We start from the raw sequence: 56940 nt of genomic DNA on the forward strand, positions 1-56940 counted from the left end.
GTTCGACGCCGCGACATTGTGCAGGCCCAGCGCGGCGATCTGCCCGGCCGCGCGGTCGATGGCCGCCAAGGCCGGCAACTGCCCGGAAAGATCCAGCCCTTCGAGCTTCTGCGCCTCGGCAAAGGCCAGCGGCTCGTCAGGATAGATGGGCAGCAACCAGGCAAGATTCTCCGCACCGACCTGCTGCGCCATCACCAGCGCTGCCACCTCCTCCTGCAGGTTCACTGACAGGCCGAAGTTGAGCAGGCAGAAGAGCAGTACCGAATCCTCGGGCTTCCAGTACTCGGGCCTGTATCCGGAGGCCGCCAGATCCACGGGCAGGTTGTCCTGATGCCGGAACAGATAGGCGTTGACGCCGCGCGAGTAGACCTCGAGGTACTGCTTCATCCGCGGTGTGGCGTTGCGATACAGCACCTGGGCGCTGTCGCGCAGGTTCACCGCACGCATGAAGCGATCAAGCTCCAGAACCCCCGGCCCGACCATTTCCGCCAGTCGACCTTCTGCGGTCAGGCGCAGGCTGACCATCTGGCTCAGGCGGTCGCCGGCATGCACGTAACCCATGGCGAACAGCGCATCGTGAAAATTGCGGCTCTCGATCAGCGGGATGCCCAGTTCACTGCGGCGAATGCTGACGCTGTCGGCCAGCCCGGTAAGCGGCTGGACGCCGCGAGTCGGCATCAGGCTCTCGCCGTAGCGGTTTTCCAGATAGCGGTCGCAGCCGCCGAGGCCGAGCAGGCCGATCGCGGAGACCAGGGCAAGGGAAACAGGCAGGCGCATCGGGGAATCCTGTACGGCGGGTAGCGAATGGTTAAAGCAATGGGTGCTCAGGCCGCCTGGCGCCCGGGCAGCGCCTCGTCCAGCAACCAGCGCGCCGAACGCCGCGCCTCGGCCTTGTGCTTGAGCTCGAGCGCACTGAAGTTGGCTTCGTGACGGCGGCGTTCGTCGCGGTCCAGCGCCTTCCAGCCGGCATGGGTCGGCACATGTTCGGTGGCGTCGTAGAGCTGATGAAAAACCTGGCAGCGCGGATCCTGTCCGAGCGTCATATCGTAGTTGTCGATCAGTACCTTGATGCGGATGGCACCCTCGATCAAGGGTACCTGCTCGTCCAGCAGCGAGCTGGCCAGCACACGAAGATGTTCGGCCAGCGAAGCCCGCCGGCTCGCTTCGGCGTCAGTCTGCTGACGCTCGCGACGCCAGACCTGCCGCCACAGGCGATAGGCATAGAAACCGAGACCGCCGATTACCAGCAGGGCCAGCGCGACCAAGGCGAGCGTCAGGGCCATGGCGGGCTCAGGCGCCGTGGCACTTCTTGAACTTCTTGTCGCTGCCACACGGGCAGGGATCGTTGCGACCCACTTCCTTCAGCGGGTTGCGAACAGGCTCCTGCGCGTGGTGGTTGCAGTGCGGACCGTGGACATGGTGAGCATGGCCGTGATCGTGGTTGCAGTCGGGACCGTGGACGTGTTGATTCTGGTTCATGGATTCACTCCGGGACGAAATCGGCGGGAATTATCTCGCCATCCCTGGAAATCTGCACGCGCTGTCCAAACATCATTCCCGTCTTGAGTTCACCGTCCAGCCGATAACGGATGGGTTGGCTGGGACGCTCCAGCAAGCGGACAACATAGCGCATGTGTCGCCACAGGTTGGTGCGCACCGGCACCTCGTAGATCCCGCGGCTGTTGGCCGGGATGTTGGCCCAGGCACTGGACTCGCCTTCGGCCAGTTCGAGGTCGTTCAGCCAGACCTTGTAGACCAGCCCCCGCACCGGCAGGCTCTTGTCATTGGGGTTGTCGATGCGAAACCGCAGTAGGAACTCCTGCTCCAGCATCCGCGCCTTGACGATGTCGACCTTGACCAACTCAACGTCGGGCTGCTCGAAACGGCCGCCAAACCAGGTCGAGCAGCCGGAAAGCCCGAGCATGAGCCCCAGCAGCAGCCAAGTTCGCAGATATAGTTGCTTTTGCGACAGCGCGGTCATTCCTGACACTCCATACGATGGCTCAGTGTAACAAGCAGCCAGCCGACCGCAATGGTTGTAGCCGTGAAAATAGCTCGGTCATACTTCAATCATTTGACACTGTCGAAAACGCCGCGAAGCGGAAGCGCGGCCATCGTCCAAGGAGCACCAGATGCAACGTTACGAAATTGCCTTCAACGGGGCGCTTGTCCCAGGCGTCGAGCTCGAGCAGGTCCAGGTAAACCTGGCCCGCCTGTTCCAGGCCGACGCCCAGCGCATCGCCGCGCTGTTTTCCGGACGGCGAACCGTCATCAAGCAGAATCTGGACGAAGCCGCGGCGGAGAAGTACCGCCTTATCCTGGAACGCGCCGGGGCCAGGGTGGAGGTCAGTCCCATGGCTGATGTCCAGGACGACGCCGCTGATCGTACACAGCCCGGCGCGGACCTACCGCCATCACCCGCGGCCCGGTTGGAGATCGCGCCGCGCGACGATTACATGGCCGCCTTCATCGACGTCGATGCGCCGGACTTCGGGCTCGCTCCCGCCGGCAGCGACCTGCTTGACCCGCGTGCCGAGGTGCCCGAACCGGCACTGGACCTTTCAGCCCTGAGCCTGGCGCCGGTGGGCAGTGATCTCGGCCAGCGTCCAGCAGATCCGGCCGCCCCGGCACCCGATACCAGCCACCTGAGCCTGGTGCGCTGAGCGGCGAACCTTAGCGGACCCGTCGGGCTCGAACCTTCACATGCTTACCGGTGCAGGTCATGGATCTCGTCATCGCTCGCCCCGAAGGTCTCTATTGCCCCCCGGGCGACTTCTACATCGATCCCTGGAAGCCGGTGCAACGCGCGGTGATTACCCATGCCCACGGCGATCACGCCCGCTGGGGCATGGGCGGGTACCTGGCGGCGCAGCCCAGCGAGGGCATTCTCCGCGCCCGACTCGGTAGCGACATCCGCCTGCAGACCATGGCCTATGGCGAGTCCATCGACCATCACGGGGTGCGCCTGAGTTTTCACCCGGCCGGTCATGTCCTGGGCTCCGCGCAGGTACGCCTGGAGTACCGCGGCGAAGTATGGGTGGCCTCAGGCGACTACAAGGTCGAGCCGGACGGCACCTGCGAGCCGTTCGTACCGGTGCGCTGCCATACCTTCATCAGCGAGTCCACCTTCGGCTTGCCGATCTACCGCTGGCCGGCACAGGCCGAGGTGTTTCGCCAGATCAACGATTGGTGGCGGGCGAATGCCGCCGTGGGGCGCACCTGCGTGCTGTTCTGCTATGCGTTCGGCAAGGCCCAGCGCATCCTCCACGGGCTGGACGCCGACATCGGCCCGATCCTCGTGCATGGCGCGGTGGAGCCGCTGAACCGCGTCTACCGCGAAGCCGGGGTCTGCCTGCCGGAAACCTGCTATGCCGGTGATTTCGCCAGGTCCGACCCGCGCTTGCGCCAGGCACTGGTGGTGGCCCCACCTTCGGCCGGGGGCAGCACCTGGATGCGGCGCTTCGGCGACTATGCCGACGCCTTCGCCAGCGGCTGGATGATGCTGCGCGGAACACGGCGCCGGCGCGGTGTCGACCGGGGCTTCGTGCTGTCCGACCACGCAGACTGGCCGGGCTTGCTCTGGGCCATCGAGCAGACCGGCGCCGAGCGGGTGATGGTCACCCACGGCTCGGTCAGCACCCTGGTGCGCTACCTCTGCGAACGCGGCCTGGATGCCCAGGCGTTCGCCACCGAGTACGGCGAGGAAGACGACGTGGCGGAGACGGCATGAAAGCCTTCGCCGACCTCTATAGCCGCCTGGACGCCACCACCTCGAACAACGCCAAGCTCGCCGCCATGCGTGACTACTTTCGCGAAGCGCCGGCCGAAGACGCGGCCTGGGCGGTGTTCTTCCTCGCTGGCGGGCGGCCACGGCAACTGGTGCCGTCCAGGATCCTGCGCGAGACCGCGATGCATGCCAGTGGCCTGCCCGACTGGCTGTTCGAGGAAAGCTACCAAGCCGTCGGTGACCTGGCCGAAACCATTTCCCTGCTGCTGCAGGACAATAGTGCCTCCAGCAGTGACGAGGGCCTCGCCACCTGGCTGCAGGACAAGCTGCTGCCGCTGCGTGGTCGCCCGCCCGAAGAGATAGCCGAGCGGCTGCCGCTGCTCTGGGCACAGCTCGACCAACGCAGCCTGATGGTCTGCATCAAGCTCATTACCGGCGGGTTCCGCGTCGGGGTGTCGAAGCTCTTGGTGACGCGCGCCCTGGCAGCACTGGCCGAGCTCGATCCCAAACGGGTGGCGCAGCGCCTGGTGGGCTATACCGACCTGTCGCACCGGCCCAGCGCCGAAAGCTTTCTGGCCCTGATCGCCCCGGAGTCGGCTGACGAGCACGTCCAGCGCGGCGGGCAGCCCTATCCCTTCTTTCTCGCCCACTCGTTGCAGGTACCCATAGAAGACTTCGCCGCCCTGCTCGGCGACTCCGCCGGCTGGCTGGTGGAATGGAAGTGGGACGGGATCCGCGCGCAGCTGGTCAAGCGCGACGGCCAGGCATGGATCTGGTCGCGTGGCGAAGAGCTGGTCAGCGACCGCTTTCCCGAGCTGATCGAGGCGGCCAGCGGCCTGCCGGACGGCACGGTACTCGACGGCGAGATCCTGGTGTGGAAGCCGCCGGCGGCAGCTCCCCGTTCGAGCCAGGTCCAAAGTGGCGGAGACGGTGGTTTCCACGTCCAGCCGTTCGCCCTGTTGCAACAGCGCATCGGCCGCAAGACGCTCAACGCAAGGATTCTCGCCGAAGCGCCAGTCGCCCTGCTGGTCTACGACCTGCTCGAATGGCAGGGCGAGGACTGGCGTTCCCGTCCACAGTGGGAACGCCGTGCCCGGCTCGAAGCAGTCATAGGTCACGGCGCGACGTCCCAGGGACAGCTGTTGAACGACGCGGACCAGGCCGCGCCGCTGCTGCTGTCGCCACTGGTGCAGGGGAATGACTGGTTCGAACTGGCCGAGCAACGCGAGGCGTCGCGCCGGCTCGGCGTCGAGGGCTTCATGATCAAGCAGCGCGAGGCGGGGTATGGCGTTGGCCGCACCCGCGATGTCGGCATCTGGTGGAAATGGAAGATCGATCCCTTCTCCATCGATGCGGTGCTGATCTACGCCCAGCGCGGCCACGGCCGTCGCGCCAGCCTCTATAGCGACTACACCTTTGCGGTCTGGGACGGCGAGCCCGGCGATCCCGAGCGCAAGCTGGTGCCCTTCGCCAAGGCCTATTCCGGGCTCACCGATGAGGAAATGCGCAAGGTCGATGCGATCATCCGCAAGACCACGGTGGAAAAATTCGGCCCGGTGCGCAGCGTCACCCCGACCCTGGTGTTCGAGCTGGGCTTCGAGGGCATCGCCGCCAGCAGCCGGCACAAGAGCGGCATTGCCGTGCGCTTTCCGCGCATGCTGCGCTGGCGTCAGGACAAGCCGGTGGAGGAAGCCGACACCCTGACCACCCTCAAGGCCCTGCTTGGATGAGCCAGAGAGTCGCGGAGTGGATGGCGGATCAGGGCTGGTCGCCCTTCCCTTTCCAGCGTGAAGTCTGGCAGGCCATCGGCCGCGGCGAGTCGGGCCTGCTGCACGCGACCACCGGCTCCGGCAAGACCCTGGCGGTCTGGCTGGGTGCCCTGGAGCGCTTCGCCGCCCGCGCCCCCGCTAATGGCAGCCTGCCACTGACGCTGCTCTGGATCACGCCCATGCGTGCGCTGGCCGCCGACACCGCCAGGGCCCTCGAGGCGCCGCTGCGTGGGCTCGACCTGCCCTGGACCCTGGGGCTGCGGACCGGAGATACCTCCGGTGCCGAGCGCGCCCGGCAGAACCGCCGCCTGCCCACGACACTGGTGACCACACCTGAAAGCCTGACGCTGCTGCTGACCCGCGCCGACGCGCGCCATGCCTTCGCCGGCCTTGGCATGCTGGTGGTGGACGAATGGCACGAATTGCTCGGCAACAAGCGCGGGGTGCAACTTCAGCTGGCCCTGGCGCGGCTGCGACAGTGGAACCCGGAGCTAATCGTCTGGGGGCTGTCCGCCACCCTGGGCAACCAGCCGCACGCGCTCGAGGTGCTGGCCGGAGACGACGGTCGGCTGGTCCAGGGGCGCATCGACAAGGCATTGCGCATCGATACCTTGCTGCCCGGCGCCATAGACCGCTTCCCCTGGGCCGGACACCTGGGCCTGCGCATGCTGCCGCAAGTCGTGCAGGAGGTGGAGGCCGCCGCGACCTCGCTGCTGTTCACCAACACCCGCTCGCAGTCGGAACTCTGGTACCAGGCGCTGCTGGAAGCACGTCCCGACTGGGCGGGTCTGATCGCCCTGCACCACGGCTCGCTGTCCCGCGAGACCCGCGACTGGGTCGAGCGCGGCCTCAAGGCAGGCCAGCTCAAAGCGGTGGTCTGCACCTCGAGCCTCGATCTCGGGGTGGATTTTCTGGCGGTCGAACGCGTGCTGCAGATCGGCTCGGCCAAGGGCGTGGCACGTCTCCTGCAACGTGCCGGGCGCTCCGGGCATGCGCCGGGGCGCACTTCGCGAATCACCCTGGTGCCGACCCATAGCCTGGAGATCGTGGAAGCGGCCGCCGTACAGGCCGCTGTCGCCGAGGGCCGCATCGAAGCCCGCGAGGCACCGGCCAAGCCGCTCGACGTGCTGGTCCAGCATCTGGTGAGCATGGCCCTGGGGGGCGGGTTCCATCCGGCGGAACTGCTGCCCGAGATCCGCCAGGCCTGGTCCTACCGGAACCTGACCGACGACGAGTACGCCTGGGCCCTCGCCTTCGTTCGCCACGGCGGCCACTCGCTCAGCGCCTACCCTGACTATCAGCGGGTGGAGCCAGACGAAAACGGCCTGTGGAAGGTGCCCAGCCGCCGCACCGCGCTGCGCCATCGAATGGGCATCGGCACCATCGTCAGCGATGCCAGCCTGACGGTAAAGTTCTGGACCCGCGGTGGCACGGGTGGCTCGCTGGGCTCGGTGGAGGAAGGCTTCATTGCCCGCCTGCGCCCAGGCGACTGCTTTCTCTTTGCCGGACGCCTGCTCGAGCTGGTCCGGGTCGAAGACATGGTCGCCTACGTGCGCCGCGCCAGCGGGCGCAAGGGCGCGGTGCCACGCTGGAATGGTGGGCGCATGCCGCTTTCCAGCGAACTCGCCGACGCTGTGGTGGCGCGCCTCGGCGAAGCGGCCAGAGGAGAAACCCGCAGCCCCGAAATGAGGCTGGTCGAGCCGCTGCTGAAGGTCCAGCGCGAATGGTCGGCACTGCCCGCGGTCGGGCGACTGCTGGCGGAAACGCACCGCTCTCGCGAAGGCTGGCATCTGTTTCTCTACCCCTTCGCCGGTCGGCATGTCCATCTCGGGTTGGCCAGCCTGCTGGCCTGGCGGGTCGGCCGAGGCCAACCGGCCACCTTTTCCATCGCTGTCAACGATTACGGCTTCGAGCTGCTCTGCGCCACGCCCGTGGACTGGCCGACACTGCTGCAACCGGCACTGTTCGAGGGAGACGATTTGCTGGACGATGTGCTCGCCAGCCTGAACGCCGGCGAACTCGCGCGTCGCCGTTTCCGGGAAATCGCCCGAATCGCCGGCCTGGTGTTTTCCGGCTATCCCGGTGCACAGAAAAGCGCTCGCCAGTTGCAGGCCTCCAGCGGCCTGTTCTTTGACGTCTTCCGTCAGTACGACCCCGACAACCTACTGCTGAGCCAGGCTCAGGAAGAGGTGCTGCGCCAGGAACTCGATGTCGATCGCCTAGAGCAGACCCTGTCTCGCTTGCGAACCAGCACGCTGGACATCCATGCGATCAAGCGGCCCACACCCCTGGCGTTTCCGTTGATGGTCGAGCGCTTTCGCGAAAGCATGAGTTCGGAAAAGCTCGCCGACCGCATCGCCCGCATGCTGCGTGACCTGGAAGCCGCGGCTGGTCCCGGACCGGACGAGCCCGGCGCGATCATCGATGCGCAGTCATTCCAGCCCGACAGTCCGCCCAGGCGCAAGCCCCGCGCGCGCAAGGACGGTCGCCCCAGGCCCCTGAAATAGCCCACGGAGACCTCTCAAGTCCCATGCCCACCTACCAGAGCGTCCCGCTCGCCGGCACCGAAGTGTGGCTGCTGCCTGACAAGGCGCTCTTCTGGCCCGCCGAGCAGGCCTTGCTGATCGCAGACGCCCACTTCGGCAAGGCAGCCGCCTTCCGCCGCCTCGGCCAGCCTGTGCCAAGCGGAACCACAGAAGACAACCTCCAGCGGCTCGATGCGCTGCTAGAGGCTTACCCCAGCCGGCAGCTCTTCTTTCTCGGCGATTTTCTGCACGCACCGGAATCCCGGAGCGAGCACCTGACCGCCCGCCTCGCCCGCTGGCGGCGGCAGCACATTGGGCTGGCCATCACCCTCATTCGCGGCAACCACGACCGCCGCGCCGGCGACCCGCCCCGCGCGCTGGACATCGACGTGGTCGACGAACCCCTGCTGCTCGGGCCGCTGGCGCTACGCCACGAACCCGAGCCACATCCGACGCATCATGTGCTGGCCGGGCACCTGCATCCGGCCTTCCGCCTGCGCGGACGGGAACGGACGCAACTGCGCCTGCCTTGCTTCTGCCTCGACGAGGCGGTCAGCCTGCTACCGGCATTCGGAGCCTTCACCGGCGCGATGGAGATCCGGCCTGCACCGCAGCGACGCATATTCGTGGTGGCCGAGGGTGCGGTCTGGCCCGTCGCGACTAGTGCTCGGTAATACCCGTGATGGTGATGCCGAAGCGCTCGGAAAGCAGCACCGCGGGGGTCTGCTCCTCGCCCGGATCGACCTCGTATTCGAGCTCCTCGTATTCCTGTTCCGCCTTCTGGGTCACCAGACCCACAGCCTCGTCCAATTCGGGCCTGTGCTCCGATTCCACTTTCAACACATGGGTGTTGTTGTCCACGTTGTACGTGATGATCCAGGTGGTCATGCGCATTCCCCTACAAGAGCCTAATCGTGACCAAAAAGAGGGACCTGGCCGGTCTGAGGCTATCGTAGCGCTGCGCCGCGAGGGTCGCGGAAACGGCAACGCATCAATGGAGACCTCGACATCAATGAAGCGTAACGCCCGGTAAGGTCACCATATGCCGATTTAGACTAGTCGCCTCGCCGCAGTTCTGCCGCGTCCATCGTCTCGGCGGCCTTTCGTCGAAAGGTTGGAACGGGCAAGCGCCTGCTCAGGTCCCCCGTATGACCGGGGCGCCCGCCCCAACCGACCCGAGCAAGACTGGCGCAGCGAATTCCGTTCTTGCTGTCCAGGCCGCGTGAGCCAGGCCCATGAAAACGTCTTCCACCCGCCATTCGGCACCTGACGACGACACCCTGATCAGGCTACTGCGTCAATCCGCCGAGCCGCTCGTCGACATCGACTCACCGGAGTTCGCTGCGCCATTCGAGCGCTTCGCCGATGCCCGGGTAGTGCTGATCGGCGAAGCCAGTCATGGCACCTCGGAGTTCTACCGCGCCCGCGCGGCGATTACCCGCTGCCTGATCGAACGGCACGGCTTCTCCATCGTCGCCGTCGAAGCGGACTGGCCAGACGCGGGGCTGATCGACCGGGAAGTGCGCGGCGGCGAATCCTCAGGCTGGATCTACGAAGGTTTCCAGCGCTTTCCCACCTGGATGTGGCGCAATCGCGAGGTGGCAGCCTTTGTCGACTGGCTACGCGAGCACAATCGCTCTCTGCCCCCGGCGAGTCGCTGCGAGTTCCGCGGCCTCGATGTGTACAGCCTCGGTGCTTCACTGGAGCAGGTCACTCGCTATCTCGACCGCGTCGACCCGGATGCTGCCGTCACGGCTCGCGAGCGTTACGGCTGCCTGACGCCCTGGCAGCACGACCCGGCGCTCTATGGCCACAACGTGGCCCGGCTGGGACGCGAGTCCTGTGAGGACGAGGTGGTGGCGCAGCTGCAAGACCTGCTGGAACAGCGCCTGGTGTACATGCGCGAGGATGGCGAGCAGTTTTTCGATGCCGAACGCAACGCCCGCGTGGTGCTGGCCGCAGAGCAGTACTACCGCACCCTGTACCGCGGTTCCACAGCGTCCTGGAACCTGCGCGACCGGCACATGTTCGACACCCTGCAGGCGCTGCTGCAACGCCGTGGCGATAGCGCGAAGGCAGTGGTCTGGGCGCATAACTCGCACATCGGTAACGCGGCCGCCACGAGCATGGGCTGGGGCGGCGAGTTCAACGTCGGGGAGCTGTGCCGCACGACCTACGGCCAGGATGCGGTACTGCTCGGGCTGTTCACCGATCGGGGTACGGTGGCCGCGGCAGACAACTGGGACGAGCCGATGCACGTCATGCCGGTACGCCCGTCACGGGATGACAGCTGGGAACGGCTGTTCCTGCGCGCAGGCTTGCCGGCCTCGCTTACCTGCTGGCGCGAGCCGTCGGCCAGCCGCTTGCGCGAGGCGCTCTCGCGGCCCCGGCTCGAACGTGCCATCGGGGTCATCTACCGGCCCCAGACCGAGCGTCAGAGCCATTATTTCCAGGCGGTCCTGGCCAAGCAGTTCGATGCGCTGCTCTGGTTCGAGGAAACCCAGGCGGTCACCCCGCTGGGACCACAGCTATCCGCATTGGGCGACGCGCCCGACACCTATCCGTTCGGAGAGTAACCATGCCCCCTATCGCTCATCCGTATCTGTTCGAGGATCGTTGTCATGCCGGGCGCGAACTGGCCGAGGCGCTGAAGCACCTCGCTGTCGAGGAGCCACTGGTGCTGGCCCTGCCGCGCGGTGGCGTGCCGGTCGCCTACGAGATCGCCGCCGCGCTGGAGGCGAGGCTGGACATCGCCCTGGTACGAAAGATCGGCGCTCCGCACAACGAGGAAATGGCGCTGGGCGCTGTGATAGACGGTGCCGATCCGCAATGGGTGGTCAATAGCGAGCTGGTTCGCCAGCTGTCGCTACCGTCCGGCTGGTTCGAAGAGGAAAAGGCCCGCCAGCTGCTGGAGCTTGAACGACGGCGCAAGTGCTACTGCGGCGACCGGGAACCGCCGAGGGTGGTCGGGCGCTGCGTGATTCTGGTGGATGATGGCGTCGCCACCGGCGCCTCGATGCGCGCTGTGCTCAAGGGGTTGCACAAGGCCGGCGCCGCGCGGTTGGTAACCGCCGTTCCGGTGGGCGCCCGCGACGCCATCGCAGCCTTGCGGGACGAGGTGGACGAAATGGTCTGCCTGGCGATGCCGGAACCCTTCATCGGGGTAGGCTGCCATTACCGGGATTTCAGCCAGACCCCTGATGACGAGGTGGTACGCCTGCTGGAACGTGCCGCCGCCTCTGGATCACGGCAGTCATCCCGGCATGCAGGCTGAATCAGGCAACCGGCGCTGGCGGCGGCTGGTCAGGTACGGTGGGCTCGCCAGGCTCGGTGGGTTGCACCGGCACGCCCGGCTCCTCAGGGTCGCCGGCCACTCCGGCTACGAACCATTGAGGTGCATTGGCGGCCCGATCGGGATGAATCGAGGTTCGGAAGATAGACATGAGCGCCCTCCAGGAGATTTGGCTCCGGGCGGGCGCATCACCCGCCCCAGTAATGCTGTAGACGGCGGGTAGCCTGGATGAATTCCACCCGGTCGACGGGCGGGCTCACCACATCAGATCGTCAGGCACCTTGTAGGCCGCGTAGGGATCATCATCCTCCGCTGCCTCGGTGGGCGTGTTGAGCAGCACGATACGCTGCTTGTCACGCTCCTGGATTTTCAGCGCGGCGTCTCGCGGGATCATCTCGTAGGCTCCGCCGTGGCGGACGATGGCCAGCGACCCTCGCGAGAGCTTGTCGCGCAGCATGTCGTTCACCGCGATGCGCTTGACCTTCTTGCCATCGACGAAGTTGTAGTAGTCGTCACCGTTGAGCTTGGGCAGGCGGCTGCTTTCAATGAGCTGCTTGATCTGCGCCTGACGCGCCTTCTGCTCGGCCTTTTCCTGCTGCTGCCGGTTCAGTTCGCGATCACGCTCCACCTTCTCGGCATGCGCCTTGAGCGCGGCGTCGCGAAGCGACTCGTCTTTCTCGACCTGTCCCTTCCGCTCCAGGCGTTCCTGTTTCTGCTTTTGCTTACTGGCCTGCTTGGCCTGTTTCTCATTGACCAGCCCGGCGTTGAGCAACTGATCCCGAAGGGAGAGTCCCATGTTCGACCTTTCTTTCAGTGTGGGTGGGGCGCCTGCAAGTCTGCGGCGTGGGGCGGACAAGTCAAGCCCCGGACGCCCGGCCGGCTAAAGCTGGCGTTCGACGCGCTTGGCGCTGTCCCAAAGGGCATCGAGCTCCGTCAGCGAAGTGTCCTCGATGGCTTTGCCTTCCCCGCGCAGCGCTTGCTCGATGAAGCGGAAGCGCCGCTCGAACTTGCCATTGGCCTGGCGCAGGCTGGCCTCGGGATCGAGCCGCAGGTGGCGGGCCAGGTTGACCACGACGAACAGCAGATCGCCGGTCTCGTCGTTGATCGCTGAATCGTCGCCCGCCTCGATGGCCTCGCGCAGCTCGTCTAGTTCCTCACGCACCTTGTCCAACACCGGCCCGACGTCCGTCCAGTCGAAGCCGACCTGGGCAGCACGGTTCTGCAGCTTGGCGGCACGGCTGAGGGCCGGCAAGGCGCCGGGCACATCGTCAAGCAGCGACAGCTGGCGGGGCGATGCGGCCTTCTCGGCTCGCTCTTCGGCTTTGATCTCTTCCCAGCGCCGCTTGACTTGATGCTCGTCCAGACGTGGCTGATCCAGAGAGCCATAGAGGTCCCCATCAGGAAAAACATGGGGATGGCGCCGGACGAGCTTGCGGGTGATGCCGTCGACCACCGCGGCAAAGTCGAAGCGACCCTCCTCCCGGCCCAACTGGCTGTAATAGACAATCTGGAACAGCAGGTCACCGAGCTCCCCTGCCAGGTGATCGAAATCGCCGCGCTCGATGGCATCGGCCACTTCGTAAGCCTCTTCCAGGGTATGCGGCACGATGCTGGCGTAATCCTGTTTGAGATCCCAGGGACAGCCGTACTCGGGATCGCGCAGGCGAGCCATCAGGTGCAGCAGGTCGTCGAGCTGGTACATGGCATCTCCGGGCGGCATGTCGGGCCACCGAGCATACCCTATCCGCGCAGCGCATCCCGGTGCTCGGGCAGCATGCCCAGACGTTTCCAGCGGGGCAGTACCAGCCGCTCGAAGCACTCCAGGCGACGCATCGCATCCTCATCCATGCTGATCTCGAAACCGCTCAGGAGGATCTGCACCATTTCCTCCATCAGTTGGCCTTCGACATCGGGACAGCGCTGCAGCACCAGCATCGCCGCCATCTGCAGAGGGTCGGCCGGCAGCGGCGCGCCCAGTCCGGGCGCGGCCAGGAAGGCATAGGGCTCACCGCGCAAGGCATGCTCGGCAATGATCCCGTTGAGAGTCCGGCAGCGCTCCATCGCCAGCGAATCCACGGGCAATGGCGTGTCGTCAGTGCAAGGCGAAACCTTGCTGGCGTCGAGCATCTGGCCGCCCGGCTTGAGCCAGCGGCGCACGCAGCGCTGCACCGCCCGGCGGGCCGCGCCGCTGTCAGGCATCCGTCCCTTCTGAACGATGAGGAAGTCATGTAGAGGACCACGCATGCAAGTGCCCTGCGCCAGGTTCTCGAACTCTGCGCGGATGAAGATCACGTTGTTCACCCCGGCCGCCTCCGCCAGGCGGCGGCCCCGACCGATCCTCCCGGCATCCGGGTCGATGATGATGAACCGATCACGGGGATAGACGGCCGCATTGATCACGGCGCCAAGGCCAGTGCCGCAGCCCAGTTCGCACCATGAGCGACTCTGCACGCCATTGGCCTCTCCATGTGCGGAGACGATGGCGGGAAGCGAGATGGGTGGATATTCGACGAGTTCCGGGAAGATGCGCATGAGCATGATCTGTCATCCTGATAGGCCCGCAGCCGAGCTGCCTGAGCGATAGCGTTGCGGTTTCTCAACGCCGCTGACGACCGGACGGCATACGCTCCCGGCACGCACGCTAATGATAGTCATTATCATTAGCGTGTAAAGACCAACGCTCCCCATAATGCCGGACGGCACTCTATTTTGGATGGCGAGTAGTCGCGGCGGCGGGCATCCCCGCCGCCGCGCTGCATCTAGAGTGCGCGGTGGCGGCGCGCCTCGATGATGTTGGGTAGCTGCGAGATGCGTCCGAGCAGACGGCCAAGCGCGTCGAGACTGGGGATCTCGATGGTCAGGGCCATCTGCGCCGTGCTGTCTTCCTTGTTCGACCGGGTGTTGACGGCCAGCACGTTGATCTTCTCGTTGAGCAGCACCTGGGAGACGTCGCGCAACAGCCCCGAGCGGTCGAAGGCGCGGATGGTGATCTGCACCGGGTAGACCTTCTCCGGCACCGGGCCCCAGCTCACCTGGATCATCCGCTCCGGCTCGCGGCCTGTCAGTTGCAGCGCATTGCCACAGTCCTGCCGGTGAATGGTGACGCCGCGACCAAGGGTGATGTAGCCGACGATCGGATCGCCAGGCAGCGGCTGGCAGCAGTTGGCCATCTGCGTCATCAGGTTGCCGACACCCTGGATCTGGATGTCGTCGCGGCGACCGGGGCGCGCCACCGGGGCCGACTTGCGCGGGATGAGGTCCAACTGGTCTACGCCACGCTCCGGCTCGACCAGTTGCTGTGCCAGGTTGACCACCTGGGTCAGGCGCAGGTCGGCCGCGCCCAGGGCGGCGAACAGGTCTTCCGCAGTCTTGAGGTTCGCTTTTTCCGCCAAACGCTCGTAATCCACCGGCGGCATGTCGAGCCGCGCCAGCTCGCGCTCCAGCAGCGATTTGCCGGCGGCGACGTTCTGGTCACGCGCCTGCAGCTTGAACCAGTGAACAATCTTTGCCCGCGCCCGAGAGGTGGTGATGTAGCCCAGGTTGGAGTTGAGCCAGTCACGGCTCGGCGAACCCTGCTTGCTGGTGATGATTTCCACCTGCTCGCCGGTCTGCAGGCTGTAGTTCAGCGGGACGATACGCCCGTTGACCTTGGCGCCGCGGCAGTTGTGGCCGATCTCGGTGTGCACCCGATAGGCGAAGTCCAGCGGCGTCGCGCCCTTGGGCAGGTCGATGGCATGGCCGTCCGGGGTGAACACGTACACCCGGTCCGGCTCGATATCCACGCGCAGCTGCTCGGCCAGACCGCCGATGTCGCCGAGCTCCTCGTGCCATTCGAGCACCTGGCGCAGCCAGGAGATCTTTTCTTCGTAATGGTTGGAGCCGCTTTTGACGTCCGTACCCTTGTAGCGCCAGTGCGCGCAGACGCCAAGCTCGGCTTCCTCGTGCATCGCGTGGGTGCGAATCTGCACCTCCAGCACCTTGCCTTCGGGCCCGATCACCGCGGTGTGCAACGAGCGGTAGCCGTTCTCCTTGGGGTTGGCGATATAGTCGTCGAACTCCTTGGGAATGTGCCGCCACAGCGAGTGGACGATGCCAAGGGCGGTGTAGCAGTCGCGAACCTCGGGAACCAGCACGCGCACGGCGCGCACGTCATAGATCTGGCTGAACTGCAGGCCTTTCTTCTGCATCTTCCGCCAGATCGAATAGATGTGCTTGGCCCGCCCGTTGATGTCGGCCTTGATCCCCGTCTCGCTGAGCGACTCGCGCAGCTGCTGCATCACGGTGTTGATGTAGAGCTCGCGATCGACTCGCCGCTCATGCAGCAGTTGGGCGATCTGCTTGTACTGCATGGGCTCGAGGTACCGAAACGAGAGATCCTCGAGTTCCCACTTGATATGGCCAATCCCGAGGCGATGGGCCAGCGGCGCGTAGATATCGAATACCTCGCGGGCGACCCGCCGACGCTTTTCCTCGTCGGCGCTCTTGACCGCACGGATGGCAATGGTGCGCTCGGCCAGCTTGATCAGTGCCACCCGCACGTCATCGACCATCGCCACCAGCATCCGGCGCAGGTTCTCGACCTGGACCTGGGTGCCGAGCACCAGCGACTCGCGGGGATTGATGCTGGCGCTGATGGCTGCCATGCGCAGCACGCCTTCGATCAGCTTGCCGACCACGTCGCCAAAGCGCGGCTGCACCTGGGACAGCTGGATCTTGTCTTCGCGCACACCACGGTAGAGAACCGCCGCCACGAGGCTGTCCTGATCGAGCTTGAGATCGGCGAGGATCTCGGCAATCTCGAGCCCGGTCTGGAAGCTCGACGCCTCCCCCCAGGACGTGTCGGTGATCTTGGCATCAGCCTCGGCGCTGCGGGCAAGTTCGCACGCCTCCTTGAGGGCCGCGCGGTCCAACGCCGGGTCCATGCTCAGCACATGATCGAGCCAGCGCTCTAGGTCGATGCTGCCATCGGTGTTGACTGGCTGAAGCGCTCTAACCTGTACCATCCTTCTTCCCTCTGCGCAGTGCCTGCGCAAAAAACACCCGGCTCGTCGCCGTGTGATGACTCGCTGCCCTCAGGCAGCCGGCTTACATCTTTTCAAACAAAGCCATGGCTTCGACATGCGCCGTCTGCGGAAACATGTCCAGTACTCCTGCTCGCCGGAGTCGATACCCCTGACGGCCCAGTTCGACCGCATCCCGGGCGAGGGTCGCCGGGTTGCAAGAAACGTACAAAACCCGCCTGGCCGCTAGTGACTCGATTTGCCGCACGACTTCCAACGCCCCATCCCGCGGCGGATCCAGCAGCACCGCGGGAAAACCCTGGGCCGCCCATGGGGCGACGGCAAGCGGCTTCGACAGATCGGCCCGGTAAAAGTGCGCATTCGTCAGCCTGTTGTGCTCGGCATTGGTGCGCGCCCGTGCCACCATGGCTTCCACGCCTTCTATTCCGACCACCGAGCCGGCCAATCGAGCCAGCGGCAGGGAGAAATTACCCACCCCGCAGAACAAGTCCAGCACCGCCTCGTCCGGCTTCGGCGCCAGCCACTCGAGGGCCTGGGCGATCATGGCGTCATTCACCGGGGCGTTCACCTGAATGAAGTCGCCTGGTCGGTAATTCAACTCCAGACTCCAGGGCTCCAGGCGATAGGCCAGTCGCTGGGTGGAGTCGAAGCGTTCCGGCTCGCCGGCGCCCTGCAGCCAGAGCTGTGCGGCATGCGCCTGGCAGAAGTCCGTCAGGCGCTGGAGATCACCCGGTTGCAGCGGCTGCACATGCCTGACCAGCACGGCTTCGGCGGTACCGCTGAAAAGCTCCACATGACCGACGGCCCGGGGTTGTTGCAGCGACCGCAGCGTCGTCAGGAGCGACGGCAACAGACGTTGCAAAGGCTCTACCAGAACCGGGCATTCGTCGATCGAGACGATGGTCTGGCTCGCCGACGCACGAAAGCCCAGGTCCAGCGCAGCTGTCTGCGAATTCCAGCGTACCGCCAGCCGAGCACGGCGTCGGTAGCCCAAGGCAGGGCCTGTCAGGGGCGCCGCCCAGGTTTCAGCTTCCAGGCCGGCGAAGCGCTGAAGCTGCTCGGCCAGGGTGCGCTGCTTCAGTGCCAGCTGATCTTCAGGGGACGCATGCTGGAGACTGCATCCCCCGCAAGTGCCGGCGTGCCTGCAGGCGGGGTCCTGCCGAGCGGGGCTGCTCGACTGCACGCGCTCGGCCCGCGCCTCGACGATCTTGCCGCGCGCGGCGAGCACCCGCGCCTCGACTGCCTCGCCCGGCAGTGCGCCAGAGACAAACCAGGTCAGGCCGTCATGAAAGGCGATTCCACGCCCGTCGTGGGACAGCCGCTCGATCACCAACTGCTGTTTCTTGCCGGTCGGCACCCGCGTCACGCGCGCACCGCCACTGGGTTGCAAGCGCAGGCTTGAACCACGTCTGGCCATTTCTTTACCTACCGGGGCGCACTGGTTGCAAGGACGCTCCGGAACGCAGGGCAGGCCGGAGCGACGGGTCTGGCTGTCATCTGGCGTCGTACACGCCAGTGGATAGATAGCGGTCGCCGCGGTCGCAGATGATCGCCACGATCACCGCATTCTCGACCTCCTGCGACAGCCGCAAGGCCGCCGCCACGGCACCACCGGAGGACACGCCACAGAAGATGCCCTCCTCGCGCGCCATCCGCCGCATCACCTCTTCGGCTTCAGCCTGGGACATGTCCACCACTCGGTCGACCCGCTCGGACTGGAAGATCCTGGGCAGGTACTCCTCCGGCCAGCGACGGATACCAGGGATCGCCGCGCCTTCCATGGGCTGCAAGCCGATGATCTGCACCTCGGGGTTCTGTTCCTTGAGGTAGCGCGACACGCCCATGATGGTTCCGGTGGTGCCCATGGAGCTGACGAAATGGGTGATGGTGCCGCCAGTCTGCTGCCAGATCTCGGGGCCCGTGCCCTGGTAGTGGGCCTCCGGGTTGTCGCCATTGCCAAACTGGTCGAGCACCTTGCCGCGCCCCTGGGATTGCATCAGCAGGGCCAGGTCCCGTGCGCCCTCCATACCCTCCTCCTTGGAGACGAGGATGAGCTCGGCACCATAGGCGGTCATCGCCGCCTTGCGCTCGGCACTTGAGTTGTCCGGCATGATCAGGATCATCCGGTAGCCCTTGATCGCCGCAGCCATGGCCAGGGCGATACCGGTGTTGCCGGAGGTCGCCTCGATCAGGATATCGCCGGGCGCGATAGCACCGCGCGCCTCGGCCCGGGCGATCATCGACAGCGCCGGGCGATCCTTCACCGAGCCCGCCGGATTGTTGCCCTCGAGCTTCACCAGCAGGGTGTTGCTTGTCTGGCCGGGCAAACGCTGCAAACGAACCAGCGGAGTATTGCCAACGCAATCGGCAATCGTCGGATATGGGATGGTCATGGCGCTTCTGTCCATTGAGCGGGATGAGGTTGCCATGATACCCCAACCCCGAGTAGCGGGCGCTTCCCCTCAGCCGGTCGGCGGTCGGTCCGCCACCAGCGGAACGCTCGGGTGAAGGATGCGACCAGCCTGCGCTACACCTGCAGCAGCTTCTCCCGAAGTCCCTGGATCTCGTCGCGAAGCTGGGCCGCCGCCTCGAATTCCAGGTCGCGCGCCATCTGCAGCATCTTCTCCTCGAGCACCCGGATGCGCTTGGTGATCTCGCTCGGCGAGCGCAGCTCCTGGGCGTAGCGTCCTGCCTCCTCAGCGGCCTTGGCCTGGGCCTTGCGCTTATTGCTTCGGGCGCCAGGCACGGTGGCCCCCTCGAGGATGTCCTGAACGTCCTTTTTCACCCCCCGCGGCACTATCCCGTGCGCTTCGTTGAAGGCCACCTGCTTGACCCGCCGCCGTTCGGTCTCGTCGATCGCCCGTTGCATGGAGCCGGTGATGTTGTCGCCGTACAGGATGGCCTTGCCGTTGAGGTTGCGCGCGGCCCGGCCAATGGTCTGGATCAGCGAGCGCTCCGAACGCAGGAAGCCTTCCTTGTCCGCATCAAGGATGGCCACCAGCGACACCTCGGGCATGTCCAGGCCCTCGCGCAGCAGGTTGATGCCCACCAGGACATCAAAGGTTCCAATGCGAAGATCGCGGATGATCTCGACCCGCTCGACGGTATCGATATCGGAGTGCAGGTAGCGCACGCGGACGTCGTGGTCGCCAAGATAGTCGGTCAGGTCCTCGGCCATGCGCTTGGTCAGGGTGGTGACCAGCACCCGCTCTTCGCTGGCGACGCGCTTGCGGATCTCCGACAGCAGATCGTCCACCTGGGTGGTCGCCGGGCGCACTTCGATATCGGGGTCCACCAGACCTGTGGGGCGCACCACCTGCTCTATCACGCGCCCGGCGTGCTCCGCCTCGTAAGGGCCGGGCGTGGCTGAGACAAAGATGGCCTGGGGGCTGATCGCTTCCCACTCCTCGAAGCGCATCGGCCGGTTGTCCAGCGCCGAAGGTAGCCGGAATCCGTACTCCACCAGGGTTTCCTTGCGCGACCGATCGCCCTTGTACATGGCACCAACCTGCGGGACGGTCACGTGGGATTCGTCGATCACCAGCAGGGCGTTGGCCGGCAGATAGTCGTAGAGCGTCGGCGGCGGGTCGCCCGGGGTACGTCCGGACAGGTAGCGGGAGTAGTTCTCGATGCCGTTGCAGTAGCCCAGCTCGAGCATCATCTCCAGGTCGAAGCGGGTGCGCTGCTCCAGCCGCTGCGCCTCGACCAGCTTACCCTTTTCGCGCAGGTATTCGAGACGCTCGGCGAGCTCCCCCTTGATCGCCTCGATGGCATCGAGGATGGTTTCGCGAGGCGTGACGTAGTGGCTCTTGGGATAGAAGGTAAAGCGCGGCAGCTTGCGGATCACCTCGCCGGTCAGCGGATCGAAGGCGGCGATGCTTTCCACCTCGTCATCGAACAACTCCACGCGAATGGCTTCGAGGTCCGATTCGGCCGGGAAAACGTCAATCACGTCGCCGCGCACGCGGAAACTGGCGCGGGAAAAGTCCATGTCGTTGCGGGTGTATTGCAGTTCGGCCAGCCGGCGCAACAGCGCACGCTGGTCGATGCGGTCTCCACGGTCCAGGTGCAGCACCATCCTCAGGTAGCTGGACGGATCGCCCAGGCCGTAGATGCAGGACACCGTCGCCACGATGATCGCATCGGGTCGCTCCATGAGCGCCTTGGTCGCCGACAGCCGCATCTGCTCGATGTGGTCGTTGATCGAGGCGTCCTTCTCGATGAAGGTATCCGAAGACGGCACATAGGCTTCGGGCTGGTAGTAATCGTAGTAGGAGACGAAGTACTCCACTGCGTTGTTCGGGAAGAACGCCTTGAATTCGCCATACAGCTGAGCCGCCAGGGTCTTGTTCGGTGCCAGTACCAGCGTCGGCCGTGCGACCTGGGCGATGACGTTGGCGATGCTGAAGGTCTTGCCGGAGCCAGTCACGCCAAGCAGAGTCTGGTGCGACAGGCCCGCCTCCAGACCTTCCACCATCCGCCGAATGGCTTCGGGCTGGTCGCCCGCCGGCTTGAAGCGCGTCACCAGCTGGAATTCGGACATAAAGGCCTCTCTGTCAGTACTGTTGCTCGGACAGCTGTCATGGAAAGTCGTTGACCCGTGCCGACGCACTGCAACCCGTCGACCGGCGCAAAAAAAGCCCGAGTTCACGCCTGTGCAGTATCGCCCCGATCTGGACTAGGCCGCTATACTACCGCCCCATTTGCACGACCGCCCCTGAGCCGTTCCGGCGACGGGCGCCCACCCTTCTCTTACCTCACTTTCGAGCCTCCACCATGAGTTTGTTCGCTGCTGTTGAAATGGCGCCCAGGGATCCGATCCTGGGCCTCACCGAAGCCTTCAATGCCGATACCCGGCAGAACAAGGTCAACCTCGGCGTCGGCGTGTATTACAACGAAGAAGGTCGGATTCCCCTGTTGCGCGCGGTGGTCGAAGCGGAAAAAGCGCGACTGGCGGCCCAGGCTCCCCGCGGCTACCTCCCCATCGAAGGCATCGGCGCCTATGACGCCGCGGTACAGCGGTTGCTGTTCGGCAGCGAATCGGCACTGATCACCGAGGGGCGCGTGGTGACGGCTCAGGCCCTGGGCGGTACGGGTGCGCTACGGGTCGGCGGCGACCTGCTCAAGCGCCTGCTGCCCGACGCGGCAGTAGCGATCAGCAATCCGAGCTGGGAAAACCACCGTGCCCTGTTCGAATCGGCCGGCTTCCCGGTCCAGCAGTACCGTTATTACAATGCCGAGACCCATGGCATCGACCGCTCCGGCATGCTCGAGGACCTGCGCAACCTGCCTCCGCGCTCGATCATCATCCTTCACGCGTGCTGCCACAACCCGACCGGCGTCGACCTGAACGCCGATGACTGGCAGCAGATCATCGAGGTCCTCAAGGAGCGCGAGCACGTGCCCTTTGTCGATATCGCCTACCAGGGCTTCGGCGATGGTATCGAGCAGGACGCCCTGGCTGCCCGCCTGTTCGCCCAATCCGGGATGAGCTTTCTGGTCTCCAGCTCCTTCTCCAAATCCTTTTCCCTGTATGGGGAGCGGGTCGGCGCGCTGTCGCTGGTCACCCAGAGCCGTGACGAATCGGCGCGAGTGCTCTCGCAGCTCAAGCGAGTGATCCGCACCAATTACTCCAACCCGCCTACCCATGGCGCGACCATTGTCGCCAGCGTGCTCAACAGCACCGAGCTGCGCGGACTATGGGAAGCCGAGCTGGGCGAGATGCGCGATCGCATTCGCATGATGCGTCAGGCCATGGTCGAACAGCTCGCCACCAAGGGTGCCCGCCGCGACTTCACCTTCGTCGCGCTGCAGCGCGGCATGTTCTCCTACTCGGGGCTGAACGTGGAGCAGGTCGAGCGGCTGCGCGTCGATCACGGCGTCTATGCCATCAGCACCGGGCGAATCTGCGCCGCAGCGTTGAACAGCCGCAATATCGGCCATGTGACCGACGCCATCGTGCAGGTGCTGGAGCAATGGCCGGACTGATCGACAGGACTTGACTATCGGTTAAGAATCAGTAGGATACGCCTCGCTGTTCCGCGATAGCTCAGTCGGTAGAGCAAATGACTGTTAATCATTGGGTCCCTGGTTCGAGTCCAGGTCGCGGAGCCACATCGAAGGGTTACGTTCAGACGTAACCCTTTTTTCGTGCTCGAGCGTTTGCCGCGGCCCGCGCATTTAAGCCTCGAAGGCGGCCTCAAAGAGTGCAGGCAGTATCTCTCCAGCCCGCCCCGCCAGGGCAAAAGCCCGCGAAGAGCCTGGTGCCTCCGGCCGAGGGTTGATATGCGCGACCAGCGCCCCCGCCTGCAGCGCAATGGATGGTACCTGCGCAGCCGGGTAGACCACTCCGGACGTCCCGACCGAGAGCAGCACATCGCAGCTCGCTGCCGCCTCGAAGGCAGCCTGCAAGGCCCGTTCGGGAAGCGCCTCACCAAACCACACCACTCCTGGCCGCACCGGACCACCACAGCGACCGCAGCGCGGCGGTTCCAGGCGCCTGCCCTGCTCCGGCTCGTCCGGACACCCCACCAACCCGGCAAACGGCGACGAGCAGTGGAAACAGCGCGGTGCGTGCAAACTGCCGTGCAGGTGAATCACCCCTGCGCTGCCGGCACGCTCATGCAGGTCGTCGACATTCTGGGTCACCAGCGTCAGCCTGGGCACCCGCCGCTCGAGCCGGGCAATGGCCTGGTGGGCCGGATTGGGCGCCGCCCGCAGAACCTGCATACGGCGCCATTCGTACCATCCCCAGACCAGCGCGGGGTCATTCTCGAACGCTTCGGGCGTGGCCAGTCGAGCGGCATCGAAGCGCTTCCACAAGCCCGTGAGCGCATCGCGAAAGGTCGGGATACCACTCTCCGCCGACACGCCCGCCCCGGTGAACACCACCAGATGCTGCGCATCGCGCAACCCCTGCACCAGCGTCGGCATCGAGTGCCGCAACGAGACAGCATCCATCACCTACTCCCCCGGCAGTACCGGAACGAAAACGGGGAACCCTCTGGCTCCCCGTTTTTTACCACGACTGGCCAAGCCTCACTCGGCGGGCAGGTCGCCAGCCGACTCTTCCACAGGTGCAGCCGAGCGCGACATGCCGTCGGCGTCTTTCACTTCAAGCAGCTCGATATCGAATACCAGCACCGAATTGGCCGGAATCGTGGGGCTCGGGCTCTGCTCGCCATAGGCCAGCTCGCTCGGCAGGTAGAACTTGTAGGTTTCACCCTCGCGCATCAGCTGCAGGCCTTCGACCCAGCCCTGAATGACACCACCCACAGGCAGATCAAGCGGCTGGCCACGCTCCAGCGAGCTATCGAACACGGTCCCGTCGATCAGCCGGCCTTCGTAGTGAACGGTGACGACGTTGTCGGGCGTCGGACGCTCGCCGGTCTCGGAGGACTCGACGATCTCGTACTGCAGGCCGGACTCGGTGACAGTCACGCCTTCACGCTGGGCGTTTTCCGCAAGATAGGCTTCGCCGGCCTTGCGAGCCTCTTCATTGGCTTGCGCCATGCGCTCTTCGGCGCGGGTCTGCAGCGCAGTGAAGGCCTCCATCAGCTCGTCATCGGAGACGCGCTGCTCATTGTCGGCCAGTGCGTCTTCGATGCCCAGCGCGACAGCCTGGGGATCGAGATCTTCCATGCCTTCCTGCGCCATGCTGCGCCCCATGTTCAGGCCGATCCCGTAGGACGCCTTCTGTGCCGGCGTATCCAGCTCGACATTGGCCTGAGGTTCGTCCTGGGTGTTGCAACCCGCCAGAACCAGACCCACCAGAGCCACCGCAGGGGCCCAACGTTGATTTCTCATGCTGTTTCCTTATCGAAGCTTGAATGCAAAAGAGCGAGCCAGCTTAACAGGCGACCACAAAGGCTGGCTACCGCACGCCGGGCCGGTACGACCGGACAGGAACGTCGAGTGTTAAGAGCGTCAATTGGCGCATAGTTCCACAGCCGATCGACCATTCGACCGAAAACCCGAATGCCAGCCTAGTTGCCGCGACCGAGCCACTCCTCCAGCTTCGACAAGGCAATAGGTGACCACACGTCAATAACAAGAGCGTGGCGCAATGAACAACTTCCGTGCCTCGCAGCCCCAGCGGCATCGGCACGCCTGATAGTCGGAGTGCGCCACTGACCCAGACCGCAGGCATCCAAGCCAAACCAGCAAATTGCGACCAATAAAAAAGGGCAGCCAGATTGGCTACCCTTTCTTGATACAGAGCCCTCAGTCCAGGCTCTGTGTATATGGCGCAGCGGACGGGACTCGAACCCGCGACCCCCGGCGTGACAGGCCGGTATTCTAACCGACTGAACTACCGCTGCGCATTACCACGAGATGGTGGGTGATGACGGGATCGAACCGCCGACCCTCTGCTTGTAAGGCAGATGCTCTCCCAGCTGAGCTAATCACCCTTCACTCTCGAAGTGGTGCGCATTCTAGAGAGGCATCCGAACCTTGGCAACCCCCAATCGAAAAAAATTTATGAAATCTTCCAGACACTTAGCGACACTCGCTAAATTCGGGTCTAGCTGCGGCCTGAGGCATGGAAGACCAGCGCATGGCAGTCCGCTCGCCGTCGGCTATGTAGCGGCGGGGTTGGACAACCTTCTATAGAAAGGAATAATGCGCGCTTCGTTTTTCCGGAGTGCCTGTTCTCATGTGGTTTCGCAACCTGCTCGTCTACCGTCTTACCCAGGACGTCCGTCTCGACCCCGAGACCCTGGAAACCGCACTGGCCAACAAGCGCGCCCGCCCCTGCGCCAGCCAGGAACTGAGCACCTACGGCTTCGTTGCCCCCTTCGGCAAAGGCGAGGACGCCCCACTGGTGCACACCAGCGAAGGCTTCACGCTCATCGCCGCGCGCAAGGAAGAACGCATTCTGCCCGGCAGCGTGGTGCGTGACGCTGTGAAGGAAAAGGTCGACGAAATCGAAGCCGAACAGATGCGCAAGGTCTACAAGAAGGAGAAGGAGCAGATCAAGGATGAGATCCTCCAGGCCTTTCTACCCCGCGCCTTTATTCGCAAATCCGCCACGTTTGCAGCCATCGCGCCCTCGCTGGGCCTGATCCTGGTGGACAGCTCCAGCGCCAAGCGTGCCGAAGACCTGCTCTCCACCCTGCGCGAAGCCATCGGCTCGCTGCCTGTGCGCCCGCTTTCGGTGAAGGTAGCCCCCAGCGCCACGCTGACGGGCTGGGTGCAGGCGCAGCAGGCCAGCGAAGGCTTCTATGTGCTCGACGAATGCGAGCTGCGCGATACCCACGAGGATGGTGGCGTGGTGCGCTGCAAGCGCCAGGACCTGACTAGCGACGAGATTACCCAGCACCTCGGCGCGGGCAAGCAGGTCACCCAGCTGGCGCTCGCCTGGCAGGACAAGCTGTCGTTCGTGCTTGACGACAAATTGGTGATCAAGCGCCTGCGCTTCGAAGACCTGCTGCAGGATCAGGCCGAGCAGGATGGCGGCGAGGATGCCCTCGGCCAGATGGACGCCAGCTTCACCCTGATGATGATGACCTTCGCCGAGTTTCTCCCCGCACTGTTCGAGGCCCTGGGGGGCGAGGAAATCCCGCAGGGCATCTGACACCTCACGCGCCTCGCAGTTGGTGGCTACCGGCCGATCAGCCAACTGCGAAAGCGCAGCGAAAACTCGGGGACCGCCACGCACAGGTAAACTCCCATCGCCAGGTTCAGCAGTGCCACCAGCAGGAAAAACTGCGGGATGCCGAGTTGCAGCAAGGTCAGGCAGAGGATCGCCAGCACCGCCGAGCCAACCATGAACACGGCGTTGAGGATGTTCCCGGCGGCGATCACCCGGGACCGTTCCTGATCCTGCGTGCGAGACTGGATCAGGGCGTACAACGGGACGATGTAGAACCCGCCGAAGATACCCAGGCCCAGAATATCCCCCAACACCCACCAGGCCTTTGGCTCCGCCAGCAATTCCAGCCAGTCCCGGTCTGGCGTCGCGACCAGAACCGGCGAATGCCACCAGAGCAGCAGCCCGAAACAGGTCAGCCCAAGCAGCCCCAGAGGCACCAGCCCAGGCTCGATGCGCCGCCCCGACAGGCGCTCGCAAAGCAGTGATCCCAGCGCGATACCCACCGAGAAGATCGTCAGGATCAGCGTCACCACTGTCTCGTCGCCGCCCAGTACATCCCGTGAATAGAGCGGGATCTGCGTCAGATAGATCGCTCCGAGAAACCAGAACCAGGAATTTCCGATCAGCGCACGGGAGACCAGCGGCGTCTGCTGCCGCAGCCCCAGCCGCAGGATTCGCCAAGCGTTGGCCGGCAGGTGCCACTCCAGGCGCAGCGCCGCATAACCGGGTGACGCTTGTGGAATGAAGCGACTCGCCGCCAGCCCGGCCACGGCGACCGACACCACCGCCAGCGCGACCCAGGACGCATAGGCTTCGCGGGTCATCAGCAGACCGGCGAACAGCGTCCCACCAAGAATCGCGAGAAAGGTGCCGGTTTCTACCAGGGCGTTGCCGCCGAGCAGCTCCCTCGTCTCGAGATGCTGAGGCAGGATCGAGTACTTGACCGGGCCGAACAGCGCCGACTGTGTGCCCATGCAGAACAGCACCAGCAGCATCAGCGGCAGACTGCCCAGCAGCAGGGCGGCAGCGCCCACCAGCATGATCGACACCTCCGCCACCTTGATCACGCGGATCAGACGATGCTTCGGATACTTCTCGCCCAGTTGGCCACCCAGCGCGGAGAACAGGAAGAACGGAAGGATAAACAGCAAGGCACTGAGGTTGATCAGCAGGCTCGGATCGCCGCGAGTGCCAAGCTTGTAGAGGATGGCCAGGACCAGCGCCTGTTTGTAGACGTTGTCATTGAAGGCGCCGAGCAACTGGGTGATGAAGAACGGCAGAAAGCGTCTGCTACCAAGCAGGCCGAATTGCGAGTGGGTCACGTCAGCCTCTGGCTCATCGGGGGACGAAGGCGTCATGGTACCGCAGCACCGCCCTTGCCCCCTCGCCTCCTAACCGAATCTTGCCTCCAGACCGCGTTTCACCTCCGGCCATTCGCTGTCGGTAATGCTGTACATCAAGGTGTCGTCCAGGCGCCCGTCACTGAGCCGCCGGTGGTTGCGCAACAAGCCTTCCTGGCGGGCACCCAGTTTCTCAATGGCGCGCCGGGTTCGCCCATTACTGGCCGCGGTCTTCAGCTGCACCCTGACCATATGCCAGCGCTCGAAAGCGTGCGTCAGCATCAGGTACTTGATCATGGTGTTGAGGCCCTGCCCATGCTGGGCCAGGTCCAGCCAGGTCCAGCCGATTTCCGCCGCGGGCAGGGCCGGGATAAAACTGCCGAAGCGAGTGGTGCCAACGATCCTGTCCGCCATTCGGACGGTAAAGGCCACCGCTTCACCGGCTTTCTGGTCGGCAAGCGCGGCACGATACCAGTCGGGCCGCAGCGGGCCGTTCATGTGTACCAGCACCTCATGGTTGTGCTGCGCCAGGTCCACCAACCAGGGGATGTCCGCCTCGACGAGAGGTAGCAGGCGCAAGGCGCCGCGCTGGAGTGTGACCGGCCCGGGCTTGAACATCACTGTGTCTCCTCGAAGATCCTGTAGTTCAGAGCGCCGCGACGGCTAAAAGCGCCAGACGCTTGCGCATCGTCAAAGGCGGGGCGAATCATGCGACCATGGTCGAACGAGACGCATGACGTCTGGTTTGCTGAGAAAATCCCGCTCCCATCGAGCTTACCGCGAAGCGCCCTGTCGCGCGCCCCTGGCCGCAGCGCTCGGCATTCGCGGCGCTGCTGTCTTCGGAGATCGCATGACCCTGTCCAACGGGCTGATTGCCCTGGTCGCCCTGATCTACATGGCCGTCCTGTTCATGATCGCCTTCTTTGGCGACCGTCATGGCCAGAACATGTCCCCGCGCCTAAGAGCGACCGTCTACAGCCTCTCGCTGGCGGTCTACTGCACCAGTTGGACGTTCTTCGGCGCTGTCGGCCAGGCCGCCGACGAGCTCTGGTCCTTTTTGCCGATCTACCTGGGACCGATTCTCCTGCTGATGTTCGCGCCGCATGTCCTGCAGAAGATGCTGGCCATCAGCAAGCGCGAGAACATCACCTCGATCGCCGATTTCATCGCCTCGCGCTACGGCAAGTCCCAGTTTCTCGCCGTGGTGGTCACCCTGATCTGCCTCGTGGCCGTATTGCCCTACATTGCCCTGCAGCTCAAGGGCATCGTGATCGGCGTGAACCTCCTTAGCGGCAATCACGCCGACCTGGTCACCACCAAGTCGCTGGACACGGCGCTGATCGTCTCGGTGGTGCTGGCGCTGTTCATCATTCTGTTCGGCACGCGCAATCTCGATGTCACCGAGCACCACCGGGGGATGGTGCTGGCGATCGCCTTCGAGTCGCTGGTCAAACTGCTGGCGTTCCTGGCTATCGGCGCCTATGTGACCTTCGGCCTCTATGACGGCTTCCAGGATCTGGTCGACCAGGCCCGATCCACAGAAGCCATGACGGACTACTGGGAGACCACCATCAGTTGGCCCGGCATGATGGTGCAGATCGCCGTCTCGCTGATCGCCTTCACCTGCCTGCCTCGGCAGTTCCACGTGACCGTCGTGGAAAACATCGACATGCGGGACTTCCGCCTGGCGCGCTGGGTCTTCCCGCTGTACCTGGTCCTTGCCGCCATCTTCGTGGTGCCCATCGCTCTCGCAGGCCGCATGGTGCTTCCCACCGAAATCGCGCCGGACTCCTACGTCATCAGCCTGCCGCTGGCCCAGGAACACCCCTGGCTGGCAGTCCTGGCATTCATCGGTGGTGCTTCGGCGGCGACCGGCATGGTGATCGTCGCCAGCGTCGCGCTCTCGACCATGGTCTCCAACGACATCCTGCTGCCCTGGCTGCTGCGTCGGCAGAAGACCGACCGCCCCTTCGAGGCCTTCCGCTACTGGATGCTCTCGGTACGCCGCATCAGCATCCTGGTGATCCTGCTGATGGCCTATGTCAGCTACCGCCTGCTCGGCTCGACCGCCAGCCTGGCCACCATCGGCCAGATCGCCTTCGCCGCCATCGCCCAGCTGGCGCCTGCCATGGTCGGCGCGCTGTACTGGAAGCAAGCCAACCGACGTGGAGTCTTTGCCGGCCTCGCCGCCGGTGCGCTGATCTGGGCCTATACCCTGGTCCTGCCACTGGTGGCGGGAGTGCTGGGCTGGCCCCTGGAGATCTTTCCTGCGCTGGAATGGCTGCGCAGCAACCCGACCGGCCTGGATATCGACCCGCTCACCCTGGGCATGGTGCTGTCACTGGTAGGTAACTCCACGCTGTTCTTCTGGGTCTCGGTGATGACCCGCTCGCGGTTTTCCGAGCATTGGCAGGCGAGCCGCTTCGTCGGCCAGCAGATCAACGCGCAACCGGGCGTCCGGCGCCTGCTGGCCGTCCAGGTGGAAGACCTGCTCAGCCTGGCCTCGCGTTTCGTCGGCGCCGAACGGGCGCAACAGAGCTTCCAGCATTTCGCCCGACGCACCGGCCAGCCGCTGTCGCTGAAACAGCCCGCCGATACCCGCTGGATCGCCCACACCGAACGGCTGCTGGCGGGGGTCCTGGGGGCGTCCTCGACCCGCGCGGTGGTCAAGGCGGTGCTGGAAGGACGCGACATGGAGGTCGAGGACGTGGTGCGCATCGTCGGCGAGGCCTCCGAGGTGCTGGAGTTCAACCGTGCACTGTTGCAGGGCGCGATCGAGAACATCACCCAGGGCATCAGCGTGGTCGACCAGTCGCTGCGCCTGGTGGCCTGGAACCGGCGCTATCTGGAGATGTTCGAGTACCCCGAGGGGCTGGTGTACATCGGCCGCCCGATCGCCGACATCATCCGCTTCAATGCCGAACGTGGCCTCTGCGGCGAGGGCGACCCCGACGCCCACGTCGCCCGCCGGCTGTACTGGATGCGCCAGGGCACCGCGCACACATCCGAACGCACCTTCCCGAACGGCCGGGTGGTCGAGCTCATCGGCAATCCCATGCCGGGCGGCGGCTTTGTCATGAGTTTCAGCGACATCACCGCCTTCCGCCGGGCGGAGAAGGGACTGAAAGACGCCAACGAAGGGCTCGAACAGCGCGTCGAGGAGCGGACCCGCGAGCTGTCCGAGCTGAACCAGGAGTTAAGCGAAGCCAAGAGCGTGGCCGAAAGTGCCAATGCGTCCAAGACCCGCTTTCTCGCGGCAGTCAGCCACGACCTGATGCAGCCGCTGAACGCTGCCCGACTGTTCTCCGCCTCGCTGTCGCACCAGAAGGACGCCCTCCCCGTAGAGGCGCGCGACCTGGTCCGACACCTGGACAGCTCCCTGCGCTCGGCCGAAGACCTGATCTCCGACCTGCTGGACATCTCGCGCCTGGAAAGCGGCCGAATCACCCCTGACCGCAGCGGCTTCCCGGTCGCAACCCTGTACGACACCCTGCGCACCGAGTTCTCGGTACTGGCCCAGGAAGACGGCATCGACTTTCGCGTGCACGGCAGCGGGCTGCGCATCGACAGCGACATCAAGTTGCTGCGCCGGGTCCTGCAGAACTTCCTGACCAATGCCTTCCGCTATGCCAAGGGTCGTGTGGTGCTCGGCGTGCGGCGCCAGGGCGACAGCCTCAGGCTGGAAGTGTGGGACCGCGGACCGGGTATCCCGGCAGACAAGCTGAGCGTGATTTTCGAGGAATTCAAACGCCTGGACAGCCATCAGACCCGAGCCGAAAAAGGACTAGGGCTGGGCCTGGCAATCGCCGACGGACTCTGCCGGGTACTCGACCACCCGCTCGCCGTGCGCTCCTGGCCGGGCGCTGGCAGCGTGTTCAGCGTCACCGTGCCGCTGGCACGCACACCGGCGGCGCCGCGCAAGCCCAAGCCCGTCAGCGAAACGCCCCAGCAGACCCTGGTCGGCATCCAGGTGCTGTGCATCGACAACGAGGACAGCATCCTCATCGGTATGCAGAGCCTGCTGTCACGCTGGGGCTGCGAGGTCTCGACCGCGCGCAACCGCGCCGACTGCAAACGCCTGCTGGACGAGGGTCTGTATCCGCAACTGGTGCTGGTGGACTATCACCTGGACGAAGGAGAAACCGGAACCGAGCTCATGGCCTGGCTGCGCGCTCGACTCGGCGAGCCAGTACCGGGGGTAGTGATCAGTGCTGATGCACGGCCGGAACTGGTGGCGGTCATCCATGCAGCTGGTCTCGACTACCTGCCCAAGCCGGTCAAGCCAGCCGGCCTGCGTGCCCTGATCGGGCGGCGCCTGACCCTGGCCTGACCCCGGTGCGGCTCAACGGGCCGGCAACGCCTTGAGCAGTTGCCGCGCTTCCTTGGAGCCGCGGGTGGCCGCCGCCTGCAGCCAGTGGCGAGCCTGGCCAGGCTCGTAGTGATTGGGGCGGCAGTGCAGCCGACCCAGTTCCAGCTGCGCCTGGCAATCGCCCGCGCGGGCGGCCAGGCGCAGCAACTGCAGGCCGATACGACGATCGCGCTGGGTCTCGCATTCGCAGCAGAGCAACTGCCCGAGACGGCTCTGCGCAACCACCTCGCCTTCCAGGGCGGGCTGCTTGAGCAGACGTCCAGCAATGCGCTTGGCGCCAGCAGTCTTACCCAGGCGCTGATGGTCCAGCAGCCACAGCGCGACGCGCGTGGGGAGCCGGAAAGAGACAGTCATGGCCGACGAGCCGCGGGAAGGAAATTGCATGACGACTAAACTGGCTGATGGGCTTGGGCCGCGCACTCTACAGGTTTTTTCGCGGAGTTAAAGTCTTGCCAAAAAGAGCGTTTGCGGTTCTAGGTTCGCTGCCAAAAGAAATCCACAGAACCTGTGGATAACTCAGTGGACAATCTGCACAAAACTATCTGAAGCCCCTATATTCAGTGGCCCTCAGTCAAACTGACGAAATTTTACCCACCAAAAAAAGTCTTTATTTTTCAATCAATTAAACACATAGCAAGAAAATTGCCGAGATTGCGACACTTTGTCCGCCAGGCTTGACAGCACCAGGGGCAAATGTGCACAAGTCAAGCGCAACAGCGCATCGCCATGAATTTCGCGGCCTCGGCACCATTCGTCAGGCCATCACTCAGGGAACCAAATGAAAAACGCCGTGTCTAAGCTAGCTTCCGAGCGAAGCAGAGCCTGACCAGACTATGGTTGCGAGGAAGTCCGCCCGCCCGTTGCTTTACTCGCTGCTGCTGGTCACGGTTGTTCTGGTTACAGCCGCAGCGCTGGTGACAGGCTACATCCAGGCGCAGTGGCAGACGATCAGGCATGAGCACGGTATAGAGACGCTGACCTGGCAGGGCTTGCGTCTGTCCGCCCGCGGCGTTCATCTCGAGCATGCCCAGCTGTCGCAACGGACGCGTGCCGGCGATCACCTCGAGGTCGAACTGACCGGCGGCCGGCTGGCCTGGAAGAGGCTGCTCGCCCCCTGGCCGGCTCAACGCCTGACGATCGAGCAGCTCGTCGTTTCCTGGACTCCCGGTACTGATTCGTTGGTCGATGATGAGTCCACGTCCTTGCCGAACCCCGGGCAACTGGAGGCCTGGCTCAGGCAGACGCCGCATCGTATGGATATCGCCAGCTTGCACCTGGCGTTGCCCTGCCTCGGCGAGACCTGCCACGAGCAGGGCAGCCTGAGCTGGAGCCGCCCCGGCGATTCGGCATACCCGGCGCATCTGCAGCTCAGCCTGGAGCGCGGCGAGCACCAGATGCGCCTATCGGCCTCGGCCGATGATCCGGGCGATCATCTCGAGGTCCTGCTGCAGCTGTCACTGGACAACGAGCCGCGCCTTCACTCGCGCCACCAGCTGGACACAGCCGGCGACGTGCTTTCCTGGCAGGGCACTCTGGCCATGGGCAACCTGCCGGAAGCACCCTGGCTACTGGAATGGCTGGGGCGCTGGGTCGACTTCGACGTCTCGACAGTGCCGACAGCTCCTGAAGCCATGCGACTCGGCGTGAGTTGGTCGGTCGAGCTCCCCGAGGAGAGGCTCCAGCAGGCCAGTGGTGAACTGCGCGCCTCGCTGGCATTGCCCGCACCCTGGCCTGTTCCCGGCATCGGCCTGCTGGCAGGAGAGCTCGATCTGGCCTTGACCGGTGCTGCCGGCGCCTGGACGCCCACCGGGCTTACCGGCGATCTGCTGCTGCAGCCCAACCCCAATATCCTGCAGGCGCTACCCCCCGAGCTGCGCCCCTCCTCCATCAGATTGCAGGCCTCCCCCTCGCCTCATCCCAGCTCCGACCAGCGGCTTTCACTGCAGATGGAGGCCCTGGCCCGCGGCTCCTCGCAGATCGAACTGCGTAGCGACCGCCTGCTGCTTCGGGCCCTGCCTTTCTCCCTCGCGTTCGATGACGCAAACCTGAGCCTGCAGGCGCCAGGCCTGCTCATGTCCCCTGCCCGCCTCGACAAGCTAGAGGTCCGGGCCCGCTTGCGCGGTCAGGTCGACGGCTCAAAGCTGGATCTCTCCGCACTCCCGGGGGCACGCCTGAGTATCGCCGAGATGGCCATGGACAGCCTGGACCTGACCGCCCAGGGACTTCAGACGCAACTGGCTGGCCTGCGCCTTGTGGCGGACTGGCAGCAAGAGAGCTGGCAACTGCAAGGACCAGCGCAGCTCAGCACGGCCACCCTCGGGCATCCCCAACTGCAGGGACTGTCCTGGCACTGGCAGGGGCAGCTCAACGCCCAGTCGACGGGGCTCGATCTCGACGGGCGACTGGGCAACGAAGCCGGCCTGGGCGCCAGCCTGCTGTTCGCACAACGCAGCGCCGGCGATACCCGTATGGAGCTGCGCCTGGATGAGATTTTCCTGCTCGCGGGAAATCCCCTGGCGCGCAGCCTCACCGCCTGGCCCGCTACGCTCGAGCTCAACGGCGGACGCCTGCAGGCTCAAGGGCAGCTCCAATTGCCCGTCAACGGCCCGCTGCGGGCCAGCGGACGCTTCTCGGGCAAGGGGCTTGCCGGCATCTTCGATCGCGTCGAATTCGACGGACTGGCTGCCGAGATAGACCTCAGCGTTGCCGGCGAACGCCTGGAAGCGGCGGTGACCCACCTGGAAGTCGCGCAGATGAACCCGGGCTTCAGCTTTGGCCCCCTGCGCTTTCAGGGCCGCTATCAGGCACCCCTTGAGGAGCCGGCCCAGGGTCGCCTCAGTTGGGGGCTGGCGCGTCTGCAGGTACTTGGCGGGGTGGTGACCATTACCCCGGGCGAGCTCGACCTGAAAACCTGGTCGCCTGCCCAGCAGCTAACTCTCCGCGGCCTCGATTTGCGCGAACTGTTTGCCGCCTATCCAGCCCAGGGGCTGACCGGCACCGGCATCATCGACGGCCAGTTCGACCTCCAGCGCAGCGCAGCGGGATTCGTCATCGAACAGGGCAGCCTGGCCGCCCGGGAGCCAGGTGTGCTGCGCTTCGACTCACCACAGATTCAGGCGCTTGGACGTACCAATCCTGCGATGCAGTTCGTCACCGAGGCGTTGGAAAACTTTCATTATCAACTGCTGACGGGCGACATCCGCTATGATGAGAACGGCCTTCTTCAGTTGGGCTTGCGTCTGCACGGTACCAATCCCGACCTCGAGCGCGGACGTCCGATCAACTTCAACATCAACCTCGAAGAAGACATACCGGCCCTGCTGACCAGCCTGCAACTGTCCGACCGGGTGAGTGAAATCATCCAGCGGCGGGTACAGGAGCGCCTGGGTAGCGGCGCGGCCCCTGTCAGACCTTGAACCAGGAGAACACCTCGATGCGACTGCGCCTCGCACTGAGCCTGTTGATGGCCCTGGCCGCCAGCGCCTGCACCCCACGGGTGGAGCTGGCAGTGCCCAATGAACCGATCAACATCAACCTCAACGTGAAGATCGAGCACGAGATCTACATCCGCGTCGACAAGCAGCTCGACGCCATCATCAACGAAGACAGCGGACTCTTCTGATGCCCATGAAACTGCACCTGAAGTTGGGCGCCCTGTTGTTGGCGCTGAGCCTGCCCGCCGCCGCCCTGAGCCTGAACGAAGCCATGTCTGCCCTGGGGCAGGCGAAATCAGCCGGACAGCTCGGCGAGCAGCCCGACGGTTATCTCGGCGTGGTACGTGCCGCAGAGCAGTCCGAAGCCATCGCTGCCCAGATCAACCAGGCCCGTCGCGCCGAATACCACCGCGTGGCCATGAAGAACGGCATCAGTGTGCGCGATGTCGAGGCACTGGCGGGCAAGAAGGCCATCGAGCGAACCCCCTCGGGCCAGTTCGTATTGATCAACGGCCAGTGGGTACGCAAGTAGTCGCCTTGGCCGCTCCACCCGGAGCGGCCTGCTCCATGTCCCATGACCATGCGCAAGATATTGGTCCGCCCTTGCATTGCCGGAATGCCAGGCGCAGCAGGAACGCGCCCGAGCCATACAGCGACGAGGCATTGTGGCGCTCAGTCGTCCATGCCACGCAGTACCGTACGGGTGATGGCTTCGCCTATAAGCTCGAAGGCCTGTCCTGCCTCCTTGTTTTCGTCGAGATGCTCGGCGCAGGCCAGCACGATGACCGTGGTCGCCTGGTCCTCGGCGGCGGGATCGATTACCCCGACGTGGCATGCCTGGCCGAGCTGGGTGCCGGTCTTCTGGATGAAGGGCACGTCACTGGGCAGACCGGCTTCGAGCCGGTAGGCGTCATAGGAGTCGATCTTCATGTCGGCATACAACTTGGTCAGACTGGATTCGGAGAGCAATTCGCCCTTGACCAGCTTTTCCAGCAAACGGCCATAGGCTTCCAGACTGGCTGCGTTGATGTTGCGAGCGTAGTAGCGGTCGTAGGCCTCTTCCAGGCTCGGCGCTTGCAACTCGCTCGTTGGCACATCGAGCATGTTCGCCACGGCCCGATAGCGTGGCTGACTGAAAGGCGCCGCAGCGATTCGCACCAGATCCATGTTGCCCAGATCACGGGCGTCCGGATGCAGTTCACCATAGACATCTCGGCGGACCTGGGTGAAATCGGTGATGCGCTCGACACCGCGTCCACCCATGTTCTCGCGGGTGCGCTCGTTGAGGCTGTCCTCGCCGATCAGCCTGACGAGCATGTTGGCGGCCGTGTTGTCGCTCTCGATGAGCATCTCGGTCAGCAGCGTCTCGATCCGATACTCGACGCCCGGATCCTGCCAGACCAGCTGGCCCGACCCGTCCACCTTGTCTTCGACGCGCAGCGCCAGGGTGTCGCTGAGTGCATGATCGCCGTCGTCCACGCCCTGCAACACCGCCACCGCGATGGGAACCTTGGCAGCCGAGCCCAGATACCAGAGGCGGTCCGCATTGAGCGAGACTTCTTCATCTTCACCCAGGTGCTTGATGTAGATCCCCAGGTTTCCAGGCGACTCGTCAGCGATACGCTGCAGATCAGCTTCCAATCGCTGCGTCCAGTCAGCCGGTGCTGCGCTGGCATACAATGCCAGCAGCGCGGCAACGCAGCCGGATACAGCGCTGCTGCTCGTTTTCATAGGCGCATCAACCCCGAAGCCACCAGCGCTTCGCCGGCCCCCCGCAGCGCCGTCTCGGCTCGAGCGGTCGAGGCACCGCGCACGCAGGCCACCACGACCAGACGTGGCGCACCCTCTGCGCTGGCGCCGGGCTTGGGCACCACCACTCCGGCGTCACAGGCGCGGGCCACCTGGGTTCCCGTCTTGTGGGCGAAACTGACCGTGGTCGGCAGGCCTGCCTTGATCCGCAGGGAGCCTGTTTCCACCCGACGCATCACGCCCAGCAGGTACGCCGTGGCTTCTGGCTGGAGAGCCCGCCCTTCGACCAGCGCCGCCAACAGCTCGCCGTATGCCGTCAAGGGTGCGGAATTGAAAGGCGTCGCATAGTAACGCTCGAAAGCCTCACCCACGCCTATCGGGGTGAAGCTCGACCGCTCGACCTTCAGCAACTCCGCGAGCGTGGCCAGCCGCCGCTCTTCGCTGGACTGCTGGCGCAGCAACAGGAAGTCGGCACCGGAGAGATTCTTGGCGGCCGGGTGAAGCTGGCTGTAGACCAGACGCCGGACATCCGCCAGGGTGGTGATCGGGCCGAAACCGCCGGGCACCAACTCCTGGGCCACCGCATTCACGCTGTCGATGCCAGCCACCCGGATAAGCATGTCGCTTGCCGTGTTGTCGCTGTGGATCAGCATCTGATCAAGCAGGAAGCGGATGCTCAGCCAGCTGCCGGGCGCTTCGGCGTTGGTCGGCCCGGCCCCGTCGACATAATCCGAAGACAATAGCTGGACAGTGGAATCCAGTGACAGACTGCCCTCTTCGACCCGACGCATGATCGCGATCGCCACCGGGACCTTGATGGTCGAGGCCAGATACCAGGTTTCCTCACCGCGGTAGGACGCCGAAACACCGCTGTCCACGTCCTTGACGTAGACGCCCAGCACCCCGGCCGTACGCTTGTCGACCTCGGCAACCCGATCCAGGAAGGCTTCGGTCCAGCCGAACCCGTCCTGAGCCACCGTGGGCAGTGACAGGGCGAACAGCAGCGCCCCGATCAATCTTGTCTTGCCCCTCTGGCCACAGCCTCGCTTGGACAACAACACCAGACCCTCCATAACTGTCACCGTCGCTCTCTGCTCTGACTCCAGTCGCCAGAACAGGTGCGCTACACAGTGAGGAAAAAACGCCCCGGCAGACACCAGGCATGGTCAAGCCCATCTTGCGAATGCCGACGACCTCGCCGTGGCACGCCGGGCGAACGTCTTCGATTACACCTTGCCCAAGAGGCGTTGGCGATGGCTTTCGGACGGGAGTACAGGTATGGGACGAACGGGCACAGAACGTTTCATCGGCCTGGAGTGGTTGCGCTTTCTGCTCGCCGTCTACGTGATCGTTTTTCATACCTTCCACGCCTACCCGGAAGAGCAGCGACCCTTCTGGCTGACCGAACTCACCGGCGTCGGCTTTTTCGCCACCAGCAGTTTTTTCGTGCTGTCGGGGTTTCTCCTGGCCCACGTCTACAGCCAAGACGGCAGGCTACGGGAGCCGGCGCCGCGCTTCTGGGCCAAGCGCTTCGCCAACCTCTATCCGCTACACCTGTTTTCACTGGCGCTGACCGCGGTGGTGCTGTGGATCATCGCGACGGCTGGCATCCCCCCGGACGATACCAACGCCAGTATCCGCTTCGTCATCTACGACACCAATGAAGACCTTGGCGACGCCTCCAGGGAAAGCCTTCACCACTTCATGAGCGATGGCGAACTGCTGTTCAACTTGGGCCTGCAGTTGCTGCTTCTCCAGGCGTGGAATCCCTACTACCTCACCTTCAACCCGCCGCTGTGGTCGATTTCCACACTGTTCTTCTTCTATCTGACCTTTCCCCTGCTGGCGCCCCGGCTCATGCGGGCGCAACACAAACCCTGGTGGCTGCTGGTCACCCTGGCCATCTACCTCATCCCGCCGCTGTGGATCATCATCAACCAGGAATACGGCATCCCCCATACCGGCATCCTCCACCGCATGCCACTGGTGCGCCTGCCCGAATTCGTCGCCGGCATCCTCCTCTATGGCTGGTTTCGAGAGCATCGCCTGAAAGGCTGGCAGCCCCGGCTACCAGGCATGCTCGGCCTCGCCGCACTGATCGTCGGCTCGGTCATCGCCGCCATCTGGCTGCTCAAAGGCGAGCGCTTCTGGTACTTCCTGCTACACACGGGACTCTTGCTACCCGCTCAGCTCGCCCTGCTCTACCTCTGCGCCCTCGCCCCGCATCCTCGCAGCGAGCGAACCACCCGCTGGGCCCAACGCCTGGCCAGCGCCTCGCTCCCGCTGTTCGTGCTGCACGTACCGATATTCATCCTGTTTTCCCGCTCGGAAAAATTCCTCGGTGCCGCCTCGGCCGATTGCCTGGCCGACTGGTCGAGCTGCGCCCTCCAGGCCGGCGACCAGCCGCTCTCGCTCTGGTTCTACCCGTTGTACCTGCTGCTGACCATCATGGTCTGCGTCTGGACACAGGAACACGCCGTCAAGCCCGCCCGCAACTGGATGCTCAGGCGGATGGGGGTAAGGTGAAAGTGATTGCCCAGGCAATTGCCCCAGGCAACTTCTTAAGCTCAATCATTATCATTTAGATTTATGATTAACGGGAGTACAATGCCACACTGAAAGCATGGATAAAGCGTGGGACAGGATGTCTGAAGCTTCACGGAATGAAGACCCCTTATTTCGCTCCGAGGCGCTTTCCGCGCGACGTGAGCATTCGTTCGGCAGCGTGCTGATCCACCGGCCCTGGGGCTATACGGTCGCCGCGGCCCTGGCCTTGGTACTGATTCTTCTGGTCGCTGCCTTCGCCTATTTCGGAACCTACACCCGCAAGGCGACGGTAACCGGCCTGCTGCTGCCCCACCAAGGCATGCTACGCCTGACGGCCAACGGGACCGGCGTGCTTGCGCAGATCAAGGTCACCGAGGGCCAGCGCGTCGAACAGGGCGACGTGCTGTTCCTGATCTCCGGTGAGCGCATCAGCGCAGCCGGTGGCGCCCAGGAACTGATCGCGCAGCAACTCGACCAGCGCATGCTGTTGCTGGAGCGCAATCGCGTGCTGGCCGAGGACCGCTTGACCGGGCAAATGCGCATGCTCGACAGCCGTCTGGGCGCCATCGTGGAGGAATCGGAGCGGCTCGCAGAGGAGCTTCGCCTGCTCGGACGGCGCGTGGAACTTGCCGCAACGCATCTGCATCGCCAGCAGCAACTGGTAGAGGCTCAGTTCGTCTCGGTCGCCCAGCTCCAGCAAGCCGAGGCGGAGCTGCTGTCGCTTCAGGGGCAGCGACAAACCCTCCGCCGCAGCCGGACAAACCTCGACCGCGAGCGCACCGAGTTACTCGCCCAGCGACAGGAAGCCGAACTGCGTCACCGCACCGATCTTTCCGAAATCGACAACGGCATTTCCCTGGTCAGGCAGGAGCAGGCCGAGAACGACGTGCGTGTCGAACAGGCTATCGTGGCGCCCTTCTCGGGCATCGTCACAGGCCTGAACGCGCAGCTCGGCCAACAGATACTGACCGGAGCGCTACTGGCCAGCCTGATTCCCGAGGATGCCACGCTCACTGCCCAGGTATATGTCGGCCCTCGCCAGGCCGGCTTCATCGAGCCCGGACAACCCGTATTGATGCGCTATGCGGCCTATCCCTATCAGAAGTTCGGCATGGCGCATGGCACAGTATCGAATGTGGCGAAGAGCCCCTACGCGGCTCAGGAACTTCCCGCCCATATCGCCAGCGCCCTTCAGCAAGCCAGTGCAAGCGCCGAGCTTTTCTACCGGGTAACGGTCGAGCTCGACTCCCCGACCATTTCCGTCTATGGAAGCGCCCAATCACTACAGGCCGGCATGTTGTTGGAAGCGGACATTATCCAGGACAGGCGCCGCCTCTACGAATGGGCACTCGAACCCATCTATTCGGTAACGGGAAAGATGAGCGCAAACCAGTCACCGGATAAAGGTTGAACATGCCAGAACGGTATTGAATAAAGGCCCGTCAGTGTCAATGAAAACACTTTGCTTTCGAAGTACTCCTGCTCGCTTGCAAACTCACTTTTTCATGTTTCTTCTGGCCAGCATGTTTTGGCAATTCATGCGCCACTCCACGGCGGCTACAAGGATGCTCTTCGAACAAGCAAGAGCATATTCATGCTCGGCTGCCTTGCTATGTATGGATTTCCAACACGACGAACTGGAAAATCGAATTACCGTAAATAAAAACACCCACCGACCTTACGCTGACTAGGAATAACAATGAAACATATGTATTTATTGGCAGCACGTCATTCGATTGCGACGGTACTGGCTCTGCTTGCACTCATAGGCAGCGCCTGGGCTGGGACGACCAATGTTGTCGCCGAGCTGGAAGGCATCAAGGAATATCGACTCGACAATGGCCTGCGCATCGTCCTTGCCCCGGATGCGTCGAGCAACACGCTGTATTTCAACCTGGTGTACCGGAGCGGATCGCTCGCCGATCCCGATGGCCGCAGCGGCACGGCCCACCTGCTGGAACACCTGATGTTCAAGGGCACGGAGCAGCGATCCGCCGAGACCCTGGTCGATGGGCTGCGCCAGCGCGGCATCCGCTTCAACGCCACCACCAGTTTCGACCGGACGCGCTACACCGCCATTTTCGAGGCGGATGCGGCCCGGTTGGAACATCTGCTGGAGCTGGAAGCCGAGCGCATGGCCAGCCTGCGCTTCGAGCAGCACGACCTGGACCGCGAGCTCGAAGTGGTACTGCGGGAAATGGAGCGGGCCCAGGACGATCCGCTTGGCGCGCTAGGGCACCGCATGATGGCGGCGGCGACACCCGGCCAGGGCTTCGGCCGGCACGTGCTCGGTTCGCGCGATGAGCTGCACACCATCGAACTGGCGGACCTGCAGCGCTTCCATGAAAACCACTACCGCCCCGATAACGCGGTACTGGTGATCACCGGCAAATTCGACCGAGCCCCGACGCTGGAGGCGATATCACGCCATTTCGCGAAGCTGAAACCGGCGGCGACCGTCCATGCGACCGAAGGCACCCGTATTGCTCTGCCACCAGGCGGTCCGGCCACGGCCCAGCTGAAGCGGGGCAATACCGACGTGGTGGCCCTGGCCTATCCCGTGCCGGCGGCAGCGGACACACGCAATGTCGCGCTGGCCGTGCTGGCCGACGTGTTCGCCGGAGAGCCGCACGGTCGGCTGTACCAGGCCCTGGTAACACCGGGTGCAGTCCAGAGCGTGTTCGCACTGCAACAGGCGTTCGAGCTTGGCGGCCACTACCTGTTCGGTGCCGTGGTTGCGCCGGGACAGTCGATGGAACAAGCGCAGGCACTGCTGATCGAGCAGGTCGAATCGATGGCTCGGCAACGGCTTTCGTCCGAGGAACTGCAGCGTGCACAGACAAGCGGCCAGCATATGAAAGCCAGGATCCTGCGCGATCCAGGCGCCCTGGCGGAGGTGTTGTCCGAATCCGCGGCGGTAGGCGACTGGCAACTGATGCTCGAGCGCTTCGACCAGTTCTCGGCACTCGATGTGGAGACGGTGCAGCGTGAAGCCGAGGCGCATTTCACCGCTCGACATCGCCTCGTCGGGCAGTTGCGCGCGGGTAGCGAGGCCGCCGCGCCCGCGGAGCGCCGCGCCGCGCCGACCGCTACGGCACAACCGACCGCCGCCGCTCCAGCCGCTTTGCAGGCAATGCCCGATCTCGCCGGTTTCAACCGCCAGATCCTGGACGTCGAACAGGGCATCCAGCGCACCCGCCTGCGTAACGGCCTGAAAGTGGCCCTGCGTGCGCAGCCGGGGTCGTCGAAACCGGTGCAGGGCATCATGACCCTGCGCTTCGGCGACGTCGAAAGCCTGCACGGCAAGCGCGCCGTGGCGGACATCACCGGCACCGTGCTGATCCGCGGCAGCCGGGACTCCAGCTACCAGCAGATCGTGGACCGGGCCAATCGGCTCGGCGCCGGATTGGCGGTCGTCCCGGACGGCGGTTCTCTGACCGTTCGTTTCGAGAGCTCGGGCGAGAGCTTCCCCGCGTTGCTGGAATTGATGGCCGAGGTGCTGCAACGGCCGGCCTTCACGCGAGCCGAGTACGACCTGGTCAAGCGCCAGCGCCTGCAGGCCTTGCGTGCTCCGGCCGACCAACCGGCCAGCGTGGCGGGGCTGGCGCTGCGGCGGCACGTCGAACGTTATGCCGAAGGCGATATCCGCCGCCGTGTCGAACATGAGGAAATACGCGCAGCAATGAAGGCCGTCAGCCTGAAGGACGTGCAACGCTTCCACGAGGACTTCTACGGGGCCAGCCATGGCGAGCTGGCCATCGCGGGCGATTTCGACGCTGCCGAGGTAATGGCGCAACTGGACCGGCTGTTCGGCGGCTGGACGAGCAAGACGCCCCATCACAGAACGACCCAGCCCTACGAAGACATCGCCCCGGCACGCATCCACGCCAAGGCCAACGCAGCGCAGACCGGCCACTACATCGGCCGCCTGCATTTCCAGGCCAATGCCAGGTCGGAGGACACGGCGGCGCTGTTCGTCGCCGAGCACGTCCTCGGCCGCCACCCGGTGGCTTCCCGCCTGGGCAAGCGCCTGCGGGAACAGGAAGGCCTGACCTACGACCTGCGCTCCTCGATCAAGGTCGCGACCTTCGACGACGCCAGTTGGGTGAACGTCCAGGGCAGCTATTCCCTCGGCCAGGGACAGCGGGTCGCCGACATCGTCAAGGAAGAAGTCGCCCGCCTGGCCGAATCCGGCATCACCCAGCAGGAACTTGACGCGGCCAAGGCCACCATCCTCAACGAACGCCGCCAGGCCTTCGGGCAGGATCTGAACATCCTCAACTGGTTGCCGCGGCAGCTTTATGAAGACGTCACCCTGTTGTCCTGGGTCGAGCGCAACGATGCATTTGCCGCCGTCACGCTCGAGCAGGTGAATGCGGCGGCGCGACGGTATTTCGATGCCGAAAGGATGGTCGAGGTCCTGGCGGACGCCGAGTAGTCATCCGCCACAGCCAAGACCCAGCATCATGTAATTGGCCAAGCGACGACTCATTCGGCTTTGGAGATTATGACTCTAAGAGCCTGTTCACGATCTCGCGAGCTAGGGCCCTGCAAGGCAAAAACAGGTGAGGAAGCGGAGTTTACTGATGTAAATGAGCATTCCGAACCTGTTTTTAACGCCGCAGGGCCGACGCGCAGCAGATCATGCACGGGTTCTAAGCCGAATGCTTGAGTCTGTAGGAAGGAAGCCTCGGATGAAACTGACGACACGAGAAAAGAGCGTCCTGCAGCTGTTGCTGCAAGGGAAGACCAACAAACAGATAGCCGCCGGGCTTGGTATCAGCGATTACACCGTGCGCGACCATGTTTCCGTCCTGCTGCGCAAAAGTGATTGCTGCACGAGGACCGAGTTAATCGCTCGGCATATGAAGCTGGCCGAGACATAACCCCTACAACTGTCGGGTTATCTAACGTGAAAACTTCCTCTACCCTACAACCAGCTCGAATCATCGATAAAGCTCTTGCTTGCGAGACGAGAAAATGAAAAGACTCATGGACCTTTTTCTAAGGTTCGAAATGGACTGGGTTAAAAATGATTTCTTGAGATCAGACTTATTCACCTTATATACATTCTTTATTTCCATGGCGCTTGCCTGGTCACTATTCGAGTTTGGCAACAAGGGACTCGCATGCTTTATGGTTGGCCTACTGCTGTTTTGGGAAAGATATGTCGTCACCAAGCTCTACGAAGAGATAAAAACAAACACTCCGAATAATTTCCGAGGTGTCACCACTTGAAAAATTCGCTACTACTCTGCTGCATACTAATACTAACCATCAATCTGACCTATGCGGCAAGCCAAGAGAAAAAACAGGCTGCAGAAGATTTTCTGATCGCGATGGACGCGGCCACTTTGACCGAACAATCAATCGATCAAGTGCTCGCTATGGAGCTGCAACAAAATCCGAAGCTTCTGCCTTACCGGGATGCCATGCGCGAATTCTATGCAAGGCACATCGGTTACGAGCCAATGAAGGCAGACATGATCAGAATTTATACGGAACATTTCAGTATTGAAGAGCTGAATAGCTTAGCCGATTTTTATCGAACGCCGGTCGGAAAGAAATCAATCAGATTGACACCTGAAATCATGGCCAAGAGCGCTGAGGCAGGTCGATCCAAGATAATGGCCAATCTGCACGAACTGCAGGAGTGGCTTTGGAGCGCCAGTTGCAAAAAGAATAATCCTTACAATCTGCCACCTTTAACGTAGAGTAGAAAAAATGGAAGAAGCAAAAGCCCGCTCAGTCGATTTTATTGGAACGAAATTTGTTATTGGCTCCTTTTCCGACATGCTGCTTACCTTCATTCTTGGGCTATCCTTCTATGCACTTCTTCTTGGCGCATATAGAACATTCCTGCATGCAAAAAGACGAAAGTACGACAAGAAAAGCATTGTGCACTTGATTATCCTTCTTCCGCTTTCCCTGGTTCTCGGAAACGTGACAAAAACCTTATTCTTTCGATAACCAACATCCTACATACAGGAGAAATGATATGCGTGAGTTATCAATACGTGATATGGAAATCGTATCAGGGGCTGTTGGACCCGTTGGTGCAGCCATTGGTGCCGCATCCGCTGCAGCAGGCTATATTGGATATGCGACTGCCAGGGGAGAAGGCAATTTATCCGACTTCCTTGGAACTACAGCAATGGGTGCTCTTGGTGGGTTCGTAGCAGGTCCTACCGGGGCGACTGCTATGCAGAATGGCGCGCTGGCCATCATTGGTACTCAGTCCGCTTTCTATGCTGGCATGGCTGGAGGGTTTACAGCGAACGCTCTGGATGCCGCGGGAACAGACTATAACAATGCTGCGGGCACCAATTACAACTGAGCAAGGTAAGAAAAACTTCTTGGTTGAATTTCTCTCAAGAGTCCAATAAAAACCTGCATATCAGCGACTACACCGTGCGCGACCATGTTTCCGTTCTGCTGCGTAAAAGTGATTGCTGCAAGAGGACCGAGTTAATCGCTCGGCATATGAAGCGGGCCGAGACATAACCCTTACAACTGTCGGGTTATATGACCTGCTGATTTCTCCTACTATTGCAAGCGACTTGATTCATCGAAGGGTGAGAAATGAAACAGCTGATGGAGAGTTTCCTAAAGTTTGAGCTGAATTGGGTAAGGTTTAACTTTCTAAGGTCTGAGCTGTTCACTCTGTATGCTTTTTTCATGTCCATGGTAGTTGGCTGGGCCTCCTTCGAGTTTGGCAATAAGGGGGTCGTATGCTTTGCGGTTGGATTGCTACTGTTTTGGGAAAGGTATCTGGTGATTAGACTTTACGAAGAAATTAATAAAAATATTAACTCCTGAGCTATCGAGGTGCGTCGTGAGGAAGCTTGATTTGCGTGAACTGGCGCTGGTCGCAGGCGGTAATAGCCCTTATGAGAATGTCGATCGGGATTGTGCGGTGGCAATTGCTATAACGGTAGCGACTATGCCACTAGGCCCCTATGTCACTGCGCTAACCATGGCGAATGCGTTAAATAGTTGCTATCCCTATGTGGACTTGTCGGGCACAGATTACAACGATGCTGCAGGCACAAATTACAACTGAGCAAGGCAAGATAAATCCTCTTGGTTAAATTTCTCGCCAAGAGGCCTCAGGATTATAGTCTACCAAAGGACTGGCAATCAGTTTATGAGCATTTCATTTAATATCCCCACAAATGAGTTCCTAAAGCAATATCAAGAGAAGAAGCCTCTTCTGATGAAAGGAGCAGTTTCTTCGAACGATTTCTCCTGGCGCGACGCCAATGAAATCTTCGAGCGAAGCAATGTGGCTTCCAACGATTTCAAGCTGTCCTGCGATGGCATCCGGCCCAAGCACGAGTATGTGGAGAGCTACTGGGATATCGGCACGCTGCGGCATCGCCTGATCAAGCCAGTGGTCTACGACTACCTGCGCAACGGCGCGACGCTGATCGCCAACAAGATCGCCAACGAGCCCAAGGTCAACCAGTTCGCCAGGCGCGTCGCGGAGTTCACCGGCCGGCAGGTGGTCAGCAGTGCCTATGCCGCCTTCGGAGAAAGGGATTCGTTCCGCTGCCACTGGAATACTCGCGATGTGATTGCGGTACGAGAGCCGAATTAATCGCGCGGCATATGAAGCTGGCCGAGACATAACCCCTACAACTGTATGGTTATCTAACGTGAAAGTTCCCCTACCCTACCCTACAACCAGTTCGAATCATCGATGAAGCTCTTGCTTGCGAGACGAGAAAATGAAAAGACTCATGGACCTTGTTTTAAGATTCGAAATGGACTGGGTTAAAAATGATTTCTTGAGATCAGACTTATTCACCTTATATACATTCTTTATTTCCATGACACTTGCCTGGTCACTATTCGAGTTTGGTAACAAGGGGCTCGTATGCTTTATGGTTGGCCTACTGCTGTTTGGGAAAGATATGTCGTTGTCAGGCTTTACGAAGAAATAAATTCCGCCCCGAAGAGGGCCACAAAAGCTATCAATTCTCCCACACAAAAAAAATAGCAGTACATCATATTCACCCCAACGGATGACTAGCCGACAAAATCAGACAAGGCCAAATAATGCCTATTGAAATTATCTCAGGAGTTCTTGTCGGATTAGCCTTGATTTTATTCCTCATAGACAACAAGAAGAAAATTGACAGTTATATAGCGAACCCAACCTGGCGAAACTTCGCAAGCATCCTGACGGATTACATTCCAGGCGAAAGAAAGAGAAAAGATGGGTGAACCAAAATGACAAGCATGGAAGAAGAAGTAGAAGGACTGGCAAGAGAAAACAGGGCGTTCATGAGTCTGATTGGCAAGTCTAGCGTCTTGGCATTTGGATTCATTTTTCTAAATGAAGACCTAAGAGCACTGGGACTTGAAGATAATATTATAGGAATTTTGGATATATGGTTTGCCGTCTCGGCAGCATGTGCTTTCTCAATAGCACTTACAGTAAACGCCTATGTTGTAGGCGGACATGAAAAAGTCAACCACAGCAACAATAGACCAACAAAAAGAATAAAGACAGCAACGGAATACATTATCTATATTGGAATGATCGTGACTGGCTTTTCTTTGATAATTATTTTCCCGGAACACTTCAAGGAAACATACACATCTATAGTCTATGGTTTTGTGCTGACAGGTACAGGCTTTTCTTTGCTCTACTGGGAGATTTTTCGCTCCTTGAAGAACAAAAGGCGAAAAGCCCCCCAGTAGTTGATCTGATTTTTTTGACGGCGACCTTGTGGGCGTGGATAAGCTTTCTATTTATTGTCAGGGTGCCATATGTGCAGGGTGAATAGCGAATTCATTTGCAGGCTTGCCGAGTCAGAGGGCATGTGGATATTGCTCGTCGGTCTTTTTTTATCAGCTATTTTGAATATTTTATTTAACATGACGACCTTCCTGTCAAATCGCAGGAGAGGTGATTTGGCAAGAAAAAATAATGAAAAAACAATGGTCTTTTCGACTGTCATAGGGGTGGCATTAGCCACGGTATCGAGAAATATAATTCTGGCATGAAGGGATGCCTTTGGAGAAAAACATGAGAGAGCTTACCCTTAAAGAGCTGGAAAGTTGTATCGGGAGCTGCCTTACCTATAGTGCCAATATTGGTTAGAGGGACCCGTCGGCGCGGCTAGTGGTGTAGCATCATATGTCGCATCATCATCTATGCAGGGGCAGTCAGTAACACTTTCTGGCACAGTAGGCGCTGCGGTAACTGGCGCCATTACAGGAGGAGGGGCAAGTTCAATCAGGACCGGAATACTGGCTGGAGCGGCAGGGGGAACTGCATCAAGAATTATGAGTATTGACGGCACTGGAGGGTTTACAACGAACGCTCCAGATACCGCAGGCACCGACTACAACAATGCCGCGGGCACCAATCACAACTAAGCAAGATGAAAAAAATCTCTTGACTTAATCTCTCTCAAGAGCCTAATAAAACCTGCAGGATTATAGCCTGCCAAGGACTGGCAATTAGTTTATGAGCATTTCATTTAATATCCCCGCAAATGAATTCTTGGAACAATACCAAGAGAAGAAACCTCTCCTGATGAAAGGAGCAGTTTCTTCGAACGATTTCTCCTGGCGCGACGCCAATGAAATCTTCGAGCGAAGCAATGTGGCGTCCAGCGATTTCAAGCTGTCCTGCGATGGCATCCGGCCCAAGCACGAGTATGTCGAGAGCTACTGGGATATCGGCACGCTGCGGCATCGCCTGATCAAGCCAGTGGTCTACGACTACCTGCGCAACGGCGCGACGCTGATCGCCACCTCCCCCACCACGACACCGTCGAACGCGGCGGCCACCGGGGTCACGGCATCGAAGCCGGCGATGTTTTCTATCTGCCGCGTGGCTGGTGGCATAACCCGTTGCCGCTGGGCGAGGAAACCACGTTTCCGTTCTGCTGCGTAAAAGTGATTGCTGCACGAGGGCCGAGTTAATCGCTCGGCATATGAAGCTGACCGAGACATAACCCCCTACAACTGCCGGGCTGTCTAACGTGAAACTCCCTCTACCCTACAAACAGTTCGAATCATCGATAAAGCTCTTGCTTGCGAGACGAGAAAATGAAAAGTCTCATGGACCTTGCTTTAAGATTCGAAATGAACTGGGCGCTTGGAACTTGAGGCCGCCCAGGCTTTATGAATTGGCGCTTGAGTCAATTTGCTCTATGGCGGGTAAGTGGGCTACTGAATAGCGTTGCTTGCGCTGAGCTAATCGCGCGTTCTACACAAGGAGTTTCAAGAGGCGATATTGTGCAATGACTTATAGTTTTTGCGGAGCAGAGCTTCTTGACGTTTCCCTGAATTCGTAAGGGAGGCGAATATGGCGACAGCATCGTATGGGCCGACATTAGGTACTGATGCAGTTGCTTCATTTAGCAAAAATATGGTGTTTCAAAAGGAGAAAGCCGTGAGAGAACTTACCCTAACAGAGATGAGCTTCGTAGGCGGCGCCGGCAATGCTACTGACACGGTAAATACCACAGTCACAACCGGTGGTGCGGGATATGCCGCTGGCCGTGTACTCGCCTCAGCGGCAGGTGGTGCCGTCAACGGGAGTCGAGCTGGGTTGTATGGCGCTATTGCCGGCGCAGTGATTGGCGCCGCCGCGGGGATTTATGACTGGTACCAAGACAGCCAAGATGGAAGCGACTATGGAGATGGAACCAACTATTAAATAAAGCGTTTGCTAAGTGGCGCACCATTGCGTCAATTAGTTTATTTTTCTTAGGGGGTTGAAGATGACCAAAAAAATTGACTATTTGCGTAAATTTGCAATCTACTTTTTTACTATTCTGACCTTGGCATGTGCTGTTTCAACAGTGTTTTTCGCGATAAGCGGTGATGCCAGCCAAAGAAATGAGAGCGCCGTATCGGCTTTGGTCGGCATGCTCCTTGTTCTATGGTTGAGAAAAGATCAAGAGTCTGAAATAAAAAAACCATTGGTTTGATCTGGGTCTCAGATCATCTGGTGTCGATATTAATTGTATAGGCGGCATATGATGCAAATCGTGTTTGACGTCACGAAGAATGATTTTTTTGACGAGTATCTCTACAAGAAGCCTCACGTTTTTAAAGGTGCGGTCCAAGGCGGACATATAGACTGGAAGGATATAAATGAAATTTATGAGAGAGCGGATGCGTCCGACAGAAGCTTCAAGTTGATGAATGGTTATGAGGTTCCAAAATCAGAGTATGTGGAGTCTCATATAAATGTTGGGCGTGTGGAGCATCGATATATTAAGCCGGTGGTTTACAGGTACATGCGCGAAGGCGCGACGCTCGTTTACAATAGAATAAAAAACGAACCATTGCTGACAGCCATATCCAAGCAGATTGCCAATTATGCCGATGCGCAGGTTATCGTCAGCGGATATGCCGCTTTCAGCGGAAAGTCTTCCTATAGAAGCCATTGGGATACAAGAGATGTTTTTGCTGTTCAGCTATTGGGGCGGAAACGCTGGATCATCAAGCGGCCGAACTTTGAGTCTCCCTTGTACATGCAGCAGACAAAAGACATATCCGAAGCGGTGGAGCCGGAAGAGGTTTATCTAGACGTTATTCTTGAGCCGGGTGACATCATATATGTGCCTCGTGGATGGTGGCACAATCCGCTTCCTCTTGGAGGGGAAACATTTCATCTCGCTATCGGCACATTCGCACCTACCGGTTTTGACTATTTGCGCTGGCTGCTTAATCTGATGCCTAATATTCCTGATGTCAGGAAGAATTTTCATGACTTCGGGCGAGACGAGCAATCTCTGGAAAACATAGCAGCAAGTCTTGGAGCCGCCGTCAACGATCGAAGTAATTATGAGAAATTCATGCAGGCGTACATAGGCCAGCATAGAGTGGATTCAAAGATTGCACTTCATATTCTCGGTGACGGAAGCAGCCATCAGCTCGATTTGAAGCATACCGTTCGATTGAATGCTAACTTGCTGTACCGATTTTCGGATGGGTTTGTGGTGATCAATGGGAACAAGATAAATATCGATGATGTGGGTTTCGAGTTGATTGAGTTTATTCATCATCAGGGGGGGGTTAGTGTGTCTGGAATTCAGGAAAAGTTTTCAGATTACGGAGCGGATATTGTCGGTAAGGTGCTTTTTCAGTTGGCCCTCAATGATGTGATCGAAGTTGTTGGCTGACTCCCAATTCCTATCTGGTTGACTGCCCTCCATCTCGAAGTCGGGGCCTAAGAATTCCTTGGCATCGCAAATGGGCGTTGCCATCAGGATCTTCTAGAACTGTCGCGCGAAATAACTGCGTGATGTGGTTCATGGATACGTTGAAGCATGGAAGCAGTGTTGCAAGCGGAAAGCCAGGAATGCGGCCTGGCCTGCCTGGTGATGATCGCCGGATACCACGGCCTGCACCTCGACCTGATGAGCCTGCGCCGGCGCTTTTCGATTTCGATCAAGGGCACCAATCTCGCGCAACTGGTGCGCTATGCGCAGAGTCTGGATTTTTCATGCCGACCTCTGCGCCTCGAACTGGAAGACATGGCCAAGCTGCGGTTGCCATGCATCCTGCATTGGGACATGACTCACTTCGTGGTGCTGGAAACGGTCCGCAGGGGTCGTCTGCATCTGCTCGACCCGGCCAGCGGACGCCGGGTGCTGCCCTTGGCCGAGGCATCCCGGCATTTCACCGGTGTGGCGCTGGAGCTGTCGCCCAATGTCACCTTTCGCCCGGCCCAGCAGAAGGCACGTATCCGCCTGCGCGAACTGACCGGCCGGGCGATCGGGTTGAAGCGCGCATTGGCCAATATCTTCGCGTTGGCCCTCGCGCTCGAAGTCGTGGCCCTGCTGGCACCACAGGTCACCCAGTGGGTGGTGGACGGTGCCCTGGTATCGGCGGATCACGATCTGCTGCTGATCGCCGTGCTGGGCGGTTGCCTGTTGATGCTGATCGATTTCGTGCTGCGCATGGCCCGAGGGTGGATGGGGTTGAGGCTGAATCAGCAGCTGGCCCTGCAATGGTCGGGCAATCTGTTCAGTCATCTGCTGCGCCTGCCCTGGCCGTACTTCGAGAAGCGTCAGCTCGGTGATATCACCGCCCGCTTCCAGTCGCTGACGGCCATACGCAACGTTCTCACCAACGGCGCGATCATGGTCGTGCTCGACGGGCTGGTGACCCTGATCACGCTGGGCATGATGCTGCTCTACAGTCCGGTGCTGACCGGCATCGTGGCGATCGCCCTGGCGCTGTACATGGTTCTGCGCGTGGCGTTCTACCAGCCGCTGCGCAACGCCTCGGAAGAGCGCATCGTGCTGGCGGCGCGGGAGAATTCCTACTTTCTGGAAACGATACGGGCGGTGCTGCCGCTCAAGCTGTTCAACACCACCTCCCTGCGCCTGGCGACCTGGCAGAACCTGGTCGCCGATGTGCAGAACCGCGATGTCGCCACGCAGAAAATGCTGCTGGCATTCACCAGCCTCAATACCCTGATCTTCGGGCTGGAAGGCATGCTGCTGCTCTACGTGGGCGGAATGGCCGTTCTCGACGGCACGCTCTCGCTGGGCATGCTGTTGGCGTTCATCGCCTACAAGAGCCAGTTCACCGGCCGGGCCAGCCAGTTGATAGATCTGGGCGTGGAGATACGCATGCTGTCGCTGCATGCCGAGCGACTGGCCGATATCGCGCTCGAAACGCCGGAACCGGACAGCCACATGGAAACGGACCTGGAGCGCATCGAGCCACGCATCGAGTTGCGCGACGTGTCGTACCGTTATGCGGAAGGTGAGCCCTGGGTGCTGCGCAATCTGTCACTGGTCATCGAGGCCGGCGACTCGGTGGCCATCGTCGGCCGTTCCGGCTGCGGCAAGAGTACCCTGTTCAAGCTCATGCTCGGACTGCTCACGCCGACCGAAGGCGAGATTCTGGTGGGCGGCATCCCGGCGCGCCAGTTGGGCCCTCAGGCGATTCGCAATCTGGTCGGGGCCGTGATGCAGGAGGATCAGTTGCTCGCCGGCTCCCTGGCCGAGAATATCGCCAGTTTCGATCCTGAGGCGGACCAGCAGCGGATCGAGGAAGCGGCGCGTCAGGCGAATATCCACAAGGCGGTCGCCAATATGCCCATGGGTTACCAGACACTGGTGGCGGAAATGGGCAGCGGCCTGTCCGGCGGGCAGAAACAACGGGTGCTGCTGGCGCGCGCCCTCTACAAGCGACCCCGGATTCTCGCGCTGGACGAAGCCACCAGCCATCTCGACCTGCATAGCGAGCAGCACGTCGTACAGGCCTTGCAGCGGATGCCGATGACCCGCATCACCATCGCGCACCGGCGCGAAACCATCTCTTTCGCCAGGCGCCTGGTCTGCCTGGACAAAGGCGCAGTGGTCGAAGACGTTCGCCTTGATGAAGAGAGACAGGTCAGCGCATGAGGGGGAGGCACCTCTTGTGCGGCTGGGCGCTGGCATGCATGGCAGGCCAGGCACAGGCCAGCGACCTGATGGAAATCTACCGCCAGGCCGTAAGGCATGATGCCCAGTATGCGGCGGCCCAGGCACAGCGGCACGTGGGCAATGAACGACTGATCCAGGGGCGTGCGGGCTTGTTGCCACAGGTGACGTTCGATACCCAGACGAGCTGGAGCGAAACCGAATACGACGTGACTGGCGGCACCCTCGAGCAGCGCCGACAGAACCGTAGCTATGGCATCCAGCTCGTGCAGCCCTTGTTTCGCTGGCAGAGATGGCTGCAGTACGAACAGGGAAGCCAGCAGCAGGCACTTGCCGAAACGCGCCTGGCAAGTGCGGAACAGGCATTGATGCTGCGCGTGGTCGAGTCCTATTTCGAGGTATTGAACGCCAGTGACGTGCTCGATGCGGTCGAGCAATTGCAAGCGGCCAATGCCGAGCAGTTGGCGAGTGCCCGCAAACACTTCGAGTTGGGCAATGCCAGCATCACCGATGTCCACGAGGCCCAGGCAAGTTTCGACAGGACCATGGCACAGCTCATCAAGGCCAGGAGCGATCTTGCGTTGGCACGGCATGCGCTGGCCCGAATCATCGGCAGGCAGCCCGAGCGGATCAAGGGATTGCGCGAGCATGTGGAACTTGCGCCGCCACGGCCGGAAGACGCCAGTGCCTGGGTCATAGCCGCCGAGAGCGGCAGCCTCGAAGTGCAGACCCAGGCGTTGCTCCTGGAGATCGCCGCCAAGGAAGTGCAAAGCCGCAAGGCCGAATTCCTGCCAACGGTCGATATGGTGCTCAGCCAGAACATGCAGCAGAGCCCCAACGCGAGTACCGAACGCAGCGAATCCGCCGCCATCGGGCTTCGCTTGAGCATGCCGTTGTATAGCGGCGGGCGACTCAGCTCTTCCGCGCGCGAAGCAGTAGCGCTGCGGATACAGGCGGAGCATGAGCTGGAGGATACCCGGCGCGCGGCGACTCTGGCGACTCGGCAGGCATGGTCGGGTGTAATGGATGGAATCGCCCAGATAAAGGCGTTGGAGGCCGCGAAGGTATCCGCGCAGTCAGCCGTGAATTCCAACCAGTTGGGCTACAAACTGGGTGTACGTGTCGGAACGGATGTGCTGGATGCGCAAAGCCAGTTCAGCGAGACGCTACAGCAGCTTTCCCGGGCTCGATACGACACCTTGCTGGCCCAGATGCAGCTCAAGGCTGCGGTGGGGTCCTTGGGCATCGATGATCTTACCGAGCTCAATGCCTTGCTGGCGGATGTCGACGAGCAGAAGACATCGATGGGACCAGAAGCAAAGTAACCGATCCATAAACAAAAAAAGCAGACGCGAATCCACTATCGAATTCGCGTCAGGGTCTCGAGTAACTGGCGGAGATCTTCAGCTCGCTTGAGGCTGAACGGTGCCGGCGCCGCTCCGGCGCGTGCTGCCTGGCCGCTGGCCTCGGCGCGCTCCGGCTGTTATCGAGGCGGAAACGCGCTCATCCGGAGACCAGCAGCCAGGCACCGGCAGCGGCGGACAGCAGTCCAGCGAGCCGAACCAGCGGCGAGGCGGCGCGAGGCAACTGGCGGACCAGGGCATAGCCAACGGTGTGCAGCACGGCGGTAGCCAGCATGAACCCGGCCACGTAGCTCCAAGCCGACTGCACCGGCCCCTCCAGGCCGTGCGCCAGGCCGTGGGCGAAAGCGAACAGCGCAGTCATCACCAGCGCTACGGACAGGCGAACCCGGGCAGCGACGGCTACCAGCAACCCGAGCCCCAATACCGAACCGGCAATGCCGGTTTCCAGATACGGCAAACCCAGCCCGGCCAGACCCAGCCCCCCACCAAGCAGCAGGCTTGCGAGAAAGGTCAACGGCACTAGATAGCGCGCGGAGCCTTGCTGCTGCGCGGCCCACAGCCCGACCGCGAGCATGGCCAGCAGGTGATCCAGCCCGCCAAGCGGGTGAGCGATGCCGGACACCAATCCGGAAGGCGCATGGCCCGGGTGGGCGAAGGCGAGCGATGGTACGGACAGCAAGGCAGCAGCCCCAAGGACGGGCAGCAAAGTGGGGAAACGCATGATCGACATCCTCATCGAGTCGGAACATAGGGTAACCACCGGCGGGCGCGGGGCCCATCGGCGGCAGGCGTACCGGATGCCCGGCGGTCAGGCATGTGGCGGCTTCGGAAATTCACCACGCACCGTCTCGTAGGCGCGGGCCACGCGTAGCGCAAGGGCATCCTTCATACGCGGCGCGACGATCATCATCCCGACCGGCAGCCCCGCCGCGAATCCGGCCGGAATCGTAGTCGCAGGATGGCCGGTGATATCGAACGGCGCGGTATTGGTGAGCATGTTCAGGGCCGTGCGTACGTACGCCTCGATCGGCGCATCCGGTGCGGTCAGCAACGTGGCGACGAAGGGCATCGTCGGCATGATCAGCACGTCGAACTGCTCCAGCGCCGCGTCGTACTGGCGGGTCAGTTCCGGCACCAGCATCCGCGCCTTGCCGTAATAGGCCCCGTGCAACTTCTTCAGGCTGTAGTGCCCGGTCAGCGCGACCGCGCGGACGGTATGCGACAGCGCGTCGGCATGCTCCCTGCGTTTGGCCCCGAAGTAGCTCATGATCTCCGGGTCGTAATAGCCACTGACGTTCATCCCGTAACCGTTGCCCTGGAGCATCTGGTAGGCCGCGCCATCGGTGGCGATGACATTCCACATGTCCATGGCGACGGCGCCGTGCCAGGGCGCGCTGACTGTGCCGACCGTCGCGCCGAGGGCCTCGAGCTGGGCGACCGCAGCCCTGACCGCGGCATCCACCTCGGCCTCGGACACCCCGTCGATGGCGAAGCCTTCCTGCAACAGACCGATTTTCAGGCCCGCCACACCATCGTCGAGGCCGGCCAGGCATTGGGTCGGCGCCGGCTGATCTTTCTGCCGCGAATCCAGCCCGTCGGCACCGGAAATGACGTCGAGCATCACTGCCACGTCGCGCACATGCCGGCCCATCGGGCCCACATGGTCGATGGTGCGCTCAATGGGAAAGGCTCCGGTGTAAGGAACAAGGCCATAGGTCGGCTTGTGCCCAACGACGCCGCTCCAGGCCGAGGGCATACGGATCGAACCACCCTGGTCGCCGCCCAGCGCTAGGTCGA

51 protein-coding genes and 3 tRNA genes (2 of these 54 cut by a window edge) are annotated in these 56940 nt (G+C 62.1%); 30 read left to right on the top strand and 24 right to left on the bottom strand.

Annotated elements, in window-relative coordinates:
• The 4 genes in view from ACFOMF_RS06585 to ACFOMF_RS06600 are tightly spaced (at most 47 nt apart) and all read right to left on the bottom strand, a layout consistent with a single transcriptional unit that may run on beyond the window.
• Positions 1-777, bottom strand: partial view of a penicillin acylase family protein gene (locus ACFOMF_RS06585; protein WP_386362580.1) — the 5' portion only. The gene continues 1749 nt to the left of window position 1, outside the view; 777 of the gene's 2526 nt are visible here — the first part of the coding sequence; the start codon lies at positions 775-777; its stop codon lies off the left edge, out of view.
• A gap of 47 nt (positions 778-824) precedes the next feature.
• On the bottom strand, positions 825-1283 hold the full coding sequence (locus ACFOMF_RS06590) for a DUF2489 domain-containing protein (protein WP_386362583.1): 459 nt from the start codon (positions 1281-1283) through the stop codon (positions 825-827).
• 7 nt (positions 1284-1290) lie between these two features.
• Entirely contained in the window at positions 1291-1479 is a 189-nt protein-coding gene (locus tag ACFOMF_RS06595; protein WP_386362586.1) for an SEC-C metal-binding domain-containing protein, read from the bottom strand.
• Positions 1480-1483: 4 nt separating this feature from the next.
• Positions 1484-1981: an LEA type 2 family protein gene (locus ACFOMF_RS06600; RefSeq protein ID WP_386362589.1), complete on the bottom strand. Its 498-nt coding sequence runs from the start codon at positions 1979-1981 to the stop codon at positions 1484-1486.
• 151 nt (positions 1982-2132) lie between these two features.
• Here ACFOMF_RS06600 and ACFOMF_RS06605 point away from each other — a divergent pair, with 151 nt between their 5' ends.
• Genes ACFOMF_RS06605 through pdeM form a run of 5 tightly spaced genes read left to right on the top strand, consistent with a single transcriptional unit; the run spans position 2133 to position 8695 of the window.
• The gene (locus ACFOMF_RS06605; RefSeq protein WP_386362592.1) at positions 2133-2663 is read left to right on the top strand and encodes a hypothetical protein; all 531 of its coding nucleotides are present in this window, start codon (positions 2133-2135) and stop codon (positions 2661-2663) included.
• Between the two features lie 59 nt (positions 2664-2722).
• Positions 2723-3730, top strand: a complete 1008-nt coding sequence (locus tag ACFOMF_RS06610) for a ligase-associated DNA damage response exonuclease (RefSeq protein ID WP_386362594.1) — start codon at positions 2723-2725, stop codon at positions 3728-3730.
• Complete coding sequence (locus tag ACFOMF_RS06615; RefSeq protein WP_386362597.1) at positions 3727-5457, top strand: ATP-dependent DNA ligase; 1731 nt, start codon at positions 3727-3729, stop codon at positions 5455-5457. The genes ACFOMF_RS06610 and ACFOMF_RS06615 overlap by 4 nt, the downstream gene beginning before the upstream one ends.
• Positions 5454-8003, top strand: coding sequence for a ligase-associated DNA damage response DEXH box helicase (locus tag ACFOMF_RS06620; protein WP_386362600.1), 2550 nt, complete (start codon positions 5454-5456; stop codon positions 8001-8003). The genes ACFOMF_RS06615 and ACFOMF_RS06620 overlap by 4 nt, the downstream gene beginning before the upstream one ends.
• A 23-nt stretch (positions 8004-8026) precedes the next feature.
• Positions 8027-8695 (top strand): ligase-associated DNA damage response endonuclease PdeM, encoded by a 669-nt coding sequence (gene pdeM, locus ACFOMF_RS06625; protein ID WP_386362603.1) that lies wholly within the window; start codon positions 8027-8029, stop codon positions 8693-8695.
• On the opposite strand, the gene ACFOMF_RS06630 is transcribed toward pdeM, so the two are convergent.
• Complete coding sequence (locus ACFOMF_RS06630; RefSeq protein ID WP_386362605.1) at positions 8682-8909, bottom strand: hypothetical protein; 228 nt, start codon at positions 8907-8909, stop codon at positions 8682-8684. The genes pdeM and ACFOMF_RS06630 overlap by 14 nt on opposite strands.
• 347 nt (positions 8910-9256) lie before the next feature.
• Here ACFOMF_RS06630 and ACFOMF_RS06635 point away from each other — a divergent pair, with 347 nt between their 5' ends.
• Positions 9257-10597, top strand: a complete 1341-nt coding sequence (locus tag ACFOMF_RS06635) for an erythromycin esterase family protein (protein WP_386362607.1) — start codon at positions 9257-9259, stop codon at positions 10595-10597.
• A gap of 2 nt (positions 10598-10599) precedes the next feature.
• Positions 10600-11295 carry a phosphoribosyltransferase gene (locus ACFOMF_RS06640; RefSeq protein WP_386362610.1) on the top strand — a complete coding sequence of 232 codons (696 nt, stop codon included), beginning with the start codon at positions 10600-10602 and terminating at the stop codon, positions 11293-11295.
• 1 nt (position 11296) lies between these two features.
• Here the strand turns inward: ACFOMF_RS06640 and ACFOMF_RS06645 are convergent, their stop codons facing one another.
• The 8 genes from ACFOMF_RS06645 to uvrB all read right to left on the bottom strand — a co-directional run bounded on the left by ACFOMF_RS06645 (position 11297) and on the right by uvrB (position 20877).
• Positions 11297-11464: a hypothetical protein gene (locus ACFOMF_RS06645; RefSeq protein WP_386362613.1), complete on the bottom strand. Its 168-nt coding sequence runs from the start codon at positions 11462-11464 to the stop codon at positions 11297-11299.
• A gap of 105 nt (positions 11465-11569) precedes the next feature.
• Positions 11570-12109, bottom strand: coding sequence for a DUF2058 domain-containing protein (locus ACFOMF_RS06650; RefSeq protein WP_386362616.1), 540 nt, complete (start codon positions 12107-12109; stop codon positions 11570-11572).
• Positions 12110-12193: 84 nt separating this feature from the next.
• Positions 12194-13015 (bottom strand): nucleoside triphosphate pyrophosphohydrolase, encoded by an 822-nt coding sequence (mazG, locus tag ACFOMF_RS06655; RefSeq protein WP_386362619.1) that lies wholly within the window; start codon positions 13013-13015, stop codon positions 12194-12196.
• Positions 13016-13053: 38 nt separating this feature from the next.
• Positions 13054-13851 carry a class I SAM-dependent methyltransferase gene (locus ACFOMF_RS06660; protein ID WP_386362622.1) on the bottom strand — a complete coding sequence of 266 codons (798 nt, stop codon included), beginning with the start codon at positions 13849-13851 and terminating at the stop codon, positions 13054-13056.
• Between the two features lie 221 nt (positions 13852-14072).
• A complete protein-coding gene (gene relA, locus ACFOMF_RS06665; protein ID WP_386362625.1) occupies positions 14073-16316 on the bottom strand; it encodes a GTP diphosphokinase in 2244 nt (747 codons plus the stop codon).
• An 82-nt stretch (positions 16317-16398) separates the two neighbouring features.
• A complete protein-coding gene (gene rlmD / locus ACFOMF_RS06670; RefSeq protein WP_386362628.1) occupies positions 16399-17751 on the bottom strand; it encodes a 23S rRNA (uracil(1939)-C(5))-methyltransferase RlmD in 1353 nt (450 codons plus the stop codon).
• Between the two features lie 76 nt (positions 17752-17827).
• Positions 17828-18727 carry a cysteine synthase CysM gene (cysM, locus tag ACFOMF_RS06675; RefSeq protein WP_386362631.1) on the bottom strand — a complete coding sequence of 300 codons (900 nt, stop codon included), beginning with the start codon at positions 18725-18727 and terminating at the stop codon, positions 17828-17830.
• Positions 18728-18861: 134 nt separating this feature from the next.
• On the bottom strand, positions 18862-20877 hold the full coding sequence (uvrB, locus tag ACFOMF_RS06680) for an excinuclease ABC subunit UvrB (protein ID WP_386362634.1): 2016 nt from the start codon (positions 20875-20877) through the stop codon (positions 18862-18864).
• A gap of 233 nt (positions 20878-21110) precedes the next feature.
• On the opposite strand from uvrB, the gene ACFOMF_RS06685 reads away from it, so the two are divergent.
• Positions 21111-22322: an amino acid aminotransferase gene (locus ACFOMF_RS06685; RefSeq protein ID WP_386362637.1), complete on the top strand. Its 1212-nt coding sequence runs from the start codon at positions 21111-21113 to the stop codon at positions 22320-22322.
• 50 nt (positions 22323-22372) lie between these two features.
• Positions 22373-22448, top strand: a tRNA-Asn gene (locus ACFOMF_RS06690).
• Between the two features lie 66 nt (positions 22449-22514).
• Here the strand turns inward: ACFOMF_RS06690 and ACFOMF_RS06695 are convergent.
• From ACFOMF_RS06695 to ACFOMF_RS06710, 4 genes are all read right to left on the bottom strand, one after another.
• Positions 22515-23294: an SIR2 family NAD-dependent protein deacylase gene (locus ACFOMF_RS06695; protein ID WP_386362640.1), complete on the bottom strand. Its 780-nt coding sequence runs from the start codon at positions 23292-23294 to the stop codon at positions 22515-22517.
• 78 nt (positions 23295-23372) lie between these two features.
• On the bottom strand, positions 23373-24140 hold the full coding sequence (locus ACFOMF_RS06700; protein ID WP_386362643.1) for an FKBP-type peptidyl-prolyl cis-trans isomerase: 768 nt from the start codon (positions 24138-24140) through the stop codon (positions 23373-23375).
• A gap of 438 nt (positions 24141-24578) precedes the next feature.
• A tRNA-Asp gene (locus ACFOMF_RS06705) sits at positions 24579-24655 on the bottom strand.
• Between the two features lie 14 nt (positions 24656-24669).
• Positions 24670-24745 (bottom strand) — tRNA-Val (locus ACFOMF_RS06710).
• A 245-nt stretch (positions 24746-24990) separates the two neighbouring features.
• Here ACFOMF_RS06710 and rdgC point away from each other — a divergent pair.
• Positions 24991-25911, top strand: a complete 921-nt coding sequence (rdgC, locus tag ACFOMF_RS06715; RefSeq protein WP_386362645.1) for a recombination-associated protein RdgC — start codon at positions 24991-24993, stop codon at positions 25909-25911.
• A 26-nt stretch (positions 25912-25937) separates the two neighbouring features.
• On the opposite strand, the gene ACFOMF_RS06720 is transcribed toward rdgC, so the two are convergent.
• Positions 25938-27287: an MFS transporter gene (locus ACFOMF_RS06720; RefSeq protein ID WP_386362647.1), complete on the bottom strand. Its 1350-nt coding sequence runs from the start codon at positions 27285-27287 to the stop codon at positions 25938-25940.
• A 33-nt stretch (positions 27288-27320) separates the two neighbouring features.
• Positions 27321-27887, bottom strand: coding sequence for a GNAT family N-acetyltransferase (locus tag ACFOMF_RS06725; protein WP_386362650.1), 567 nt, complete (start codon positions 27885-27887; stop codon positions 27321-27323).
• Positions 27888-28119: 232 nt separating this feature from the next.
• Between ACFOMF_RS06725 and ACFOMF_RS06730 the strand changes: the two genes are divergently transcribed.
• The gene (locus ACFOMF_RS06730; RefSeq protein WP_386362652.1) at positions 28120-31599 is read left to right on the top strand and encodes a hybrid sensor histidine kinase/response regulator; all 3480 of its coding nucleotides are present in this window, start codon (positions 28120-28122) and stop codon (positions 31597-31599) included.
• A gap of 12 nt (positions 31600-31611) precedes the next feature.
• Here the strand turns inward: ACFOMF_RS06730 and ACFOMF_RS06735 are convergent, their stop codons facing one another.
• Positions 31612-31992 (bottom strand): sel1 repeat family protein, encoded by a 381-nt coding sequence (locus tag ACFOMF_RS06735; RefSeq protein WP_386362655.1) that lies wholly within the window; start codon positions 31990-31992, stop codon positions 31612-31614.
• Between the two features lie 506 nt (positions 31993-32498).
• Between ACFOMF_RS06735 and ACFOMF_RS06740 the strand changes: the two genes are divergently transcribed.
• From ACFOMF_RS06740 to ACFOMF_RS06750, 3 genes are read left to right on the top strand one after another with little or no spacing between them, the layout of a single operon-like run.
• Positions 32499-35054 (top strand): intermembrane phospholipid transport protein YdbH family protein, encoded by a 2556-nt coding sequence (locus ACFOMF_RS06740; protein ID WP_386362658.1) that lies wholly within the window; start codon positions 32499-32501, stop codon positions 35052-35054.
• A gap of 17 nt (positions 35055-35071) precedes the next feature.
• Complete coding sequence (locus ACFOMF_RS06745; RefSeq protein ID WP_386362661.1) at positions 35072-35260, top strand: YnbE family lipoprotein; 189 nt, start codon at positions 35072-35074, stop codon at positions 35258-35260.
• Between the two features lie 5 nt (positions 35261-35265).
• Positions 35266-35604: a YdbL family protein gene (locus ACFOMF_RS06750; RefSeq protein WP_386362745.1), complete on the top strand. Its 339-nt coding sequence runs from the start codon at positions 35266-35268 to the stop codon at positions 35602-35604.
• Positions 35605-35744: 140 nt separating this feature from the next.
• Here the strand turns inward: ACFOMF_RS06750 and ACFOMF_RS06755 are convergent, their stop codons facing one another.
• Complete coding sequence (locus ACFOMF_RS06755) at positions 35745-36803, bottom strand: serine hydrolase (RefSeq protein ID WP_386362664.1); 1059 nt, start codon at positions 36801-36803, stop codon at positions 35745-35747.
• Positions 36800-37882 (bottom strand): serine hydrolase, encoded by a 1083-nt coding sequence (locus ACFOMF_RS06760; RefSeq protein ID WP_386362667.1) that lies wholly within the window; start codon positions 37880-37882, stop codon positions 36800-36802. Before ACFOMF_RS06760 ends, ACFOMF_RS06755 begins: the two co-directional genes overlap by 4 nt.
• Before the next feature lie 217 nt (positions 37883-38099).
• Between ACFOMF_RS06760 and ACFOMF_RS06765 the strand changes: the two genes are divergently transcribed.
• The 16 genes from ACFOMF_RS06765 to ACFOMF_RS06840 all read left to right on the top strand — a co-directional run bounded on the left by ACFOMF_RS06765 (position 38100) and on the right by ACFOMF_RS06840 (position 55104).
• Positions 38100-39347, top strand: a complete 1248-nt coding sequence (locus tag ACFOMF_RS06765; RefSeq protein WP_386362670.1) for an acyltransferase family protein — start codon at positions 38100-38102, stop codon at positions 39345-39347.
• Positions 39348-39465: 118 nt separating this feature from the next.
• The gene (locus ACFOMF_RS06770; protein ID WP_386362673.1) at positions 39466-40779 is read left to right on the top strand and encodes an HlyD family secretion protein; all 1314 of its coding nucleotides are present in this window, start codon (positions 39466-39468) and stop codon (positions 40777-40779) included.
• 288 nt (positions 40780-41067) lie between these two features.
• A complete protein-coding gene (locus ACFOMF_RS06775; protein ID WP_386362675.1) occupies positions 41068-43806 on the top strand; it encodes a M16 family metallopeptidase in 2739 nt (912 codons plus the stop codon).
• A gap of 256 nt (positions 43807-44062) precedes the next feature.
• Positions 44063-44254 carry a response regulator transcription factor gene (locus ACFOMF_RS06780; protein WP_386362678.1) on the top strand — a complete coding sequence of 64 codons (192 nt, stop codon included), beginning with the start codon at positions 44063-44065 and terminating at the stop codon, positions 44252-44254.
• A gap of 348 nt (positions 44255-44602) precedes the next feature.
• On the top strand, positions 44603-45082 hold the full coding sequence (locus ACFOMF_RS06785) for a DUF2059 domain-containing protein (protein ID WP_386362681.1): 480 nt from the start codon (positions 44603-44605) through the stop codon (positions 45080-45082).
• A 10-nt stretch (positions 45083-45092) separates the two neighbouring features.
• Entirely contained in the window at positions 45093-45338 is a 246-nt protein-coding gene (locus tag ACFOMF_RS06790; RefSeq protein ID WP_386362683.1) for a hypothetical protein, read from the top strand.
• A gap of 28 nt (positions 45339-45366) precedes the next feature.
• On the top strand, positions 45367-45705 hold the full coding sequence (locus ACFOMF_RS06795; RefSeq protein ID WP_386362685.1) for a hypothetical protein: 339 nt from the start codon (positions 45367-45369) through the stop codon (positions 45703-45705).
• A gap of 513 nt (positions 45706-46218) precedes the next feature.
• Positions 46219-46431 carry a hypothetical protein gene (locus ACFOMF_RS06800; RefSeq protein WP_386362687.1) on the top strand — a complete coding sequence of 71 codons (213 nt, stop codon included), beginning with the start codon at positions 46219-46221 and terminating at the stop codon, positions 46429-46431.
• A 153-nt stretch (positions 46432-46584) separates the two neighbouring features.
• Entirely contained in the window at positions 46585-46968 is a 384-nt protein-coding gene (locus ACFOMF_RS06805) for a hypothetical protein (protein ID WP_386362690.1), read from the top strand.
• A gap of 644 nt (positions 46969-47612) precedes the next feature.
• Complete coding sequence (locus ACFOMF_RS06810) at positions 47613-48077, top strand: hypothetical protein (RefSeq protein WP_386362693.1); 465 nt, start codon at positions 47613-47615, stop codon at positions 48075-48077.
• A gap of 1134 nt (positions 48078-49211) precedes the next feature.
• Entirely contained in the window at positions 49212-49310 is a 99-nt protein-coding gene (locus ACFOMF_RS06815; protein WP_386362748.1) for a hypothetical protein, read from the top strand.
• Between the two features lie 385 nt (positions 49311-49695).
• Positions 49696-50049 carry a hypothetical protein gene (locus ACFOMF_RS06820; RefSeq protein WP_386362696.1) on the top strand — a complete coding sequence of 118 codons (354 nt, stop codon included), beginning with the start codon at positions 49696-49698 and terminating at the stop codon, positions 50047-50049.
• A 64-nt stretch (positions 50050-50113) separates the two neighbouring features.
• Positions 50114-50323 (top strand): hypothetical protein, encoded by a 210-nt coding sequence (locus ACFOMF_RS06825; RefSeq protein ID WP_386362698.1) that lies wholly within the window; start codon positions 50114-50116, stop codon positions 50321-50323.
• Positions 50324-50374: 51 nt separating this feature from the next.
• Positions 50375-51523 carry a JmjC domain-containing protein gene (locus ACFOMF_RS06830; RefSeq protein ID WP_386362701.1) on the top strand — a complete coding sequence of 383 codons (1149 nt, stop codon included), beginning with the start codon at positions 50375-50377 and terminating at the stop codon, positions 51521-51523.
• 147 nt (positions 51524-51670) lie between these two features.
• Positions 51671-53761 carry a peptidase domain-containing ABC transporter gene (locus ACFOMF_RS06835; protein WP_386362704.1) on the top strand — a complete coding sequence of 697 codons (2091 nt, stop codon included), beginning with the start codon at positions 51671-51673 and terminating at the stop codon, positions 53759-53761.
• Positions 53762-53799: 38 nt separating this feature from the next.
• Positions 53800-55104, top strand: a complete 1305-nt coding sequence (locus ACFOMF_RS06840; RefSeq protein WP_386362707.1) for a TolC family outer membrane protein — start codon at positions 53800-53802, stop codon at positions 55102-55104.
• A 178-nt stretch (positions 55105-55282) separates the two neighbouring features.
• Here ACFOMF_RS06840 and ACFOMF_RS06845 read toward each other — a convergent pair whose 3' ends face one another.
• Positions 55283-55864 (bottom strand): HupE/UreJ family protein, encoded by a 582-nt coding sequence (locus ACFOMF_RS06845; protein WP_386362710.1) that lies wholly within the window; start codon positions 55862-55864, stop codon positions 55283-55285.
• An 87-nt stretch (positions 55865-55951) separates the two neighbouring features.
• A protein-coding gene (locus tag ACFOMF_RS06850; protein ID WP_386362713.1) for an amidase crosses the window boundary here: on the bottom strand, positions 55952-56940 show its 3' portion. Its footprint extends 550 nt past the window's final position; the window shows 989 of its 1539 coding nt (coding positions 551-1539); its start codon lies beyond the right edge, outside the window; its stop codon occupies positions 55952-55954.

Source organism: Stutzerimonas tarimensis, assembly GCF_042648805.1.
Classification (GTDB): domain Bacteria; phylum Pseudomonadota; class Gammaproteobacteria; order Pseudomonadales; family Pseudomonadaceae; genus Azomonas; species Azomonas tarimensis.

Excerpts from the sequence above, each read along its gene's own strand:
- ACFOMF_RS06590 (WP_386362583.1), bottom strand. The coding sequence starts at position 1,283 with ATGGCCCTGACGCTCGCCTTGGTCGCGCTGGCCCTGCTGGTAATCGGC.
- ACFOMF_RS06595 (WP_386362586.1), bottom strand. The coding sequence starts at position 1,479 with ATGAACCAGAATCAACACGTCCACGGTCCCGACTGCAACCACGATCAC.
- ACFOMF_RS06600 (WP_386362589.1), bottom strand. The coding sequence starts at position 1,981 with ATGACCGCGCTGTCGCAAAAGCAACTATATCTGCGAACTTGGCTGCTG.
- ACFOMF_RS06605 (WP_386362592.1), top strand. The coding sequence starts at position 2,133 with ATGCAACGTTACGAAATTGCCTTCAACGGGGCGCTTGTCCCAGGCGTC.
- ACFOMF_RS06610 (WP_386362594.1), top strand. The coding sequence starts at position 2,723 with ATGGATCTCGTCATCGCTCGCCCCGAAGGTCTCTATTGCCCCCCGGGC.
- ACFOMF_RS06615 (WP_386362597.1), top strand. The coding sequence starts at position 3,727 with ATGAAAGCCTTCGCCGACCTCTATAGCCGCCTGGACGCCACCACCTCG.
- ACFOMF_RS06620 (WP_386362600.1), top strand. The coding sequence starts at position 5,454 with ATGAGCCAGAGAGTCGCGGAGTGGATGGCGGATCAGGGCTGGTCGCCC.
- pdeM (WP_386362603.1), top strand. The coding sequence starts at position 8,027 with ATGCCCACCTACCAGAGCGTCCCGCTCGCCGGCACCGAAGTGTGGCTG.
- ACFOMF_RS06630 (WP_386362605.1), bottom strand. The coding sequence starts at position 8,909 with ATGACCACCTGGATCATCACGTACAACGTGGACAACAACACCCATGTG.
- ACFOMF_RS06635 (WP_386362607.1), top strand. The coding sequence starts at position 9,257 with ATGAAAACGTCTTCCACCCGCCATTCGGCACCTGACGACGACACCCTG.
- ACFOMF_RS06640 (WP_386362610.1), top strand. The coding sequence starts at position 10,600 with ATGCCCCCTATCGCTCATCCGTATCTGTTCGAGGATCGTTGTCATGCC.
- ACFOMF_RS06645 (WP_386362613.1), bottom strand. The coding sequence starts at position 11,464 with ATGTCTATCTTCCGAACCTCGATTCATCCCGATCGGGCCGCCAATGCA.
- ACFOMF_RS06650 (WP_386362616.1), bottom strand. The coding sequence starts at position 12,109 with ATGGGACTCTCCCTTCGGGATCAGTTGCTCAACGCCGGGCTGGTCAAT.
- mazG (WP_386362619.1), bottom strand. The coding sequence starts at position 13,015 with ATGTACCAGCTCGACGACCTGCTGCACCTGATGGCTCGCCTGCGCGAT.
- ACFOMF_RS06660 (WP_386362622.1), bottom strand. The coding sequence starts at position 13,851 with ATGCTCATGCGCATCTTCCCGGAACTCGTCGAATATCCACCCATCTCG.
- relA (WP_386362625.1), bottom strand. The coding sequence starts at position 16,316 with ATGGTACAGGTTAGAGCGCTTCAGCCAGTCAACACCGATGGCAGCATC.
- rlmD (WP_386362628.1), bottom strand. The coding sequence starts at position 17,751 with ATGGCCAGACGTGGTTCAAGCCTGCGCTTGCAACCCAGTGGCGGTGCG.
- cysM (WP_386362631.1), bottom strand. The coding sequence starts at position 18,727 with ATGACCATCCCATATCCGACGATTGCCGATTGCGTTGGCAATACTCCG.
- uvrB (WP_386362634.1), bottom strand. The coding sequence starts at position 20,877 with ATGTCCGAATTCCAGCTGGTGACGCGCTTCAAGCCGGCGGGCGACCAG.
- ACFOMF_RS06685 (WP_386362637.1), top strand. The coding sequence starts at position 21,111 with ATGAGTTTGTTCGCTGCTGTTGAAATGGCGCCCAGGGATCCGATCCTG.
- ACFOMF_RS06695 (WP_386362640.1), bottom strand. The coding sequence starts at position 23,294 with ATGGATGCTGTCTCGTTGCGGCACTCGATGCCGACGCTGGTGCAGGGG.
- ACFOMF_RS06700 (WP_386362643.1), bottom strand. The coding sequence starts at position 24,140 with ATGAGAAATCAACGTTGGGCCCCTGCGGTGGCTCTGGTGGGTCTGGTT.
- rdgC (WP_386362645.1), top strand. The coding sequence starts at position 24,991 with ATGTGGTTTCGCAACCTGCTCGTCTACCGTCTTACCCAGGACGTCCGT.
- ACFOMF_RS06720 (WP_386362647.1), bottom strand. The coding sequence starts at position 27,287 with ATGACGCCTTCGTCCCCCGATGAGCCAGAGGCTGACGTGACCCACTCG.
- ACFOMF_RS06725 (WP_386362650.1), bottom strand. The coding sequence starts at position 27,887 with ATGTTCAAGCCCGGGCCGGTCACACTCCAGCGCGGCGCCTTGCGCCTG.
- ACFOMF_RS06730 (WP_386362652.1), top strand. The coding sequence starts at position 28,120 with ATGACCCTGTCCAACGGGCTGATTGCCCTGGTCGCCCTGATCTACATG.
- ACFOMF_RS06735 (WP_386362655.1), bottom strand. The coding sequence starts at position 31,992 with ATGACTGTCTCTTTCCGGCTCCCCACGCGCGTCGCGCTGTGGCTGCTG.
- ACFOMF_RS06745 (WP_386362661.1), top strand. The coding sequence starts at position 35,072 with ATGCGACTGCGCCTCGCACTGAGCCTGTTGATGGCCCTGGCCGCCAGC.
- ACFOMF_RS06750 (WP_386362745.1), top strand. The coding sequence starts at position 35,266 with ATGAAACTGCACCTGAAGTTGGGCGCCCTGTTGTTGGCGCTGAGCCTG.
- ACFOMF_RS06755 (WP_386362664.1), bottom strand. The coding sequence starts at position 36,803 with ATGAAAACGAGCAGCAGCGCTGTATCCGGCTGCGTTGCCGCGCTGCTG.
- ACFOMF_RS06765 (WP_386362670.1), top strand. The coding sequence starts at position 38,100 with ATGGGACGAACGGGCACAGAACGTTTCATCGGCCTGGAGTGGTTGCGC.
- ACFOMF_RS06770 (WP_386362673.1), top strand. The coding sequence starts at position 39,466 with ATGTCTGAAGCTTCACGGAATGAAGACCCCTTATTTCGCTCCGAGGCG.
- ACFOMF_RS06775 (WP_386362675.1), top strand. The coding sequence starts at position 41,068 with ATGAAACATATGTATTTATTGGCAGCACGTCATTCGATTGCGACGGTA.
- ACFOMF_RS06780 (WP_386362678.1), top strand. The coding sequence starts at position 44,063 with ATGAAACTGACGACACGAGAAAAGAGCGTCCTGCAGCTGTTGCTGCAA.
- ACFOMF_RS06790 (WP_386362683.1), top strand. The coding sequence starts at position 45,093 with ATGGAAGAAGCAAAAGCCCGCTCAGTCGATTTTATTGGAACGAAATTT.
- ACFOMF_RS06795 (WP_386362685.1), top strand. The coding sequence starts at position 45,367 with ATGCGTGAGTTATCAATACGTGATATGGAAATCGTATCAGGGGCTGTT.
- ACFOMF_RS06805 (WP_386362690.1), top strand. The coding sequence starts at position 46,585 with ATGAAAGGAGCAGTTTCTTCGAACGATTTCTCCTGGCGCGACGCCAAT.
- ACFOMF_RS06810 (WP_386362693.1), top strand. The coding sequence starts at position 47,613 with ATGGAAGAAGAAGTAGAAGGACTGGCAAGAGAAAACAGGGCGTTCATG.
- ACFOMF_RS06820 (WP_386362696.1), top strand. The coding sequence starts at position 49,696 with ATGGCGACAGCATCGTATGGGCCGACATTAGGTACTGATGCAGTTGCT.
- ACFOMF_RS06825 (WP_386362698.1), top strand. The coding sequence starts at position 50,114 with ATGACCAAAAAAATTGACTATTTGCGTAAATTTGCAATCTACTTTTTT.
- ACFOMF_RS06830 (WP_386362701.1), top strand. The coding sequence starts at position 50,375 with ATGCAAATCGTGTTTGACGTCACGAAGAATGATTTTTTTGACGAGTAT.
- ACFOMF_RS06835 (WP_386362704.1), top strand. The coding sequence starts at position 51,671 with ATGGAAGCAGTGTTGCAAGCGGAAAGCCAGGAATGCGGCCTGGCCTGC.
- ACFOMF_RS06840 (WP_386362707.1), top strand. The coding sequence starts at position 53,800 with ATGGCAGGCCAGGCACAGGCCAGCGACCTGATGGAAATCTACCGCCAG.
- ACFOMF_RS06845 (WP_386362710.1), bottom strand. The coding sequence starts at position 55,864 with ATGCGTTTCCCCACTTTGCTGCCCGTCCTTGGGGCTGCTGCCTTGCTG.